Origin of the sequence: Dehalobacter sp., assembly GCF_030063005.1 — a bacterium.
Taxonomy (GTDB): domain Bacteria; phylum Bacillota; class Desulfitobacteriia; order Desulfitobacteriales; family Syntrophobotulaceae; genus Dehalobacter; species Dehalobacter restrictus.
Window position 1 is genome coordinate 1 of record NZ_JAPDHR010000044.1, and the last position, 40,683, is coordinate 40,683.

The following is a 40,683-nucleotide window of genomic DNA, read 5'->3' on the forward strand; positions in this document are numbered from 1 at the left end:
ACTGGTATTATTGGGTTTGTGGTTATTCTCATTATACCAGATTTGGTGGTTTCCTTGTTGTATTTAACCATACTTTCAAAGACTTTCAAGGTTTCAACCTACCCGACAGGGTGGGAAAGTTGAGTTATTAACTTAATGGAGGAAACCAACATGATTTTAACAACGACACCGTCCGTAGAAGGACGCAGGATCACCGAATATTACGGGGTGATTACCGGAGAAGCCATTATGGGAGCCAATATTGTCCGCGATATTTTTGCGAGTATCACCGATGTGATCGGCGGTCGTTCCGGCACCTATGAAGAGAAACTGCAGGAAGCCCGCAATATCGCCTTGCGAGAAATGGAAGACCGGGCGTTCCAGATGGGAGCTAATGCCGTAGTCGGCATCGACCTGGATTAAGAGCCAACGGCAGCATGCTGATGGTCAGCACTTCCGGAACCGCCGTAAGAGTAGAGTAGTTCCCGGAATTCCAAAGATGCCCGCGGGTTTTGAACCGGCGGGTATTTTTCTGCAAGTTTATATAAGATTGAAGAGGAACGATCGCTAAAAAAGAGAAATATAAAAAATAATGGTTACTCTGTATCGCTTCAAGATTACTGTGATGATTTTCTTATAATTTTGGAACATAATAAAGATATCGATATATATCATAAATGTGACAGGTAAAAATAGGGGCAATGATAGGTGAGCTCTATGGATAATAAGAAAACGAAATGCCTAATCATTCATGGGTTTGGTGGCGGGGTACACGAAGTGAAGCCTTTGGCCGAATATTTGACTGCTCTTGGTTATGATGTTGTTTGTCCTATATTAAAAGGCCATTCAACAACCAGACATGAAATGAAAAAATCAACTTACATGGACTGGATAGATTCTGCTGAACGTGAACTTTTAAGATTGAAAGAAATTGGGGAAGAAATTCTGCTGATAGGGTTCTCCATGGGAGGGCTGATTGCATTTAATCTTGCTTGTAAACATGATATTAAGGGTATTGTGACAATCAATACCCCCATCTTTTATTGGAATATATACCAAGTGTTTCGTAATATTGCGGATGATATGAAGAACAAGAAGCCTAACCATATCAAGAGATATTTACAAGCAAAAAAGATCTCACCGTTTTTGTCTATGATCCAATTTTTGTTATTACTACACCAAACAAAGCCAAAATTAAAGGAAATAAATTGTCCAATCCTAATTATTCAGGCTGAAGATGATGATACTGTAAGAAGAAAGAGTGTGGATTATATCAATAAACATGTGTCGTCGGACAAGAAAAAGATTAGGTATTTCCCAAAAGGCGGTCATTTGATCCTTCTAAGTCCGACGGCTGAACAGGTGATGCTATGTATTGAAGATTTTTTGCAAATGTGATTGCAAAATGTTCCTATGATGTGCTTTTCTTATAACCTTTAAATAAATAATAGCGAAACAGTAGTCCTAGCGTAATCCCAAACACAATTGAACCGATCATTTCTGAATAATAATCATTGATCGGTCTAGGCGGAATAAAGTTACGCCCTTCAATAAGCCACATGAAAATGACTTCTAATGTTAACCAGTTTAATAAACTAATGCCAATACTTTTGACTATAAAATAGTCATGATTTAAGAATTTAAGTGCGTAGTAAAAAACAAGAGATAATACACAACCTAATATGATGGAATATATCGCTCCCAGGATAGCATTAGGCCTGTCCAATGTTATCATAAAGCTAGTAAGCTGATATACACTATACTTGGCAAACCCAAAAGTCATGAGGATTCTTGTCACGATTTCATAGGGAATCGTGGATAAAGCTCCCATAAACATAGCTAAAGTTGGTTTATCGTATTTCATCTTTCGTACTACCTCTTTATAAATGTTTGAGATTAGTATTCCCAATATATACATTTTTACAAGTATTTTTTTGCAATTCCTATGATGAGTTTTAGGAGGCCCATGCCCACCGCAGTCGGGGCAGGGCTTTTATTTTTTGAACTGTATGGGATAAAATGTAAAATTCGACAAAACATTCTATTATTCGCTGAAGGAATCTGGCGCTATTTGAAGAATTCTCCTTATAATTGATCAAGCTGAGGGAAATGTACCAGAAATGAATGAGAACTTTGACTAAAGACTACTTTCAGTAAGACAAACGGTAAATTTTTTTATTATGAAAGGGGTTTTTTAAGATGAACTATGAAGGTATTGCTAATTTGGTTCATGAATGTGTCAAAAATCCCAAGAATTTAATGACCAAGGATGACAAGTATGGTAAAAATGCTGTAAAAACCAGTGAGCTCTCTGTCATACAAAATGTTTTTTCCCGATGCGAAGTATCCGGGGGTACTGTGGCAATTGAAGTTGGTATCCTTGAGACGTGGTAATAAGCCATGATCCTTCAGCCCGATCAAGTTATTGATGCCGAAATTGTAAGAATCTTAAGGTCATCCGGACTGTGTTTGGAAATGGGCCGAATAATCCAAGCTTCGCTAAATGCCGACAGCCCAACGGGTGAGTTGTTTAGGTGGGCTCATTTGACCAGTATGTGCTGTGAGTGTATAGGCGGGGATACGGAGACTGCGCTGCCAGGGGCCATAAGTATGGAGTTATTTGCCCTGGCAGCGGATATTTTTGATGATATACAGGACAAGGATCATGATGATTTGCCCTGGCGTCAGATCCCTGAGGCCAATGCCATTAACTTGGCCAATTGTCTTTTAATGCTGAGTTTTGAGGCTATAGCCGCAATACCGGATGATAGGATTTACAGGGAAGTCTGCACAGCGCTGCAGCGTATGGGAACCACGGCCAGTAACGGGCAGTTCCTGGAGTTTCTCTATACTGACAGCCAGCGGGTATCGCTGGAACAATACTTTGATATGGTAAGGCAAAAGTCCGGCAGTATAACTGCTTGTGCTTGTAAAATTGGGGCCATCCTTGGAAATGCCACGGAAACGCTTGCAGAGTCCATGGCCAAGTTTGGTCTCAACTTCGGGATTATGAACCAAATCCGTAACGATCTCAATGATTTTCTGGATTTTGAAAAAAAGAAAGATTTTGTTAGCAATAAGAAAACCCTGCCGTATGTGTATTTATGTCATACACTCAAGGGTGAAACAGCCGGACAGTTTAAGCGTTTAACACAATGTTACACCGGAGAATCACAAGCGTTTAGAGATAAAGAAAAACATCTGTTAAAGCAGATAGCTACCGAAGAAGGGGTTGCCCAGTACTGCTCCGTAATGTTTGAAATTTACCGTCAAAAAGCTCGGGAAATTCTAGAGACCATTCCTGTTCCGGAAAAACAGAAGGAGAAGATGATCAATCTTGTGGGGTAGATTCATTAACCGGCAAATTTATTATATTGCGAGTATCGTCTTTATTGTGTTGGGGCTGGTTTATTTTTCTGCTTGCCTACAGCAACCTTACATTGGGCTAAATTTAGAGAACGTCAATGGTCAATGGCTGATAACATTTTGCGATACCCACGGAGAAGGCTATCGCTCCGGTATTGAGCTGGGGGACCAGATCCTGAAAATTAACGGGGGGGACCCAGGGGAATACGATATAGTTCAAAAATGGAATCTAATGGAAGGCACTTCCTCGATTGAATTTTGTAAGCAGGGTGAACTTTCAGCTCTGGAGATTATAATACCCAAACACTTTGATTTACTCACAGTTATGAGCGAAAGCCCTACGTTTCTTTTAGGGTTCATTTTTTGGCTTTTAGGTTTTTTGACCTGGATTAAACGCCCTTTTCTGCGACAGGCCCGTACTTTATTCTGGCTGCTATGGTTGTTTGGCTTGGTGATTCTTCTTACCTACGCTTCCGGCCGTTGTCTGTTTTTCGCTAAAGAATTGGAGTATATAGCGTTTTCGGCAGCACCTGTATTGTTGATTGCTTTTTTTTCCATTTTTCCTGTTCTCAATAAAAATTGGATCAATACATACAGCTGTAAAATCGCTGTTATTCTATCTGCGATTATTCTTATCCTGACTGTCCTACAGTCTTTGGGGTTAGTCCATCTTGCGAGTTTTATCAGAAAACTGGCATTGTCCAATATGCTTATCGGAATTCTTATTTCGGTATGGAACCTAGTCCAAGTCATGAGGCTACACAAAGACCGGCCGGAAAAAAATGAAGCAGGGATTGTCCTAACCGGAATGGTGATTGGTTTTTCACCGAGCGTAGTATTAATAGCCCTTCCAACAATTTTTAATATGCACAAGCTGGGTTACACTGAGATTAGTACCATCTTTGTTTCTGCCGTGCCAGTCTCTTTATATTATGCGATTGTTAACAAGTATTTGCCGGACAGCCGAAGGTTGTATAAAATAATAATTACCAATTTCCTTACAATAATTTTTATTAGTTTAATTGCCTTGTACGTTCTTTACTTTTGTAAAATTATCAATACTATTAATATCGAATTTTATTTATCTGCGTTTTTCCTATCCCTGCTGTTTTTTGTTTGTCTTTATTTTATTCGGCTAATTATCAGCAAATTATTGGAAAGGCTTAGCTTTTTCCAAACAAATATCGGCTTGAAACAAAGGGTTGCGGAGTTAAACAAAAGCATGACCTCCCTTATCTCTGAAGACCATGTTTTTGAAGAAGCTGTCAAAACGTTAGGAATTGACGGGGTGTTCATCATTGTTGAAAATGAACAGACCGGCTGTTTGAGAAAAGCGGTCGGCCGGTTTAGAAAAAACCGTCAAGAACAGTCCGAATTAGAAGCGTATTTTAGTCGAAACCAAAAACAAGATTTGGAAGCAAGATTTCTTTCGGATGATTGTCCCGCTGAGATTTTTGTGCCGTTTGTTTCCCAAAATTCCACTTGCGGCATTTTCTTTGGGCACCGCTATTCCCATATTAAATTTGAAAAGTCTGAATTACCTTTTCTTACTTTGCTTGCCGGTCAGCTGGCCTACGAAGTGCTGATGCTGCTGATTATCGACAACTTGACCAAGGATATTAATGCCTTGACGCTAACATCCTGGAGCTCGCAAAAAAGAAACCGGGAACTTCAGTGTATTACCAATTCCTTAATCCGAATGATTGAACGAGGCAAAGGAAGTTTGTCCAAAGAAATATTGGATGGCCCGGTACAGAGTGTTCTGGATATCAGCCGCCTGCTGAAAATATTGGAAAAAGAAAATCTCGGTGATGATACGACCCAACAGGTGGTTTCCTGGATCAGAAATCAAATCAATGATCTGAACTATGATCTGAATCAAACGGTTCACAATTTGCGTCCGCCAGTTTTATCGGATTTGGGTTTAATTCCTGCCATACAATCGCTGTTTCAGGATATTATGCTGAAGGAACCAAATTTCATCATACTGGAAACAGAAGGTATTGAGTTAAATGATCATTTTTCAGAAGACGTCGAAATAGCCGCTTACCGCTTTATACAAAAAGCAATAATCAATTCACTGCGTTATTCCGGTTCAAAGAAGCAGACAGTCCGTGTTGAACTAAGTGGAGATAAATTAGAATTAACGGTGAAGGATAATGGACAAGGTTTCGATCCTGATCAACTTGAAAAAGGATCGTTAGGCGGGGCACATTTCGGTTTAGCAATCATGAAAGAACGTATTGAGAGCCTAGGGGGACAAATGCTGATCAGTTCCGGCTTTCAGAGAGGTACAACGCTTAAAGCTACGATTCCGGTATATTAAGATACAATTGAAGCATTCCTGTAATGAATGAAAATGATCTTTGAGAAATAAACAACCCCCTGCTATGATTTTATGTGTGCCTGACAAACGCACAAAAATCACAGAGAATCAGGGGGATGTAAACAGATGAAGAACCGTAACAATCAAAAACTAGAAGCAATAACACCTAAAACACTGATAGTAGGAGTCGACATTGCCAAAGAAACGCAGTGGGCCCGGTTCGTAGATTATCGGGGCATAGAATTGGGTAAAGCCCTGAAATTCCAGAACGATAAAACCGGCTTCGAAACTATCTTAGCAAGCATTGAAGTGATTTGCAAGAACAAAAGACTTGACGACGTAATCGTAGGAATGGAACCCACAGGGCACTACTGGAAGCCGCTGGCTAACTATCTGTTGATGCATGAAGTAAAAGTAGTCATGGTTAATCCCTATCACACCAAAAAGGCCAAAGAGCTGGATGACAACAGCCAGACCAAGAGTGATAAGAAAGACGCTCTAACTATAGCGAAACTTGTGCGTGACGGCAGGTATTACGAAGTATATATGCCTCAGGATATATTCGCGGAACTAAGAGTGTTGGCAAACGCCAGGATCAGCCTGATGAAGCGGCATAACGCTTTAAAAAATACCATAACAGCAGTCATGGATGAATACTTTCCTGAAATGAAACTCGTATTCAAAAGTCCATTAAATGGGAAAGCGTCCATGCAGATATTAAAGACCTGTCCATTCCCTTCGCTGATACTTGAATTGGGAGTTGAGGGAGTACTTGTCGAGATAAAGAAAGTCGTCAAAAAGACAGTAGGCAGGAAGAAGGCTCAGCAACTTGTAGAAGCAGCCCAAAACTCCATAGGCGTGAGTTATGGAACAGCGTCGTCAAAGTTGAAATTAGAGTTGATGATTGAGGAATTGGAATTATTAACAAAGCAGCTCGAACAAGTGGAAAACACAATGGAACTGGCCCTGGCTGCGACAGGAATCGGCGAAATAATTCTCAGCATCCCCGGCATAGGCGTGGTCACCGCAGCAAGTTTTTTAGGCGAGATAGGCGATCCGATGAGATTTAACCATCCGCGTCAGATAAGCAAAATGGCCGGATACAACCTTGTTGAAGACAGCTCTGGCAAGAGTAGAAGCGGAACAGCAATCTCCAAGCGCGGAAGAAAAAACTTAAGGAGTATTTTATACCTGATGGACATGACAATGGTTGCGGTAAACAAAGAAATGAAAGAACTTTACCAATACCTGAAAACGCGTGAAACCAATCCGCTTAAGAAGAAGCAAGCACTTGTTGTTATTTCCAAAAAAGTAATAACAGTAATATACAATCTGGTAAAAAAGCAAACCGAATACAAGGCAGAATTAGTGCTTGGGGAATACAGAAAGAACCAAATTGGCAGTCAAGCTGCTTAAGCCTAAATACGGCTTAAACAGCCCATTACAAGGGTTTTGGTTACGTGCTAGATGTCAAGGGTATATAAACGGCTGCGCCGCCCATGACATCCGACAAGGCAAGTGGCTATGTTACAGCAAAGCAAGAAACATGAAATCACGCCGATAAAGCGGAGATAAGGAGATCACCTCCATTAGGGCATGACCCAGCATTAAAGCTTAAACGCTATCTCCGCTTTTATCCATAAACAGAACGAAGGAATGTAAGGGCATAGACCCAGCGAGTTATGATAGGGTGAGTTTTGGATAGCACTGGCGAAATTCATGTAAAATATTGCGTTTCAAGAAATACTGCGATTGACGGAGTAATTCGTTGATATATTTCAAAAATTGAGATAGTTAGGTGGGTTAAATGAACGTTAAAGTTTTAATTGTTGACAGTCACGGGCCTTTTGCGGAGAATACCAAATTCCTTTTTTCCATGGAGCCGCAAATTGAAACAGTTGGGATTGTAAAAAATGGGGAAGAATGCCTTGATTTTGTCCGTCAATCTCCGCCTGATGTCGTATTGCTGGATATCCATCTGAATGATAGCAACGGAATCTCTTTGATCGAACAAATCCAACGAATTGCGCCCACAGTAAAAATCATTTTGATGACTGAATTTAATCAGGAAGGGTATGTCATTGCAGCAAAGAGTAAAGGGGCCCAGGGGGTAATCATAAAGGATTTGCATATCCGGGAAGTGGTCCAGGCCATTCTAAAGGTCATGGATGGCAGAACGTACTTTTTTCAAAGTCCTTTAGCCTTTCCAAAAATTCAGATAGATATTGATGAAATGCACTTTCCAGTCAAGCCTGTGGAAATTCTTAAAAATATATTAACTCCTGAAGAAAAGGAAATCATGAGATTATTGACCAAGAGGTTGTCCAATAAGGAGATAGCTTCCATTTTAGGCGTGTCGATTCGTGTTCTCAGTGAACGAATCAATATTATCCTCCTGAAATTTGGCGTGAATACCAAGTTAGAGGCTGTTTTAACCTGGCCTTTTGTAGAGCCTTAAGCTCCCCGTTTTCCAGTGCCGATAAGGGTCCATGCCCACAGCAGACAAGGCAGGGCTTTTTATTTTTGTCTTCTAATTCTCCCAGCAGCTTCATGATCTGTCTGCGCATCTCGGTTGCTTTTGGCGAGTCGATGTTCACACTCCGCATCAGGTAAGGTGCCAGGGAATTGAACGCGGCTCTTTCCTCGGAGAAGCCGCTGATATTCACGAGGTTATCTCCGGTAAATGCCAGACCGTATTCTTCGCAGACAAAGATCATCTCACCGTAAAGATGGCCACCGCTGCCTTCGAAAACCTGAAATTTCAGATCCGCAACGGTGAATTTCGCGATAGGGATCAGTTCTTGGTGTTCTTCGGGTGCCGGGGTCGGGGAGTCGGCGTCGAGTACCTCGAACTGCCCGGGATTTGGCGGGGAATAGCCGGAGATGATCCGGCTGAGCTTGCTGTAGCCCCAGCCCAGATCACTGTTTTCACGGTAGTCGGGCATTCCGGCGGCTTGGCATCGTAGACTGTCGGCACTCTTTTGGTTTAAGCCGATACGTATGCCTTCCAGTTTGGAGAGCAGGCCGCAGTGATCGACATCGGCATGGGTGATAAAGACGCGTTTAATCAGCGTATCCCAGGCCGGGAAAAGTACCTTGAATATCTTGAACATTTCTTCGGCATAGATTGCATAGCCGGTATCAACCAAAACAAGTTCTTCAGCTGAAGCAAGCACATAGGTGTTGCTGCCACAGGGCGGCTGAATGCTGTACAGTGTGACCTGTTCGCTAATCTGGACCTGATCGATGTCGGCGCTGAAATGGCTGCCGCGGTACTTGCTGATAAAATACGCAAAACGACGGATATAGCCAAAGACTTTTTTGGGGCTCTCACCGGTTTCCTGCAGCATCTGGAGGATTCGGTTGGATTCGGAGATGAATTCCATGGTTTGCTCTGTGCTTAAGGAAAGGATATGCTGCATTTCATTCGCCAGGCGGATATAGAAAATCGTATTGTCCAAATTCTTTTCAAAATCGTCATATTCGATGATATCAATCTGATAAACTACGCTGATATCATCGAGCAACATTTTAATCATATCCGGATTTTCGATCAGCAGGCCCATTTTGAAATCCTGATAGGGTGTACCGTTGGCACTCGAGTTCAAATACGAAATATTAATATTATAGAGATCCAGGATTTTCAGCACAGGCAGTACGGCACCAGGCTGATCCGGGATTTTGATATTGACCTCAATGACACGTGTTTCAGAAATTTCATTTTTCAAGTAGCCGACTGTTTCAAGTTCTTTGGCGATCTTTTGATGGTTTTCTGCTGTTGCCTCAACATCCAGAAAAAGCATGTGAAGATCGACCGCTTTATTGTAGCTCACGCGGACAATATTGCCACAGTATTTGGCAATGATTTTGGAAGCGAGCAGGAAAGCTCCTGTCTTATCAGGCATGCGGGTAACATAAGATTTTCTGTTCATAACTACCTCAAATCAAATAATTGGTTGTATTTATTATAAAGTTCTGCTCGTTAATTTTCCACAGCATCATACAGTCAACCTATTTTAGAAGCCGAAAAGTTTATATTTACATAATGAAAAATAATACGTATTATCATATTGTAAGATAATTCACAAATGATTTTGTCTTAAGCCATATGTTTTTTCTGAGAAATGGACAGGTACATATTTTTAAGAACGACAGGGGAAAGCTGCGAATATGAAATTAAACGTTACACGACAGTCCCAGATAGCCATCGTTGGCATACTTTTGCTGGCAGTTGTTCTAATGGCCGGAAAATTATTCATCCCAGTTAATATCATTAAATTTCATACTCCGAATCACTTATTCAGTCAGGACACTATTTTCTATTTCCGTGATTATTTAGAAAAGATAGGGGCTATTGTGACTTTGGATGAGAAAGCCCAAGAAATTACGGTTCAAACAGGCTTGGATAGCTATTATCTTGACATCAAGACCGATTCGACGACGCAGGGAATCCCAATCTATGTCAATAACACGTACATTGGCAAAACACCGGTTAAGAAAAGGCTTTCAGCAGGAAAATATGTGGTTGTGGCGAAAAACCCCGGACATGTGAGCTCAATACGCTATTTAACACTTCGGCCAGAAACTGCTTCGATTAAACAGATCATATTGCCGGTGGACCAAAAAAACTATGAAGGATTTCTAGATGAAATTATCTTACTTGGCTACAAACCTATAAGGGTTATGGATTACTATAACCATGTTCCGATTACCAAGAAAACTATTGTTTTAAGGCATGATGTGGATGTATCCGCTGAGGATGCCTTAGCTATGGCAAAGATTGAACATCTCAGAGGAGTCAAAAGTACCTATTATTTTCGTTGGGGCACCGCTGATCCTGAAGTTCTCAAAGAAGTAAGGGCGCTAGGACATGAAGTTGGGCTGCATTACGAGACTTTGGCGGATTATTCCCTGCAATATCATCTCAAATCTGCGCAGGATATAACGCCGGCTGTCAAACAAGAGTTGCAAAGACGATTAAAGTCGGAAATTGCTCATTTCCGACAGCAATTTGGAAAAGTATATACCATTGCTTCCCACGGGGCAGAAGAGAATATTAGGCTTGGCGTTACGAATTATCAGGCAATTATGGCCGGGGAAGATCCGCACAATTATGGTATTATCGGTACTGCCTATGGACCCATAATCCAACACTTCACTTATATGAGCGATTCAGGCGGTATCTGGGAACCATTTCCTTACCCAAAACTCGAAGAAAGCAGCGCCGGCCCGTTTTATATCTTGATTCATCCCATCCATTGGGCTTCCGGTTTAAGCCGATAACCTTTTGAGCCTCACAGGTATGCTCGCAAAATTTCTTTGCATATTTTCTGCTTAAAAAAAGAATTATGATCGTTATTTTTCGGTAAATAATGGTATGATATAATATAACGGTAGAATCACTTTCATATAGAGGATTATGTAAGGATATAATCAGCTGTAAGGTGAAAGGAGATAAAAAGTGAAAATGTACGCAAAGCGATGCATTTTTGTATCGTTGACTTTAATCTTATGTCTGGGCGCATTTGTCCCTGATGCTTTGGCATTATCCGCGATCTCTACGCATCGGATTTCTGGGGATACACGATATACCACTGCCGCTAATATTGCCAAAGAAGGTTGGTCCGGAGGTTCACAGTGGGCGATTATCGCCTGCGGAAGTAACTTTCCCGATGCCTTGGCCTCAACCCCTCTGGCGGCCAAGTATAATGCTCCGATCTTACTGACGGAAAAAGACAGTCTAACAGCAGTTACGAAGTCCACGCTGACTGCGCTCGGCACAAAGAATGTCTATATTGTCGGTGGAACAGCTGTCGTTTCTACGGCTGTTGAAGCCCAGCTGAAGTCGATGGGAATCTTAGTTACCCGACTGTCCGGAAGCGACAGATATTATACCTCGGTTGAGATAGCTAAGCGTATCGGTAATACATCCGGAATGCTTGTCGTCGCTCCCGGGGGTGATTATCCGAATGCGCTTTCGGTTTCATCCTACGCCGGCAAAAAACAAATTCCAATGATCCTGGTGGACAAGAGTACGGTCAGTGAAAGTCTGAAACAATATGTAGCAAACAACAGTATTCAGCAAACCTATGTGATCGGTAATACTGCTGAGATCAATGATTCAGTCGTCAACGCGCTTCCAAGCCCGACACGCATTCAAGGCACCGATCGCTACGCAACAAATCTAGCGGTTTTGAAAGCTTTTGAGTCCGAATATGCCTTTGACAATACATTTTTAGCAACCGGTAATAATTTTGCCGATGCCTTGGCAGGCTCATCCTATGCCGCCAAATTGAGCTCACCGATCATCTTGACCGGAAAAACATCGGACAGCCGCATTAATAATTACTTATCAGCCCTAAGCTCCAGTATTACACAGCTGAATATACTTGGTGGGGAAGCTGCAATTTCATCATCCCTGGTCAACAGTTACCTTGGGATTGAAACGGGAGGGACCTTAACCGCCAAAGAGATCTTTGCCAAGGTCAGCCCTTCTATCGTTTACATTGAGACCTATGATAGCAGCGGGAATGCTTTGGGGAGCGGCAGCGGGTTTATTGTTGATTCCAGCGGCAAAGTCGCGACGAACTATCATGTCATTAAAGGTTCGTACAGCGCGAAAGTAAAAACAGCTGCAGGAATAACCTATGATGTCCAAAAGGTCTTAAGCTATAACGAAACAACCGATCTGGCCATACTTAAAATTAGTGCGACAGGATTGACTGCTGTCTCCCTCGGTGATTCCAGCCTGATTGAAACAGGGGATAATATCTATGCGATCGGCAACCCGTTTGGATTGGAGGATACTATATCTAACGGTTTAATCAGCACAAAATCCAGAGATATTAACGGAACGACATATATTCAGATTTCTGCTCCGATCAGTTCCGGTTCAAGCGGCGGGGCGCTGGTGGATGATCAGGGGAAAGTTATTGGTATCACTGCTGCTGTGTATTATGGCGGCCAGAACTTAAACTTTGCAGTTCCGATTAACCTGTTAAGACCAATGCTCTCGGAGAATATTAATAAAACGCTGCCGGAAATTCTCCCGGCCATTTACAGTGTCTTTTCCAATATGGCTTCTTATATTCAGGATGCCTACGGCACAAACGTGATTGCAGGCCAAACAATAAAATATGCCGTTACCGTGACTACCTATCAGGGTAATACCGATACTTCCCATGATGGAAGTGCATTTATCGTATTTACGGTTACCCCTGAGACAGATTCTGCTGAATCCGACGTGCTGGATAATCATTTCAATGCTTATCTTGTGTGGCTGGAGGCTATGCTGAATGACCTTCAAACAAGGTATGGCTCGAATGCGTTCAGCGGTGGAATGTACTACGGAGACTCATTCTATATGTCATTTGATAATTGGGACGGGTATACGCAATACTGGTATTAGGAGATTTGTTAAGGACTTTTCAATCCTGCCAAGTCGTGCTAATCTACCCATAGAGAATTAATCGGAAGGGTGGGTGGTAACATGGGTCTTGGCAGGGTTCGTTTTATAGATGATTCAGTGGAGATGCCGAATATTACAGGCAAAATGCTGGCCAGAATCTTCCGGTACTTTATTCCGTACTGGAAACAAACCGTTGTGATCATCCTGTCCCTGGTCATTTCAGCGCTGCTTGGACTCGTACCGCCTTTAGCGACCCGGAGTATTTTAGATGAGGCTCTGCCTCAGCATGATATGAAGTACCTGACGATTCTGATGGTGGTGGCCATCGGGGCAGTTGTCTTAAGCGGTTTGTTGATGGTTGGACAGAATTATCTCAAAACCCTGATTGCTCGCAATATTATCTATAAGATGAAAAACCAGATGTTTGACCATATCCAGCATATGTCCCTGCGTTTTTTCTCGACGGTCAAACCGGGTGAAATCATCACGCGGATGAACAGCGATATCAATGGCGTCCAGGAAATGCTGAACAGCACGATCATCAATACGCTTAATAGTACCCTGACGCTTGTCGCCACGGCTGCAGCACTGATCTCGATGAACTGGAAGCTGGCGATGGTCGGCATCGTGATCATTCCGCTTTTTGTCATACCGACGCGCAAGGTCGGCAAAGTCAGATGGAAGATTGTATCCCAGACCCAGACCAAGGTCGATGAAGTGAACCAGATCTTACAGGAGACGTTCAGCATCAGCGGTTCGATCTTGATGAAAATTTTTACAAAAGAACAAGCGGATTATACGAAATTCGAAAAAGTCAATCGGGAAGAATCCCGTCTGCGGATGAAAGAGTCTTTAGCCGGGCAATGGTTTACGATGACCATCAGCATTTTTACCTTTATCGGGCCGATGTTCATCTATTTTTTTGGCGGCTACCTCTATATGCAGGGTGAAATCACCGTCGGGGAAATTGTGGCTTTTGTAGCGCTGTTGGCCAGGCTTTATACCCCTGCAGCCCAGCTGTCAAATATCCATATCAGCGTTGTCCGTTCGTTCGCTTTGTTTCAGCGGATCTTTGACTATTTTGATCAGCCGATCGAGATTGTGGACCGTGACAAAGCGAAAACAATCGTCTCGGCTGTCGGTCAAGTTGACTTTGAACACGTTTCTTTTTCGTATGACCGTAAAATACCCGTTCTTCGGGATATCAACTTTTCCGTTGCGTCCGGAACCATGGTCGCGCTGGTCGGTCCGAGCGGGGCAGGGAAGACAACCATTACCAATCTGATCCCAAGACTGTACGATGTTGTGAACGGCTGTGTCAAAATTGACGGAGAAGATATCAGGGACCTAACACTTCAGTCACTGCGCAGACAAATTGGCATTGTGATGCAGGAGCCTTATTTATTTAATGATACAATTGAAGAAAATCTAAAATACGCCCGGGAAGATGCCACGGTAGATGAAATGATAGAAGCCTGCAGAGCGGCTTATATCCATGATTTTATCATGACGCTGCCGGACAAATACCAAACAGTGGTTGGGAACAGAGGCATCAAGCTGTCAGGAGGGGAGAAGCAGCGGATCTCGATCGCCCGCGTCATCTTAAAAACCCCCCGGATCATTATCTTTGATGAAGCAACTTCTTCCCTGGATTCGGTGTCGGAGCTGTACATTCAAAAAGCAATGGTTCCGCTGCTGAAAGGGAAGACAAGTTTTATTATTGCCCACAGGCTTTCCACGGTACTGGCGGCCGACCAGATCCTTGTCGTGGAAAAAGGACGGATCGCAGAAGTAGGAAAACATGCGGACTTATTGTTACGGGACGGGATCTATAAAAAACTGTATGACACGCAGTTCAAGAACCAGACAATATAATATCGGTATTACCCCATAATACTACGTGGCAAGGGATAATACCGTAAAAGATGATCATTTTATTTCATTAATCCAAGAAATTGTACACGTATACAATTTTTTAAATTTAGAAATTTTGTCGTATCGAAGATTCACAACTGATCGCTTGACAATATATTGATACACTTAGGCATGTGCTGTGTTGGTTCAAACATCCTATATCTGCTGCTTATTCAGCTAAATTAAATAGATTCGTACTCAGATATTTTTCCCCGCGATCGGCAAACAGGACCACGATCAATCCTTCCTCAATATCTTTGATGCATTCCAAAGCTGCAATCATTGCGGCTCCGCTGCTCATCCCGACAAAGATGCCTTCCTGGAGAACGATGGCTCTGGCCATGGCAAAAGCGGCCTCAGATTCAATCATGACTGTCCGGTCTATCTTGCTGGGATCATAGATTTCCGGTACAATAGCCTCTTCCATGTTTTTAAGACCCTGAATATAATGGCCCTTTTCAGGGTGGGCTTCAATAATTTGAACCGCAGGATTCTTGTCCTTAAGACCCATGCCAACACCCATGAGCGTCCCTGAGGTACCAAGTGCGGAAACGTAGTGAGTGACTTTTCCGTGGGTCTCCTCCCATATTTCATGCGCAGTCGTATAATAATGGGCGAGCTTATTGTACTCGTTTGAGAATTGGTTTGGCATAAAATATTTCTCTGGATACATCCTGCAGAGCTCGTGTGCTTTGCGGATCGCTCCGTCAGTTCCCTCGGATGGGTCGGTCAGGATTGTCCTGGCACCAAAAGCTTCAATCATTTTGCGGCGCTCCAGAGATACGGCTTCGCTCATCACGATTTCTACCTTATATCCTTTGACGGCACCGATCATGGCGAGGCCAATCCCTGTGTTTCCGGAAGTCGGTTCAATAATGGTCTTGCCGGGGACAAGCGAGCCACACGCTTCGGCTTGCTCGATCATTTTTAAGGCAATGCGGTCTTTGATGCTTCCAGTCGGATTAAAGCCCTCCAGTTTTGCATACAGCGCAACGTGCGGCTTCGGATTTAATCTGTTAATCCGGACCAGCGGAGTATGGCCAATGGTCTCAAGAATATTATCGTACACAGGCGTCATCCTTTCTAAACAATCAATACTATGAATACTATACACTATCTTTGTTGGCAGGGAAATCCTGCTAACCTTTGTTTTTTGCGATGCTTAACATTTAAAATTGTCTGAATTTCTACTGACATCTTGATTTTTGAAGGGAATGTGATAATATTTAGCGAATAAGAATATTTATGGTTATATCTTCGTTATTGATTTTAAAGAAGACTTAGCTGGCGCCTGATATATAAATGAAGAAGTACAAGCTTTATGCAATAAAAATGTTTTGAATGATTATTATTAATGACAAAGGAGAGATTGATATGGCAACTTATTTTGATGAACCTTCCCATACTTTTGGAGAATATTTATTAGTACCCGGGTATTCTTCGGCAGACTGTACCCCGACAAATGTAAGTCTGAAGACTCCCGTTGTAAAATACAAAAAAGGTGAGGAATCTTCCATTAATACGAATATTCCTCTGGTATCGGCAATCATGCAGTCTGTTTCGGACGATAAAATGGCAATTGCTCTGGCCAGAGAAGGCGGTATTTCGTTTATTTATTGTTCTCAGCCGATTGATACCCAGGCTCAGATGATTGCGCGGGTCAAAAACTATAAGGCAGGTTTTGTGACCAGCGATTCCAATATAACCCCGGACAGCACGCTGGCGAACATTTTGGCCCTGAAAGCCAAAACGGATCATTCCACAGTGGCGGTGACCTCAGACGGTACAGCTACGGGTAAGCTGCTGGGTCTTGTTACGACCAGAGATTACCGCGTCAGCAGAATGTCCAAAGATACGAAAGTCAAAGAATTCATGACAAAGTTTGAGGATCTGATCTGCGGAAGTGATCAGATCACCCTGAGTGAAGCCAACGATATTATTTGGGACCATAAGCTGAATGCTTTACCTTTGATCGATAAAGACCAAAACCTTAAGTATCTGGTCTTCCGCAAAGACTATGATTCCCATAAAGAATACGAAAGGGAACTTCTGGACGCCTCCAAAAGGTATATTGTCGGAGCAGGGATTAATACGAGGGACTATGAAGAACGAGTGCCTGCGCTGGTTAATGCCGGATCAGATGTTCTTTGCATTGATTCTTCCGAAGGCTTTTCGGAATGGCAGAAAAGGACGATCGATTTTATCCGCAAAAAATACGGTGAATCCGTAAAGGTTGGCGCCGGGAACGTCGTGGACCGCGAGGGATTCTTATTCCTGGCCGAAGCGGGGGCCGACTTTGTCAAAGTCGGCATTGGCGGCGGGTCGATCTGCATTACCCGCGAACAAAAAGGGATAGGCCGCGGACAGGCTACCGCGTTGATTGAAGTTGCCAATGCGCGCGATCAATATTTCAAGGAAACCGGAATTTATATCCCCGTCTGCTCGGATGGCGGTATCGTCCATGATTACCATATTACACTGGCGCTGGCGATGGGGGCCGATTTTATCATGCTTGGCCGGTATTTTTCACGTTTTGATGAGAGCCCGACGAACAAAGTCAATATCAATGGCAGCTACATGAAGGAATACTGGGGAGAAGGCTCTAACCGTGCCAGGAATTGGCAGCGCTACGATCTCGGCGGTGACGGCAAGCTTTCTTTTGAAGAAGGCGTTGACTCCTATGTGCCATACGCCGGCAGTTTAAAAGACAACGTAACCCTGAGCCTGAACAAAGTCCGTTCAACCATGAGCAACTGTGGGGTTTTGACGATTCCAGAACTGCACAAAAATGCCAAACTCACGCTCGTATCCGCAACAAGCATCGTGGAAGGCGGTTCACATGACGTCCTTCTGAAGGATAACAGCTATATAAAATAAAGTGTCTTCTGTCAATGGAGCGTAATCAGATCATTACCGAAGCAAATCGATAAAAATTCTTAAAAAATTGCCTTAAAAACAGTAATGTCGTTGACGATCATGCCAAAAAAGAATTATACTTAAATATGTTATTTGCAATTTCAAAGCTTGTCTTTCTTTAAAGGGCAAGCTTATTGGTTTGTTCGTCAATATTAGTCTATTGGTCTTGATCTGTTTTAGGAGGACGATTCATGGAACAAGTACTCTTAATGGGGAATGAGGCAATTGCCATGGGAGCTATCCGGGCCGGCGTTGCGGTTGTAACCGGCTATCCAGGCACGCCTTCCACTGAAATATTGGAAACAGTCGCCCGGAAGAATCCCGGGAATATTTATGTTGAATGGTCCGTCAATGAAAAATCCGCGCTGGAAGTTGCGGCTGGTGCAGCCTATGCTGGTCTCAGAACGATGGTCACCATGAAACAAGTTGGTCTTAATGTTGCCTCCGATCCATTAATGAGCCTCGCTTATATCGGGGTAGAGGGGGGAATGGTCATCGTTGTTGCCGATGATCCCGGACCTATTTCTTCCCAGACAGAGCAGGATACCCGTCATTTTGCTTCTTTTGCCAAACTGCCTGTCTTTGACCCATCTTCACCGGAAGAAGCTTATCAGATGATTGGCGATGCGTTTGCCTATTCGGAAGAATACAAGACCCCGGTCTTATTTCGTCCAACCACGCGTGTTTGTCATGGCAGCGCCTCTATCGTACTCGAACCCGCCCAGGCGGCTTCTTCGGCCGGCGCTTTTGTCAAAAATCCGAAATGGACGATTTTTCCTCGCCTTTCTTATGAAAAGCATCTGCAAATTGAAGCCAGACGTCCAATACTGGAAGCGGACTTTTCCTCCTATCCCTGCAATATATTAACCGGCAGCGGTAAAAAAGGTATTGCCACAGGCGGCATCAGTTATGCTTATACGTGTGAAGCGATCCAGGCGCTAAAGGAGTGCCGTCAACGCGAAAACGATGTTCAGAAGAATAGTTCGGATATTGACTATAAACTCTTCAAAGTTTCAACGCCGCATCCTTTTCCGGTAAGACTGGCCCTGGAATTCTTAAGCGGCCTCGATGAAGTACTGGTGATCGAAGAACTGGATCCAGTGATTGAAAAAGAATTGATTTTCCTGTGCGGCCAATACCATTTGCCTGTCAAAGTCTTCGGCAAACTGAGCGGCCATACCCCTCAGGCTGGGGAAAACAGCATTGAAATCGCGCGCAAGGCAATCACGAAATTCTTAAAGAAGCCTAATCAGGATGAAGACTGCCGTCTAAATCTCTCCACATTGAATGCTAAACATGAGGATATAAACAATAAAGAAGAATGCATAGCTGAAGAGGATCAACAGACTGTAGAAGTTATACAGCCTGAGCAGCCGGCTCTGCCGGTCCGGCCTTCGGTACTCTGTGCCGGCTGTCCGCACCGCGCTTCTTTTTACGCGGTGAAAAAAGCCATGAAAGGTAAGAAAGCGGTCTTTTCCGGTGACATCGGCTGCTATACACTTGGTAATGCAAGTCCGCTGGAGATGGTTGACACCTGCCTCTGCATGGGTGCAGGCATTACGATTGCCCAGGGACTGCACCGCGCTGAACCGGATACGGTTAATTTTGCATTTATCGGTGATTCAACCTTTTTTCATACAGGCATTGCCGGTGTGATTAATGCTGTTTACAATGAAACCGATATCGTATTGATCATTCTCGACAATTCGACAACGGCGATGACAGGTCATCAGCCACACCCGGGCACCGGGAAAACCATGATGGGAAATATCGCTGAAAAAATTAGTATTCCGGCTGTCCTTCAAGCCTTGGGTGTTAAACAGATTACGACATGCAATCCGCTCAACTTAAAACAAGCGGTCGCTGCCATCCAAGATGCTGCAGCGGTGCGTGGCGTTTCAGCGGTGATCTTTGAATATCCGTGCATTGCAATAGCCAAACCAGGGCCGCAATTCACAGTTGATCCCGGAAAATGCAGCGGCTGCAAGCGCTGTATCAAAGAATTGGGCTGTCCGGCCATTACCTGGAAAGTAGATAAGGCTGAAATTGATTCGGCTTTATGCTACGGTTGCTCACTCTGTACACAAGTCTGTTCTTTTGCTGCGATAGGAGGTGAGCCGGTATGAATATTATCTTAGCTGGGGTAGGCGGTCAGGGAATTGTCCTGGCTTCCAAAGTTATTGCCCAATCCGCGATGCAAAAAGGCTTAAAAGTTCGTACAGCGGAGACGATCGGCATGGCCCAGCGGGGTGGCTGCGTCGTCAGCCATGTAAGGATCGGTGAAAATATTCACGCTCCGCTGGTAGCATTGAAGACAGCTGATCTGGTGCTAGGCTTTGAACCCGCGGAAGCTGTACGGGCGCTTCCTTTTTTAAAGCCGCAAGGGACCGTCATTGTCAGTCAAAAAGCGATTAAACCGGTCACAGCTTCACTCTCGGCTGAAGGTTATGAGGGGAAGACGATGCTGGACTATCTGCAAAACAGTGTCAGCCGGTTCTATATTGTGGATAGCGATGCAGTCTGTTCTGTCTGCGGCTCACCAAAAGTCTTAAACACTGCCTTACTCGGTGCAGCAGCAGGCAGCGGTGTACTTGGCTTTACACTTACGGACATGGAAACTGCTCTGGAAAGCGTATTGCCGGCTAAACTGCTGGACATGAACATTCAGGCCCTTCGGGCCGGTGCCCAAAACATAGAAGAGGGGAATATTTGTGTATGAAACGGATGAATGAAACCCAGTTTGCAGCGATTAGAAAAAATCTGACCAAACTCTGCAGTCTCGACGGTTTTTACAGCAAGAAATTTGCAGGGTACGAACTACTTCAGAGCATGCAAAGCCAGGAAGATTTTGAAAAACTACCGTTTACCAATAAAGATGATCTGAGAGAAGCTTATCCACTTGGCCTGCAGGCTGTTCCCGACAGTGAGATTGTCCGGATTCATTCCTCTTCCGGAACCACCGGCACCCCGGTCATTATTCCGTATACAAGGCAGGATGTCGAAGACTGGGCCATCATGTTTAAACGCTGCTATGAAACAGCCGGTTTGACCAACCTGGACCGGGTCCATATTACGCCGGGCTACGGCTTATGGACAGCAGGCATCGGCTTTCAGAACGGAGCTGAGCTTTTAGGGGCCATGGTTATTCCGATGGGCCCTGGCAATACCGATAAACAAATTCAAATGATGATTGATTTAAAAAGTACCGTTTTGTGCGCGACTTCATCCTATGCCTTGCTCCTGGCTGAAGAGATCTCCAAAAGGGGAGTCAAGGACAAAATCCACCTGCGCAAAGGTGTCATCGGTTCGGAACGCTGGGGCGAAAAAATGCGCCGACGCATCGCCGGTGAACTGGGCGTTCAATTATACGATATCTATGGCTTGACTGAGATTTACGGACCGGGCATTGCGATGAGCTGCGATTACGAATGCGGCATGCATTATTGGGATGATTATCTGTACTTTGAGATTATCGACCCGCATACCGGCCAGCAGGTACCGGAAGGCGAAATTGGGGAACTGGTGATCACGACCTTAAAGAAGGAAGGTGCTCCGCTGATTCGCTACCGCACCCATGATTTAACCCGTTTCCTGCCAGGAGAATGTGCCTGCGGTCTGGCTCACCCCAGAATCGATACCATTATCGGCCGTACCGATGATATGGTCAAAGTCAAGGGTGTGAATATTTTCCCGGGTCAGATTGACGAGCTTCTGCGCGAAGTAGAAGGTGCCAGCAGTGAATACCAGGTCATGATTGACCATTTAAGCGGCAAAGATATTATGACGCTGTTCTTTGAGACCGAAAACAATGCAGATAAAAAGCAGCTCGAACAAGACGTCAAACAGCATTGTAAAGCAAAAATTGGGATTTCCGTCGTCCCGAAAGCCGTAGCTATCGGGGAACTTCCCCGGAGCGAAAAGAAATCGACCCGCATCTTTGATAACCGCTATTAATTTTGCATTTTAAATTTACAGTTTTATATAAGTCAATTTATTTCATCACAAACAAATATTGTCATGGTAGAACGGGAGGAGATTAAACAATGCCCATTACTGAATTGTTGGTACGCAACGCAGCGTTGTACGGACAGGAGAAATGTCTGACCGAGATTAATCTGGATCTTCAGGAAAGCCATAAAATCACCTGGAGAGAGTATGAACTGATCGAAAATAATCCGGCAGGGGAATACCGGCTGGAAATGACCTGGCGGGTTTTTGACGAGAAAGCGAACCGTATGGCGAATCTGCTTCTGAAAAGAGGCATTAAGAAAGGCGATAAAGTCGCCATTTTATTAATGAATTGCCTGGAATGGCTGCCGATTTACTTCGGTATCTTAAAATCCGGCGCCGTTGCAGTCCCTTTAAATTTTCGCTACACAGCTGAAGAAATCAAATACTGCCTGGAATTGTCCGATACAATTGCGTTGATCTTTGGACCGGAATTTATTGGCCGTGTGGAAACGATTTACGATCAGATCCCTAAAGTCAAAACGCTTTTATTTGCGGGTGAAAACCGTCCGTCCTTCGCAGAGAATTACGACCGGCTGGCAGCGAACAGTTCCTCGGAGGTGCCGCAAGTTGTACTGTCTGACGATGATGATGCGGCCGTCTACTTTTCTTCCGGGACGACCGGCTTCCCGAAAGCCATCCTCCATACACACCGGAGCTTAATGTCGGCCTGTTATACGGAACAAAACCATCATGGACAGACCCGTGACGACAATTTCCTGTGCATACCGCCGCTTTATCACACCGGTGCCAAAATGCACTGGTTCGGCAGCCTGCTCTCAGGCAGCAAAGCTGTCCTGCTGCGCGGCGTCAAACCGGAGTGGATTCTGAAGACGATCAGCGAGGAAAAAATCACCATCGCCTGGCTTCTCGTTCCATGGGCCCAGGATATCCTGGATGCGATTGAGAGCGGCAAAGTTAAGCTGGAGGATTATGAGCTCTCTCAATGGCGCCTGATGCATATAGGGGCCCAGCCGGTACCTCCCAGCCTGATCCGCCGCTGGAAAAACTATTTTCCAAATCATCTGTACGATACGAATTACGGCCTGAGTGAGTCCATCGGACCGGGCTGTGTGCATCTTGGCCTAGAGAACATCCATAAAGTGGGCGCGATTGGGGTACCCGGTTATCAGTGGGAAGTTCAAATTACTGACGAAAACGGCTGTCCGGTCCAACAGGGTCAGGTAGGGGAACTGAGGGTCAAAGGTCCGGGTGTCATGAAATGCTACTACAACGACCCTGAAGCCACGGCTGTAGCCCTGAAAGACGGCTGGTTGCTGACCGGTGATGTGGCCAGGATGGATGAGGCCGGCTTTATATATTTGGTCGATAGGAAAAAAGATGTGATCATCAGCGGCGGCGAAAATATTTATCCGGTTCAGATCGAAGACTTCCTGCGTGCACATACGTCGATTAAGGATGTCGCAGTGATTGGTCTGCCTGATCCGCGCCTGGGTGAGATTACCGCAGCAATCATCGAACTCAAACCGGGAAGTATCTGCACAGAAGAAGATATCAGCGTTTTCTGTGCACCAATGCCCCGCTATAAACGTCCGCGCCGGATTATCTTCGACAAGGTCCCGCGCAATCCAACCGGTAAGATTGAGAAACCGCGTTTAAGGGAAAAATACGGGGCAGCCACCCTGATTGCCGCCCAGACAGAAAACAGTCTATAGTCAATGAGATGAAAAAATCCATTGATAAAAGTAATCATAGCAAAAGGAATCATCCATGAAATAAAACGAGGGGATTAAAGTGTTGAATGATTGTGTACTCAATTTTCTCGTGAAAGATTTTCAGGAGAAAACAGCCGAACTGGCTCAAACCGCCATGGGTATCCTGAAAGCGGACACGGTGATCCGGGGCGGCCGCATCATCAATGTAAATACTTGTGAAATCGAAGAAAACAAGGACGTCGCGATCAAACACGGCCGGATTGTCCTAGTCGGTAATGCCGCGCCTGCTATCGGGGAACAGACGAAGATCATCGATGCCTCGGGCTATACGCTGGCACCGGGTTTTCTGGACGGACATCTGCATGTCGAGAGCAGCATGGTCACGCTGAGGGAATTCACCAGAGCTGTCCTGCCGCAGGGAACGACGTGCATTGTGATGGACCCGCATGAGATTGCCAATGTCTTCGGTCTGGAAGGCGTTAAGATGATGGTCGAAGAAGGACAGGCCATGCCACTTAAAGTATTTGCAACAATGCCGTCCTGTGTACCTGCTGCTCCGGGTTTTGAAGATGCCGGAGCGATCATCGGCCCGGCTGAAATCGAAGAAGCCTTGCAGGACAGCAGGATCATCGGGCTCGGGGAAATGATGAATTATCCGGCAGTCATCTCTGGTGATGCGCAGGTTCATGCCGAATTAAAGGTAACGCTGAACGCCGGCAAGCCGGTTACCGGGCATTACGCTTCTGCTGATCTCGAAAAAGGATTGCAGGCTTATGCAGCAGCCGGGATCCTGTCCTGCCATGAAAGTACGACCAGGGAGGATGCCCTGGCCCGGATGCGTCTCGGTATGTATGCCAAACTGCGGGAAGGCTCAGCCTGGCAGGACGTTAAGGAAACCGTCCGGGCCATTACTGAAAACAAAGTAGATTCCCGGTATGCCGTGCTGGTGACGGACGATGTGCATCCGCATACCCTTTTGGCCAAAGGACACCTCAACCATGTGATCCGCCAGGCGATTCGCCAGGGTGTCAATCCGGTTACGGCGATTCAAATGGCAACCATTAATCCTGCTCAGTGTTTCGGGCTTGACCGGCATCTCGGGAGTATCTCACCTGGCAGATGTGCAGATATTGTTTTTCTGCGTGACCTCGCGGAAGTCACCGTAGAAAAAGTAATGATAGACGGGGAAATCATAGCAGAACAAGGACGGATGCTGGCTGAAATTTCGTCCGTCAGCTATCCGGAGAAGTTCCGCAGTTCCGTTCATCTGTCCCATAAACTGAAATCCGGAGACTTCATCATCAAAGCTCCGGAAGGAAGAACGACGGTCAGGGCGCACGTCATCGAGATCAAAGAAGCCCAGGCCGGAACCCTTCATCGCGTGATCGAGATGGGAACAGCGCAAGGGCAGGTATGTCCTGACATTACAGCCGATATTGCCAAGGTTATGGTCCTGGAAAGGCACGGCGGCCCGGGAAATTACGGCCTCGGGTATGTCAAGGGTTTCCAGATGAAGAGCGGGGCAGTCGCATCAACAGTGGCTCATGACGGTCATAATCTGATCATCATCGGTGTAAATGACGCGGATATGGCGCTTGCCGGCAATACACTGGCAGACCTTGGCGGCGGTATGGCCACTGTGAGGGATGGGAAAGTGCTGGCCATACTGCCACTGCCGATCGCCGGCTTAATGTCGGACAGACCGGTCGAGGAAGTGGCCGGAATGGTGACTCAGCTTGATAAAGCCTGGAAAGAGCTTGGATGCAGTTTGGCCTCGCCATTTATGACCATGGCGCTCTTAAGTCTGCCTGTTATCCCGGAACTGCGCCTGACGAACCGTGGACTGATTGATTGTCTGAACTTTTCATTCCTGTCTTTGCTCGAATGATACGCTCCAATGATACGACTTCACTTTTCAAAGTCAATGATGAAATCCAATAAGCGCCGTTGTTTATTATCCTGGCCGAGCAAGGCCAGTTTTACATGATCCGGTAGGGAAAGGCCATGGAGCACCTGCTCCATGCTTTTGTTCAGCAGAATGTCAATGGAAGAAAACATCCCAGTAAAAAAGAATTCAGAACTGCTCGTTTTATCTCCCAGTTCTGAAGCTAAAAGTTCCATTAGTTTTCCTCGGATAAGTGACAATTTGATCAGTTCCGCGTTTTCGATATTTTGCAGATCTTTCAGCATGATGATTGAGCTCCAGCGGTACAGTTCTTTTAAGCCAAGGTGGGCGAGCGCCTGTGGGATAGAATTGATTTTATTTTTTGTCCCAAGATATGTGGAGTTGGCAAGTTTAAAAATTTTATAGGTCAGGCCGAGATCACTTTGAACAATATTGCCAATCACCGTATAGTTCGGTTCAGGCATTTTGAGTTCCTGAATGATTTTCAATATATTGCTGTTCAGTGATACAATCTCTTTAGAATTAATGATCGAAGGTTTGCTGAAAAAATAACCTTGAAAATAATCATATCCCATTTCATAAGCGCGCTGAAATTCTTCCCGCGTTTCAATTTTCTCAGCGACAAACCTCACTTTCATGTGATATTGCTTTATCAGCTTGCGCTGAAGATCAAGTGTATGCTGCCGTAAAAGATGGTTGACACATCGTTATTCCTTCTATATAATACATTTCGGAGTATTTTTACGGACATCAAGATTTCATTTACATCATTGTTTTACTGAATTCTGAAATATTGAAGTAACACTCCCTGAAGTATTGGAGCATGTGAGAAGGAGGTGTTTTTTTTATGCGTTTTTGTCATGAACTTAAAAAGCTGGCGAAGGCTTTTGAAGCGGATCAATTTGCGGCCGTCAAAAAAGATGTACTCGTCGTCCTTGAAAATATATATGGTGAAACCTCCAGAGAGTATAAAGTTGTCAAACAGACATCTTCCCCTGCAACCATTATCAAGGTTTTGAACCATATCGCTGAAAGATCAGATGATCTGTCCTTTCATGCGCTTGCTGCAAATATGTAATTTAAATCCATGGCGCGGACTACGGCCTCCTTTCTGCAAGGGGGTCGTATTTGTTTAGCTTGCTGCTGTGCATTTAACGTTAATAAGGTACTTGAAAGAATAAAGGAATTGATTCCTGATCTGCAGAAATAATACTAAATAGAATAAAAAACAACTTACTAACTCCAGACTAAGTCAACGTAATGGATGGACAGCGTCAAGCGGAGCATGGATTGCGAAGCGCGGGATTTTGTGTCAGGATGACACAACGACCGAAAGCGGCCATCCATTACGTTGACGAGCCCGAGTAAATCTAAAAAATTTATAATATTCCTTTTATACATACTCCTGATAAAGAAAGAGATGACCGCATGCACCAGGTTTCTTTTGACCAATATCCGTTAAGTCCGGAAATATTAAAAGCCCTTCAGCTGCTGAACTATGACAAGCCTACGAACGTCCAGAAACAGGTCATCCCATTGTTTCTGGCGCAAAAAGATGTGATTGTTAAATCTCAGACCGGCAGCGGCAAGACGGCCGCTTTTGCTATTCCGCTTTGCCAGATGGTGGATTGGGAAGAAAATAAACCCCAGGCCCTGATCATCACGCCAACGAGAGAACTGGCCATCCAGGTCAAAGAGGATCTGTTTCATATCGGCCGTTTTAAAAGACTAAAAATTGCTGCGGTATACGGCAAATCTCCTTTCTATTATCAGGAGAAAGAGCTGAAGCAAAAAACGCATATTGTGGTGGGAACGCCTGGCCGGCTGATCGATCATTTTCAGAAAGGGACGCTGGATACTTCTTGTATCAAATACCTGGTTATTGACGAAGCGGATGAACTGATGAATATGGGCTTTCTGGAACAGACGGAAACCATCCTTGGCAGCTTGTCTGCCGACCGCGTAACAGCCCTGCTGTCGGCCACGATGCCTTCTGATGTCAGAACACTGTGTGATCATTATTTGCGCGAGCCAGTCTATGTAGAAACGCAAGAAGAAACATCCGCTGCGGAAAGAATCTCCCAGGAAAGATACCTCATTGCCAGACAGGATAAAATAAAGCTTCTTAAAGATCTTTCAGTCACTGAGAATCCCGATAGCTGTCTGATTTTCTGCAATACCAAACATCAGGTGGATGAGGTCTATGCGGAATTGAAATTGCTCGATTATCCCTGCGCCAAAATTCATGGCGGTATGGAACAAGGGCACCGCCTGAGTGTCATGGATGATTTTAAACGGGGTTATTTTCGGTACCTGATTGCAACAGATGTGGCAGCCCGGGGGATTGATATCGAAGATATTTCACTCGTCATTAACTTTGATCTGCCGCAGGAAAAGGAAAGCTATGTACACCGGATTGGCAGAACAGGGCGTTTGAATAAAAACGGCAAAGCAATCTCTTTTGTTACCAAAGAAGATGACATTTACCTGCAGGATATACAGAAATATGTTGGACAGGAGATCCCACTGAAACAAAGACCTTCTCAGGATACTGTCCGCAATGCCGAAGCCGTCTTTCAGGAGAAAATAACCGTTTTGCCGGATAATAAAGCCATGAAAGGCACCCGGATCAATTTGGAAATCATGAAGCTCCAGATCAATGCCGGAAAGAAATCCAAGATCCGGCCGGCGGATATTGTGGGCGCACTGACGAATATTGCGGGTATGACTGCGGCTGACATCGGGATTATCAATATTTTGGATGAATTGAGTTATGTGGAAATCCTGAACTTTAAAGGGTCACTTGTCCTTGAAGCCTTGCAAACAACGCCGCTCAAAGGTAAACTGCGGAAAGTAAGAAAAGTGAATCGCTGAATGCTCAAATGTCATAATAAAACTGTATTTATTGAAATAAACCGAAATAATTAATTGTAGAAAAGACGAATTCTGAAGGATTTTGGAGCTTCTTTAGCGAAAATACAAGATATAAATACTCCAGGGAAGAGGAGACAGACGATGCAGGATGATAAAGGAATTTTGCTGGAATCCGGAACCAATGAGTTTGAAATTATCGAGTTTACCGTAGACGGGAAATTCTATGGGATTAACGTCGCCAAAGTAAGGGAAATTATCAACAATGTCAAGGTGACACACCTGGTAGGTTCACATCCATATATAGAGGGACTATTTACTTTACGGAATAAGATCATTCCGCTTGTTGATCTGACGCGATGCCTAACCGGCGTTAAGCAGGTCACAGATAACCAGCAGATCATTGTTTGTGAAATCAATGGTGAAATGATCAGCTTCAGAGTTGATGAAGTCACGAGGATCTACCGCGTATCCTGGACCCAGATGGAACCTTTGTCGGATATTGCCGGTTCGGACTTTGCAGTCGGTGTCGTTAAGCTGGAAGAAAAAATCATCGTTCTGATCGATTTCGAAAAGATTATTTCTGAGATTGATCCGACCATGAACAAAAGATTATCAACGATACCCGCGGTAGCTGAAGAAATGGACGGCCTCAGAAAGACAAAAACAATATTAATCGCAGAGGATTCCCGCGTTCTTCGGGAACTACTAATCAGAACACTTAGCGCTGCAGGTTATCATGTGATTCCCAACGATAATGGTCTGGAAGCATGGGATAGTCTGAACAAAATGATTGCTGACGGCAGTTCGATCGAGGATAAAGTGCAGCTGGTCATTACAGACATTGAAATGCCCCAAATGGATGGTCATCATCTGATCAAAAAAATAAAAGAGGATGACAAACTTAAAGAGCTGCCCGTCATTATCTTCTCCTCGATGATCAGTGAAGAGCTAAAAAGGAAAGGGCAGTCGCTCGGCGCCTATGCCCAAATCACGAAGCCAGAAATCGAACAATTGATCGTGTTAGTTGATAAAATACTGCTTTCTTAACAACAAAAGATGCATGTCTACGGAATGATTACATTCCATTAATAGAATGAACACGCATGATTTAAATTAGAAGTGGTGCTTCCTGGTGAACTTTTCGTCCGCCGGGAAGCACCACTAAATATTAGACATATGATTTATTCTTCACTGCATTTTTGATCTTTGACTTTATTCACGATCTCGGGAACCATATCGATTAGTTTTTCGAGCCCTCCTGATTTTTCAATTGGCAGCAGTTCGACCTGATCGCCTCTGATAACCAGAACTGCTGTTGGCGAAATACGGCCGCCACTACAGGCACCGCCACCCAAGCCTTGGTTGTTTTTCTGTTCAATGCCGCTTCCGCCGCTCGTACCCAGACCAAATGTAAAATCGATGAATGGAACAAGAATGATTTCTCCGACCTGCATAGGTTCGCCGACGACGGTCTTGGTCTTCAGAAAGCTTTCCAGTTTTTCAAAGATGTTGGTGATATTTTCGCCAATGTTAAAACTATCCGACATAGGGGGATCCTCCTTTAAATTTGATTTTTAAGTTCGTTAACATGATATTGCGAATTGGTTTCGTGACCAGAAGCCCGATGATTACAGAGAGCAGATAGGGCAGCCAGATCCTTCCGCCAATGAAAAACCTTCCTTCCAGCATTTCCTGACCAAATACAAGTTCGACAGCAATATCAAATCTGTCATACCAAAGGTATCCCTGAGTCAGCAGTACCAACAGGAAACCGGTATACATTGGATCAGAAAAGCCTATTTTGACGTTTACGATCAGCTGATCCGGCAGGATATGCCTGGCGATTTTCCTCAGGGATGCCAGGATTTTTTTCAAAACATCGGTCCGCAGGAATTGACGAATACCAAATTCATTTTGATGTTTTTTTTTGGAAGATATTAAGTCTTTCACAGAATCAGCGTGCAGATCTTTTTTGGCATTGTTCTTGGACGCTGTTCCGGACTTCTGTTGATCTTCTTTCTTAGAGTCTGGCCGTTCCTGAAATTTTTTAGTCAGACCCAGAATCATCAACGTCGTTTCAGCCTTACGTTTAGGATATTTGACAAACTCCATCCTGATTCCGCCAAAGAGCCAGGAAACGGACCCCTTCATTTGAGAATGGCCAAGATTCTCTGCAGCAGCCTGATAATGGTAAGGTATAAAGATCATAGCTGCCAGAATCATCACGAGACCCAGCAACATATAGCCAAGGATTGTTAACAAGAACATAGCACCTGACCATCCCTTTTCATATTCACACTTATTAATACACATGAAATAATAAAAAGTTTCAGCTTTCAACAGAAAAGTTGACATTCTTTATCTCAAAGTACCGGTTAATTTTATGCTATACTGAGTATTATGGAAAATTAAGCTAAACTTTTTTTCAATGTTACATGCATTTTAGAGCTAACATGGTACTTGATGTCTGTAAGATTCACATGCAAAAAAAATTATATGGAAAGAAGATCCTATGGAAAGAATACTGATTATTGCTGAAAAACCGGCTCAGGCCCGGGAATATGCTGCAGCCCTGGGGGTAAAAGGTAAAGGACAAGGCTGGCTCGAAAATGACCAGTATGTGATAACCTGGTGTATCGGTCATCTTCTGGAGCTGGAAAGGCCGGAAGGCTATATGGATCTGGAACACGTCGGGAAACGCTGGAGTCTGAAACGTCTGCCCGTTCTGCCAGCTGTCGATTCGTTTCGGCGTACAATCAAATCCCAAACGCGCCAACAATTTCAAGTTTTACAAAAATGGCTGAAATCTTCTGAAATCACACAGGTTATTTGCGGAACGGACGCCGACAGGGAAGGGCAGCTTCTCTTTCAGGAAGTCTGGGATTTGGTGGGATGTACAAAACCGCTCTCCCGGCTCTGGATTTCTTCGCTGACGCGAGAGGCTATCTTGGAAGGCATGAATCAGTTAAGACCGGGTCAGGCCGTGGAAGGTCTGTCAGCCGCAGGCAACGGCAGAGCCTTTGCGGACTGGGACTTTGGGATGAATCTGACCGAAGGCTTCACCTCTTTATTTGGCAGCTTCGATACAGTCCGCAAAAAGCCGAATGTGGTTTCCATCGGCAGAGTACAAACCCCGACATTGGCGCTGATTGTCCGCAGAGAGTGGGAAATTGAGCAATTTGTTGCTGAAACCTATTTTGAAATCAGTGCAGCCTTCTCTGCGGAGCAGGGACAATACACCGGACGCTGGTTTGATCCGGCTCAGGAAAACAGACGCCTGACCGACAGGGAAACTGCCGAACACATTGCTGCGAGAACACAGGGGCAGCCAGGGAAAATCATCCGGGCTGAACAAAAAAAGGTTTCCGAAGCTCCGCCCTTGCTTTTCGATTTGACAAGCCTGACTGTCACAGCTTCCAGACGATTCGGATTTAGTGCCGAAAAGGTCCTGGAACTAGCCCAGTCTCTTTATGATAAAAAGGCCATTACCTACCCACGTACGGATTGTGCTTATTTACCCGCGGATATGATTCCAAAGCTGCCAGCCCATTTGAAAGCCCTGCGTCAGGAGCCTTATCAGGAAAATGTAGATGAAGCAATGACCTATAGTGTGCCTCAAAACAAACGGGTCATCAACACAATTACGGCTCACCATGCGATCATTCCAACGACAGAAACTGTTCATTTGAATAAGCTGCCGGAAGCCGAACGTCAACTTTTTGACCTGATCGCACGGCGTTTTCTGGCTGTCTGGTTTCCTCCTGCCTGGTATCAGCAGACGGAAATCGTTACGGAAGCGGCCCAGGAACATTTTCGCTCCAAAGGCAGGATTCTGCTCAGCTCAGGCTGGAAAATGGTCTATGATTTCGAAGACGCTCAGGATCCTCAGGCTGAAAGCAGCGGAACAACAGGAAAGACCAGGAGAAAAAATAAGAATCGCGAGAACCAGCAAGAAGAGAACACAGAACTTCCGGCGGTCAGTCAGGGTGACTCTGTTCAGACGACCGAAGTCCGGATCGACGAAAAGAGTACCAAACCCCCGAAACGTTTTACCCAGGGAGACCTGCTTAAAGCGATGGAGAGTGCGGGCAAACAAATTGAAGACGATGTTCTGCGCCAGCAGCTGAAAGGGAAGGGCCTCGGGACAGTGGCTACCCGGCCTGCGATCATTGAAAATCTGCTTCAGCGTGGCTATATCAGACAGGAGCAAAAAACGCTGCGGCCGACAGAAAAGGGAACCCAGCTGATTTCATTAATTCAAAACAGGCTTCCGCATGCCGCCCTGCTGATCAGCGCTGAAATGACCGGTCAGCTGGAATATGACCTGGCGCAGGTTGAAAAAGGCGAACTGGCGCTGGAAAAATACATGTCTGAGGTCGAAGAAGCGGTGATACGAATCATTAATGAACTTCGGGCCTATGAACAAAAATATGGCAAAACGCCGTTGGCCCAGGCTCCGGCCAGGTCAGCCAGATCTGCCGAATCTGCGAAATCTTCCAAGAAAGTTCACACATCTTCGGAAGATCAATCAGATCAAACAGACAAGTCGGCTAAAAAAACAAAGGGCGCCAAAGAAGAAAATGGTTCTTCGGCAGCCCGGGAAAGCGGACCTGAAAAACTGGGGCCCTGTCCGCGGTGCGGGGAAGGTGTCATTGAAGGCAATAAAGGTTACGGCTGCTCCAACTGGAAAAGCGGCTGTGGATTTGTGGTCTGGAAAACACCGATTTGCGGTAAGACACTTAGCCAGGCCCAGATGAAAAGCCTGCTGAAGAAAGGTAAAACACCCTTGATCAAAGGATTCAAATCCAAAAGCGGGAAATCTTTCAACGCCTGTCTGGTCTGGGAGGATGCCGCTAATGGAAAACTTAAATTCGCGTTTAATCATGATTGACAGGCCGTTTCTTTATAAAAAAATCCTTATACAATTATGCTATAATGATACATAGGATCTTAAACCGGAGGAATATGCATGAAATCGTTGGTTCTGGCTGAAAAGCCGAGTGTGGCCCGGGAAATTGCCCGGGTTCTTAAATGCAATATCAAAAACAAGGGTTTTATCGAAGGGCCACAATACGTCGTTACTTGGGCTTTGGGACACCTGGTCACGTTAGCAGAACCGGAGGATTATGACCAGAAATATAAAGAATGGCGAATGGAAGATCTGCCAATGCTTCCGGAACAGTTAAAGCTCAAGGTGATCCGTCAGACTTCCCAGCAATATCAGACGGTAAGCAAACTGATGAAACGAAACGATATCAACGAACTAATTATAGCCACCGATGCCGGACGAGAGGGCGAACTGGTCGCGCGCTGGATCATGAGACTGAGCAACTGGAAGAAACCTTTCAAACGTCTCTGGATTTCTTCCCAGACCGATGCCGCCATCCTGGAAGGCTTCGCGAGATTAAAGCCCGGACCCGAATATAATGATCTTTACGATGCCGCTGTTTGCAGAGCCGAAGCGGATTGGCTGATCGGCCTGAATGTGACCAGGGCTTTAACCTGTAAGTATAATGCCCAGCTGAATTCAGGAAGAGTACAGACCCCAACACTTGCCATGATCGTTCAGCGGGAGGATGAGATCAGAAAGTTTGTTCCCGTTGATTACTGGACAATCCGAGCGGACTTCGGCGACTTTTTTGCTGACTGGCGTGGCAAAGACGGCAGCCGGATTTATGATTACCAGCAGGTTGAAGCCCTGCTGGGCAAGCTGGAGAAGCAATCTGCAAGAATTATGCAGGTCAAGCGCGAGAGTAAAAGCGAACCAGCCCCACTGGCTTATGACCTTACTGAACTGCAGCGTGATGCGAATCGCAAACTAAGCTTTTCCGCCCAGAAAACTTCCAGTACGCTGCAGAATTTATACGAACGGCATAAACTGGTTACCTACCCGCGTACAGATTCGCGCTATCTCTCCGCCGATATTGTACCGACTCTGCCGTCCAGGCTCAAAGGTCTGGCTGCAGGGCCTTATGCCGAAACGGCCAAAAAGCTGTTGGCACAGCCTTACAAGCCGACGAAACGACTGGTGGACGACAGTAAAGTAACGGATCATCATGCGATTATTCCGACTGAGCAGCCTTTGAAGCTCGGGGATCTGACCCATGATGAAAAATCTTTGTATGACCTGATCGTACGACGTTTTCTGGCCGTCCTCTCTCCGCCGTACCGCTATGACCAACTGACGGTTATTGCCGGTATTAATGGCGAAATGTTTTATGCAACGGGAAAAGTGATGAAAGACCAGGGCTGGCGCTCTATCACTTCCCATCAGACGGAATCAGAAGAAAGCAGGGAGGATGCTTTGCCTGAACAAACGCTCGGGAAACTGGAGCAGAGCGAGGAACGGATGCTAAAAAACCTGAAGCCCCAAAAAGGGAAGACGAAACCACCGGCACGCTATACAGAAGCCACCCTACTCACTGCAATGGAAAATCCGGGGAAATTCATTGAAGATGAGGAGCTCCGGGAAACGATGAAGGGGAGCGGTCTCGGTACTCCGGCTACAAGAGCGGAAATTATTGAAAAACTGCTGCATACCAGTTATATTGAACGCAGCGGGAAAGAATTGGTGCCTACATCCAAAGGCCGTCAGCTGATCAGCCTTGTGGCTCCTGAGCTTCGGAGTCCTGAGCTGACTGCCCAGTGGGAACAAGCTTTAACAGACATTGCTAAAGGGAACGGAAGCAAGACTGAATTCATTAAAGGGATCAGGACTAAAGCCAGTGAACTGGTTCACAGTGTCGCCTCGGACAGCGCCACATACCATGCTGACAATATGACGAAAACCAGGTGTCCGGTCTGCAAAAAATACATGCTGCTGGTCAACGGTAAACGCGGCAAAATGCTGGTTTGTCAGGACCGGGCCTGCGGCCACCGTCAGCCGGAAAAAGAACGGGACACCGGCTTTACCAGTTCCAAGAGAGCAAGCCAGGTTAACCAAAAACTGATTGCCCAATACAGTGACCAGCAAAATATTGGCAGTAATCTTGGTGATTTGCTTAAAGAGGCTCTGAATAAACAGAACAAAGATTAATAAATAAAAAGGAAAGAATAGGAGAATGCATATGGAAAATGATAAAAAGATTGCCGTGCTAATTGACGCAGACAATGTCTCAGAAAAATATATCAAATACATCTTCGATGAAATTGCGAATCATGGCACCCCAACCTATAAACGGATCTACGGAGACTGGACAAAGCCGAACCTCGCATCCTGGAAAACAGTGCTTCTAAACTATTCGATCACACCGATACAGCAATACAGCTACACAACAGGAAAGAATGCTACCGACGCTGCCTTGATCATTGATGCGATGGACATTTTATATTCCAAAAGCGTTGATGGCTTTTGCATCGTCTCCAGCGACAGTGATTTTACCAAACTAGCCTCCAGACTCAGGGAAGCCGGCATGTATGTAATGGGTATGGGCGAGAAGAAAACGCCGCAGCCGTTTATCGCTGCCTGTGAAAAGTTCAAATACCTTGAGGTTCTAGGTGTCATTCCGGCAAGTCCCTATGAGACAAACGAACAGGTTAAAACGCGGGTGCAGGGGACACCTCAGGAAGGAATGGCCAGCATTGATGAACTTATTGAAGCAATCAAAATTATCGTCACTGAAAGTTCCGATGAAGATGGCTGGGCATTTTTAGGTGAAGTCGGCATCAAGCTGAATAAGCGCTATCCTGATTTTGATACCAGAAACTACGGCCACGTTAAGCTGACACCGCTGATTGCTTCCTTAAAACAATTTGAGATTCAATCCCGCAGAACCAGCAATCCCAACATCAGCCATAAATATATCCGTAACAAAGCTGAGGCTGAAACAGGCAATAAAAAAACACGAACGCCCGAAGCAATCGTGTCTCCTGAAGACTATCGCGTTAAACCGAATGTCCGCTCCCGCATGAAGTCCATCAAACGTTAACTTGAATATTTTTTCTCCCGATACATGCGTAGATCAGCTGTTTTCAAAAGTTCGTCAGGGGTCATTCCATCCTCCGGACATATACTAATCCCAAACGACATTCCAACCCTGCAAATCTTATTGTTTATCATGATGGGTTTGACAAGTTTTTCCTGCATTCTCTGCATAATTCCGTCAAGCTCTGTCATATCCTGCAATCTGGAAAACAATAGAACAAATTCATCGCCGCCCAGACGCGCTATCACATCCTGCCGTCTGACCACCCCGGCCAGGAGCGACGAAACCTTCATCAGCATTTGGTCACCGATGTCGTGGCCAAAGGTATCATTAATGACCTTAAACCCATCTAAATCAATAAATACCAACGCAAATTGCTGATCATGCTTATGGTATTTCTCAATGGCCTTCTCCAATTTATTGTAGAACATCCTGCGGTTCGGAAGATTGGTCAGTTTATCGTAATTGGCCATCTTTTCCAGTTCTTTGGACATAGCTTTGTATCCTGTAATATCATGAAGATTGCCAACAACGCCGACAATTCCGTCAAGCTCGGTTTCGGCCACAGAGAATGATGCTATAATGCTGATAACTTTACCCGTCGAATCAACCATATCAAACTCAATATTGCGCAAAAACTTGTTTTTGAACAAAAAATCTGTTCTTTGCAGGTTATACTTTTGGGCTTTAAAAAAATCTGAGAATCTCCGGCCGAGCATTTCACTGGCATCATATTTCAGCAGGTCAAATGTGGCCTGGTTGCATTTACGGATAATTCCTTTATTATCAAGCAGAACGATCGGATCCATCACTGTTTCCAAAATAATGTCTGGAGTCACCGCTATATTCACATCCATCAGTTTATACCTTCTGATCATAAAGATGCCGCCAAATCCCCAGAAGATCGAGAAAAAATGAAATAAAGGCGGAATAAACGGAGTGATCAAAGGGAGGATAAAATCAGTGCCGATCCCGATCAGCATCATGACGCCCGCCAGAATCGAAATACTTTTGGCTTGTTTAATGAACCTCGGTCTTTGACTGTTTTTGCCCCATCTTAAGGTGAAAAAAAGTGAAACTCCGATGTAAACGACAAGCATAAGCCAATACAGCCAGAACCAGACTGAGCCCGTATTGAGTTCATACGTCCAGCCCAGGCCACTTGTACTCTGAACAAAGACTTTCGCCACCAGCGATTCATTTGTCAACAGTGTTTTTAACAGTAAAATTGTCGGCAGGCCATACAAGGGGATATACCAGTGGATACCATGAATATTTTTTGTTTTTTCCGATAGAACCAGGAAAAAGTGAGTAGCCAGCGGACAGAACATCACCCAACCAATAGCCGCGATCCGATGCCAGAATAAAGCACTCTCGGGACTTGGGGCTAGATAAAGGAATGAATAAATGAACGACCAGTATGCAAAACAGAAATTCAGAGAGGCTGACAATCTGTTTAAGGTTTCCTTATGATTCAATTTTAAAATGTAGAGACCAAATAAGACAAAAGTATACGCGACAATCATTGATATATAAGACATGGCCATCATAAATCTCACCTGCGCTCTCACCTGGATGTAACGATTCGACTATTTTCAGGATATTTCAACATTATACTACTGTCAAGTAGATTTTAATTTTCCTGAATATATTAAAAAACACGATTGTCTGAATGCAATCGTGTTTTTTCAATAATCATGTTTTCTTAGACCAAGTTTCTTATTCTGCAACAGGGTACTTACGAAGAAGGAAGATCTCGACGCGCCTGTTTTCTGCCCGGCCTTCCTCAATCGTATTATCGGAAATAGGGGAGTACTGCCCGTAACCCTGGACTGAAAATCTTTCAGGATTCATTCCACCCTGATCAACCAGGAAATTCATGACGTTGATCGCGCGAATCGCGCTTAATTCCCAGTTGGAACGAAACTTCTCAGTATGGATGGGCCGGTCGTCCGTGTGGCCTACGACTTTTATATCATTGTCCATATCATTTAACATTTTCCCGATCTGCAGAAGGAGAGGGGAGAACGCATCAAGGATTTCCGCGTCACCCGACGCAAACAGCATCACATCTTGAATAACGATCTGCAAACCTTCCTTATCCAGATTTACTTTGACGTTATTATAATAACCGCTTTCATAGATTTCCTTTTCGAGCTGTTTCTTTATATCCGCCATCTTATCCTGTTCAAGAGCAGAAGCAGAATCATTCTCAGAACTGGATGGTTCAAGTTCTACCACTTGGTCGCTTTCCTTTTCTAAAAAGCTGGCCCCGCCTGCGAAGATTTCTTTGAAAGACTCGCTCAACTGCTGCAGTTTTACTTTATCAACTTGACTAATGGCAAACATAACGATAAAAAGCGCAAGCAGAAGCGTCAGCAGGTCGGAATAAGGCAGCAGCCAGGATTCATCAACATGTTCTTCATGGTGTTGCTTTTTCTTGGACATCCTTATTCACCGCTGCCTTGTTTATTTTTTTCTTTTTCCTCTAGGATTTTTCTTTCTTTCGGATCGAGCATGCCAGTCAATCTTACTTTAATACTGCTGGGGTTCTCTCCGGCCTGAAGGGCCAGAACCCCTTCAACGATAATGCGCATATTCTTAGTTTCGGCAGCTGATTTTCTTTTTAAGCGGGAAGCGATCGGGTGACAGACAACATAGCCGAGAAAAATACCAAACAATGTCGCAACGAATGCGGCGGCGATCATATGACCAAGTTTTTCCGTATCATTTAAATTGCCGAGCGCTCCGATTAGTCCTACGACTGCGCCTAATACTCCCAACGTCGGAGCATAGCTGCCTGCCGCAGAAAATATCGAGGCATTGGCACGGTGACGATCCTCCATATTATCAATTTCCATTTCCATGATCTCTTGAATATAGTCATGCTCCAATCCGTCAACTACCAGGCTTAGCCCTTTTTGCAAATAACGGTCTTCAATTTCCATAATCGTCTGTTCGAGGGACAATAAACCGTCTTTACGGGCTGTCATCGCCATATCGGTGATAAGTTCAATCAACGACACCGCATCATACGGTTGTTTTTCTCGAAAAAGGGCACCTAATACTTTTGGAATGTTCAAGAATTCTTTTTTTGGAAATGAGTTCATCACGGCTGCAGTTGTCCCGATCAGAATAATAATGGCCGCAGCTGGATTCAATAGCACAGCTACATTGGCTCCTTTGACAATCATGCCTACGACTACGGCAAGAGCACCTACAACGATTCCAATAATTAAAAAAATGTCCATTCTTACACCCTTTATCAAATTTTTATCTACAAATAATCTGCGAAGGATAAAAATATTGTAACATTATGCGGATTCTTTAACCAGATAATTAATTAAAATTTTTAATAAACCAGTTATCAGATCACCACGACAAAATGCGTCTAATTAAAAAATATCCTTAAAAATATGATAGCAAAACTATTTTTCTATTAAAAACAATATATTATGGAGAGAATATATATAAGAATATATGAACGGTGAATGAAGAACTTTATTGTATTTCGCGAAAGGGGATTGAGGTATCCAGGAAATAAATATATGGGAAGGTGTGGGCATCATGTTTATGAGAAGAGGTTTTATTCGTAGTTTATCCGTTATCATCCCTCTCGTTATCCTTATATCCGTTTGTGCTCATTCCATTCAACAAGCAGAAGGTAAGTCTGCTACCGTTCAGGAGATCCCAGCAGGTCAGGGCATCCTGCCGGAAGACCCGCAGGGCGCGATCCGGAGTCTTTGTGAGCAAAACAATTTATCGTATGCGTTGGTTTTAGCAGTTTATCAGGCAGAAGGAATTGATAATATCACCATTGACACCGCAAAATCAGAGATTGAAAAGTTGGCATACTACAGGAATTACTGGGCGGCTCGGGGCTATGCCGATGAGTTCGTCTTTGATCTGATGCTGTTGTCTAATCACTACGGCCTTGAAGGCTGTCAAAAGCAGATGGAAGACGGCGGCTCAGCTGATCCAGATAGTTATGTCCAACGTGTCGCAGATTTCAAATATAATCTTGAGCAAAACCAAGGTGTGTAATAATAAATAGCATAATATCGAAGATTAACGCCACGTAAAAAATACGAGGCGTTTTTTATATGCGCATTTCATATAGGACTATTATGTAATTCCAACAAACAATTTAGCAGGAAATACCAAAGATATATAGAATTATATATCTTGTATGGTTATATTTTCTACATTATCCACAGAAAGGTAATTGATCTTGGATCATTTTCCTAAACGATTTTCCTAACCTAAAATGAAAATCTAACTTCCGCTTTTAGCAGACAATCAGAGCTTAGTGCTGCGATAAGTAGAATTTAGTGTTGCAGCCGGATTTTGTTTGTTAAGATTAACTGGATATCTGTCCTGATCAT

General features: G+C 44.5%; 31 protein-coding genes and 1 pseudogene. 23 read left to right on the forward strand and 9 right to left on the reverse strand.

Annotated elements, in window-relative coordinates; translation table 11 throughout:
* Nucleotides 1–150 precede the first annotated feature (150 nt).
* Nucleotides 151–461 (forward strand): annotated as a pseudogene (locus OKX56_RS11730) (heavy metal-binding domain-containing protein).
* 235 nt (nt 462–696) lie between these two features.
* The gene (locus tag OKX56_RS11735; RefSeq protein WP_019226855.1) at nt 697–1,377 is read left to right on the forward strand and encodes an alpha/beta hydrolase; all 681 of its coding nucleotides are present in this window, start codon (nt 697–699) and stop codon (nt 1,375–1,377) included.
* 13 nt (nt 1,378–1,390) lie between these two features.
* Here the strand turns inward: OKX56_RS11735 and OKX56_RS11740 are convergent, their stop codons facing one another.
* The gene (locus tag OKX56_RS11740; RefSeq protein WP_019226856.1) at nt 1,391–1,843 is read right to left on the reverse strand and encodes a hypothetical protein; all 453 of its coding nucleotides are present in this window, start codon (nt 1,841–1,843) and stop codon (nt 1,391–1,393) included.
* A gap of 335 nt (nt 1,844–2,178) precedes the next feature.
* Between OKX56_RS11740 and OKX56_RS11745 the strand changes: the two genes are divergently transcribed.
* From OKX56_RS11745 to OKX56_RS11765, 5 genes are all read left to right on the forward strand, one after another.
* On the forward strand, nt 2,179–2,373 hold the full coding sequence (locus OKX56_RS11745) for a hypothetical protein (RefSeq protein WP_019226858.1): 195 nt from the start codon (nt 2,179–2,181) through the stop codon (nt 2,371–2,373).
* Between the two features lie 6 nt (nt 2,374–2,379).
* Nucleotides 2,380–3,327 (forward strand): polyprenyl synthetase family protein, encoded by a 948-nt coding sequence (locus OKX56_RS11750; protein ID WP_019226859.1) that lies wholly within the window; start codon nt 2,380–2,382, stop codon nt 3,325–3,327.
* Entirely contained in the window at nt 3,317–5,671 is a 2,355-nt protein-coding gene (locus OKX56_RS11755; protein ID WP_019226860.1) for a sensor histidine kinase, read from the forward strand. The genes OKX56_RS11750 and OKX56_RS11755 overlap by 11 nt, the downstream gene beginning before the upstream one ends.
* A gap of 126 nt (nt 5,672–5,797) precedes the next feature.
* On the forward strand, nt 5,798–7,087 hold the full coding sequence (locus OKX56_RS11760) for an IS110 family RNA-guided transposase (protein ID WP_019226861.1): 1,290 nt from the start codon (nt 5,798–5,800) through the stop codon (nt 7,085–7,087).
* Nucleotides 7,088–7,478: 391 nt separating this feature from the next.
* Entirely contained in the window at nt 7,479–8,129 is a 651-nt protein-coding gene (locus OKX56_RS11765) for a response regulator transcription factor (protein ID WP_019226862.1), read from the forward strand.
* Here the strand turns inward: OKX56_RS11765 and OKX56_RS11770 are convergent.
* A complete protein-coding gene (locus OKX56_RS11770) occupies nt 8,059–9,603 on the reverse strand; it encodes an MBL fold metallo-hydrolase (protein WP_019226863.1) in 1,545 nt (514 codons plus the stop codon). The genes OKX56_RS11765 and OKX56_RS11770 overlap by 71 nt on opposite strands.
* A 238-nt stretch (nt 9,604–9,841) precedes the next feature.
* Here OKX56_RS11770 and OKX56_RS11775 point away from each other — a divergent pair, with 238 nt between their 5' ends.
* From OKX56_RS11775 to OKX56_RS11785, 3 genes are all read left to right on the forward strand, one after another.
* On the forward strand, nt 9,842–10,954 hold the full coding sequence (locus tag OKX56_RS11775) for a PEGA domain-containing protein (protein ID WP_019226864.1): 1,113 nt from the start codon (nt 9,842–9,844) through the stop codon (nt 10,952–10,954).
* A gap of 184 nt (nt 10,955–11,138) precedes the next feature.
* The gene (locus OKX56_RS11780) at nt 11,139–13,079 is read left to right on the forward strand and encodes a cell wall-binding repeat-containing protein (protein WP_242837085.1); all 1,941 of its coding nucleotides are present in this window, start codon (nt 11,139–11,141) and stop codon (nt 13,077–13,079) included.
* An 81-nt stretch (nt 13,080–13,160) separates the two neighbouring features.
* A complete protein-coding gene (locus OKX56_RS11785) occupies nt 13,161–14,954 on the forward strand; it encodes an ABC transporter ATP-binding protein (protein WP_025205688.1) in 1,794 nt (597 codons plus the stop codon).
* A 208-nt stretch (nt 14,955–15,162) separates the two neighbouring features.
* Here OKX56_RS11785 and OKX56_RS11790 read toward each other — a convergent pair whose 3' ends face one another.
* Nucleotides 15,163–16,062: a PLP-dependent cysteine synthase family protein gene (locus OKX56_RS11790; protein WP_019226867.1), complete on the reverse strand. Its 900-nt coding sequence runs from the start codon at nt 16,060–16,062 to the stop codon at nt 15,163–15,165.
* A 305-nt stretch (nt 16,063–16,367) separates the two neighbouring features.
* On the opposite strand from OKX56_RS11790, the gene OKX56_RS11795 reads away from it, so the two are divergent.
* The 6 genes from OKX56_RS11795 to ade all read left to right on the forward strand — a co-directional run bounded on the left by OKX56_RS11795 (nt 16,368) and on the right by ade (nt 25,481).
* On the forward strand, nt 16,368–17,870 hold the full coding sequence (locus OKX56_RS11795) for an IMP dehydrogenase (RefSeq protein ID WP_019225419.1): 1,503 nt from the start codon (nt 16,368–16,370) through the stop codon (nt 17,868–17,870).
* A 230-nt stretch (nt 17,871–18,100) separates the two neighbouring features.
* Nucleotides 18,101–20,035, forward strand: coding sequence for an indolepyruvate ferredoxin oxidoreductase subunit alpha (gene iorA, locus OKX56_RS11800; RefSeq protein WP_019225418.1), 1,935 nt, complete (start codon nt 18,101–18,103; stop codon nt 20,033–20,035).
* Complete coding sequence (locus OKX56_RS11805; RefSeq protein WP_019225417.1) at nt 20,032–20,628, forward strand: indolepyruvate oxidoreductase subunit beta; 597 nt, start codon at nt 20,032–20,034, stop codon at nt 20,626–20,628. The genes iorA and OKX56_RS11805 overlap by 4 nt, the downstream gene beginning before the upstream one ends.
* Nucleotides 20,625–21,863: a phenylacetate--CoA ligase family protein gene (locus OKX56_RS11810; protein WP_019225416.1), complete on the forward strand. Its 1,239-nt coding sequence runs from the start codon at nt 20,625–20,627 to the stop codon at nt 21,861–21,863. The genes OKX56_RS11805 and OKX56_RS11810 overlap by 4 nt, the downstream gene beginning before the upstream one ends.
* Nucleotides 21,864–21,952: 89 nt before the next feature.
* Nucleotides 21,953–23,593, forward strand: coding sequence for a class I adenylate-forming enzyme family protein (locus tag OKX56_RS11815; protein WP_019225415.1), 1,641 nt, complete (start codon nt 21,953–21,955; stop codon nt 23,591–23,593).
* A 79-nt stretch (nt 23,594–23,672) separates the two neighbouring features.
* Complete coding sequence (ade, locus tag OKX56_RS11820; protein ID WP_019225414.1) at nt 23,673–25,481, forward strand: adenine deaminase; 1,809 nt, start codon at nt 23,673–23,675, stop codon at nt 25,479–25,481.
* 20 nt (nt 25,482–25,501) lie between these two features.
* Here ade and OKX56_RS11825 read toward each other — a convergent pair whose 3' ends face one another.
* Complete coding sequence (locus OKX56_RS11825; protein WP_019225413.1) at nt 25,502–26,137, reverse strand: EAL and HDOD domain-containing protein; 636 nt, start codon at nt 26,135–26,137, stop codon at nt 25,502–25,504.
* Nucleotides 26,138–26,346: 209 nt separating this feature from the next.
* Between OKX56_RS11825 and OKX56_RS11830 the strand changes: the two genes are divergently transcribed.
* The 3 genes from OKX56_RS11830 to OKX56_RS11840 all read left to right on the forward strand — a co-directional run bounded on the left by OKX56_RS11830 (nt 26,347) and on the right by OKX56_RS11840 (nt 29,420).
* On the forward strand, nt 26,347–26,577 hold the full coding sequence (locus OKX56_RS11830) for a hypothetical protein (protein WP_019225412.1): 231 nt from the start codon (nt 26,347–26,349) through the stop codon (nt 26,575–26,577).
* Between the two features lie 350 nt (nt 26,578–26,927).
* A complete protein-coding gene (locus OKX56_RS11835) occupies nt 26,928–28,373 on the forward strand; it encodes a DEAD/DEAH box helicase (RefSeq protein WP_019225411.1) in 1,446 nt (481 codons plus the stop codon).
* Between the two features lie 141 nt (nt 28,374–28,514).
* Nucleotides 28,515–29,420, forward strand: coding sequence for a chemotaxis protein (locus OKX56_RS11840; RefSeq protein ID WP_019225410.1), 906 nt, complete (start codon nt 28,515–28,517; stop codon nt 29,418–29,420).
* Nucleotides 29,421–29,554: 134 nt separating this feature from the next.
* Here the strand turns inward: OKX56_RS11840 and OKX56_RS11845 are convergent, their stop codons facing one another.
* Nucleotides 29,555–29,920 carry a GerW family sporulation protein gene (locus OKX56_RS11845; protein WP_019225409.1) on the reverse strand — a complete coding sequence of 122 codons (366 nt, stop codon included), beginning with the start codon at nt 29,918–29,920 and terminating at the stop codon, nt 29,555–29,557.
* Nucleotides 29,910–30,641, reverse strand: coding sequence for a hypothetical protein (locus tag OKX56_RS11850; protein WP_026071840.1), 732 nt, complete (start codon nt 30,639–30,641; stop codon nt 29,910–29,912). The genes OKX56_RS11845 and OKX56_RS11850 overlap by 11 nt, the downstream gene beginning before the upstream one ends.
* Before the next feature lie 244 nt (nt 30,642–30,885).
* Between OKX56_RS11850 and OKX56_RS11855 the strand changes: the two genes are divergently transcribed.
* The 3 genes from OKX56_RS11855 (at nt 30,886) to OKX56_RS11865 (ending at nt 36,301) form a co-directional block, all read left to right on the forward strand.
* A complete protein-coding gene (locus OKX56_RS11855; protein ID WP_019225407.1) occupies nt 30,886–33,264 on the forward strand; it encodes a type IA DNA topoisomerase in 2,379 nt (792 codons plus the stop codon).
* A gap of 78 nt (nt 33,265–33,342) precedes the next feature.
* Nucleotides 33,343–35,409: a DNA topoisomerase III gene (locus OKX56_RS11860; RefSeq protein WP_019225406.1), complete on the forward strand. Its 2,067-nt coding sequence runs from the start codon at nt 33,343–33,345 to the stop codon at nt 35,407–35,409.
* Nucleotides 35,410–35,440: 31 nt separating this feature from the next.
* Entirely contained in the window at nt 35,441–36,301 is an 861-nt protein-coding gene (locus OKX56_RS11865) for an NYN domain-containing protein (protein WP_019225405.1), read from the forward strand.
* Here the strand turns inward: OKX56_RS11865 and OKX56_RS11870 are convergent.
* The 3 genes from OKX56_RS11870 to motA form a co-directional block, all read right to left on the reverse strand.
* Complete coding sequence (locus OKX56_RS11870) at nt 36,298–37,848, reverse strand: diguanylate cyclase domain-containing protein (protein WP_025205683.1); 1,551 nt, start codon at nt 37,846–37,848, stop codon at nt 36,298–36,300. The two genes, OKX56_RS11865 and OKX56_RS11870, sit on opposite strands and share 4 nt — an antisense overlap.
* Before the next feature lie 169 nt (nt 37,849–38,017).
* A complete protein-coding gene (locus OKX56_RS11875; protein WP_019225403.1) occupies nt 38,018–38,746 on the reverse strand; it encodes an OmpA/MotB family protein in 729 nt (242 codons plus the stop codon).
* 2 nt (nt 38,747–38,748) lie between these two features.
* Nucleotides 38,749–39,549 (reverse strand): flagellar motor stator protein MotA, encoded by an 801-nt coding sequence (gene motA / locus OKX56_RS11880; RefSeq protein WP_025205682.1) that lies wholly within the window; start codon nt 39,547–39,549, stop codon nt 38,749–38,751.
* Between the two features lie 316 nt (nt 39,550–39,865).
* Here motA and OKX56_RS11885 point away from each other — a divergent pair, with 316 nt between their 5' ends.
* Nucleotides 39,866–40,342 (forward strand): hypothetical protein, encoded by a 477-nt coding sequence (locus tag OKX56_RS11885; RefSeq protein WP_019225402.1) that lies wholly within the window; start codon nt 39,866–39,868, stop codon nt 40,340–40,342.
* Nucleotides 40,343–40,683: the final 341 nt, after the last annotated feature.

Bases quoted from the DNA above. Each gene is read 5' to 3' on its own strand.
- OKX56_RS11735 (WP_019226855.1), top strand. From the start codon at position 697: ATGGATAATAAGAAAACGAAATGCCTAATCATTCATGGGTTTGGTGGC.
- OKX56_RS11740 (WP_019226856.1), bottom strand. From the start codon at position 1,843: ATGAAATACGATAAACCAACTTTAGCTATGTTTATGGGAGCTTTATCC.
- OKX56_RS11745 (WP_019226858.1), top strand. From the start codon at position 2,179: ATGAACTATGAAGGTATTGCTAATTTGGTTCATGAATGTGTCAAAAAT.
- OKX56_RS11750 (WP_019226859.1), top strand. From the start codon at position 2,380: ATGATCCTTCAGCCCGATCAAGTTATTGATGCCGAAATTGTAAGAATC.
- OKX56_RS11760 (WP_019226861.1), top strand. From the start codon at position 5,798: ATGAAGAACCGTAACAATCAAAAACTAGAAGCAATAACACCTAAAACA.
- OKX56_RS11765 (WP_019226862.1), top strand. From the start codon at position 7,479: ATGAACGTTAAAGTTTTAATTGTTGACAGTCACGGGCCTTTTGCGGAG.
- OKX56_RS11770 (WP_019226863.1), bottom strand. From the start codon at position 9,603: ATGAACAGAAAATCTTATGTTACCCGCATGCCTGATAAGACAGGAGCT.
- OKX56_RS11775 (WP_019226864.1), top strand. From the start codon at position 9,842: ATGAAATTAAACGTTACACGACAGTCCCAGATAGCCATCGTTGGCATA.
- OKX56_RS11780 (WP_242837085.1), top strand. From the start codon at position 11,139: ATGTACGCAAAGCGATGCATTTTTGTATCGTTGACTTTAATCTTATGT.
- OKX56_RS11785 (WP_025205688.1), top strand. From the start codon at position 13,161: ATGGGTCTTGGCAGGGTTCGTTTTATAGATGATTCAGTGGAGATGCCG.
- OKX56_RS11795 (WP_019225419.1), top strand. From the start codon at position 16,368: ATGGCAACTTATTTTGATGAACCTTCCCATACTTTTGGAGAATATTTA.
- iorA (WP_019225418.1), top strand. From the start codon at position 18,101: ATGGAACAAGTACTCTTAATGGGGAATGAGGCAATTGCCATGGGAGCT.
- OKX56_RS11805 (WP_019225417.1), top strand. From the start codon at position 20,032: ATGAATATTATCTTAGCTGGGGTAGGCGGTCAGGGAATTGTCCTGGCT.
- OKX56_RS11810 (WP_019225416.1), top strand. From the start codon at position 20,625: ATGAAACGGATGAATGAAACCCAGTTTGCAGCGATTAGAAAAAATCTG.
- OKX56_RS11815 (WP_019225415.1), top strand. From the start codon at position 21,953: ATGCCCATTACTGAATTGTTGGTACGCAACGCAGCGTTGTACGGACAG.
- OKX56_RS11825 (WP_019225413.1), bottom strand. From the start codon at position 26,137: ATGAAAGTGAGGTTTGTCGCTGAGAAAATTGAAACGCGGGAAGAATTT.
- OKX56_RS11830 (WP_019225412.1), top strand. From the start codon at position 26,347: ATGCGTTTTTGTCATGAACTTAAAAAGCTGGCGAAGGCTTTTGAAGCG.
- OKX56_RS11835 (WP_019225411.1), top strand. From the start codon at position 26,928: ATGCACCAGGTTTCTTTTGACCAATATCCGTTAAGTCCGGAAATATTA.
- OKX56_RS11840 (WP_019225410.1), top strand. From the start codon at position 28,515: ATGCAGGATGATAAAGGAATTTTGCTGGAATCCGGAACCAATGAGTTT.
- OKX56_RS11845 (WP_019225409.1), bottom strand. From the start codon at position 29,920: ATGTCGGATAGTTTTAACATTGGCGAAAATATCACCAACATCTTTGAA.
- OKX56_RS11850 (WP_026071840.1), bottom strand. From the start codon at position 30,641: ATGTTCTTGTTAACAATCCTTGGCTATATGTTGCTGGGTCTCGTGATG.
- OKX56_RS11855 (WP_019225407.1), top strand. From the start codon at position 30,886: ATGGAAAGAATACTGATTATTGCTGAAAAACCGGCTCAGGCCCGGGAA.
- OKX56_RS11860 (WP_019225406.1), top strand. From the start codon at position 33,343: ATGAAATCGTTGGTTCTGGCTGAAAAGCCGAGTGTGGCCCGGGAAATT.
- OKX56_RS11865 (WP_019225405.1), top strand. From the start codon at position 35,441: ATGGAAAATGATAAAAAGATTGCCGTGCTAATTGACGCAGACAATGTC.
- OKX56_RS11870 (WP_025205683.1), bottom strand. From the start codon at position 37,848: ATGATGGCCATGTCTTATATATCAATGATTGTCGCGTATACTTTTGTC.
- OKX56_RS11875 (WP_019225403.1), bottom strand. From the start codon at position 38,746: ATGTCCAAGAAAAAGCAACACCATGAAGAACATGTTGATGAATCCTGG.
- motA (WP_025205682.1), bottom strand. From the start codon at position 39,549: ATGGACATTTTTTTAATTATTGGAATCGTTGTAGGTGCTCTTGCCGTA.
- OKX56_RS11885 (WP_019225402.1), top strand. From the start codon at position 39,866: ATGTTTATGAGAAGAGGTTTTATTCGTAGTTTATCCGTTATCATCCCT.